The organism is Paenibacillus tundrae, assembly GCF_036884255.1.
Lineage (GTDB): Bacteria > Bacillota > Bacilli > Paenibacillales > Paenibacillaceae > Paenibacillus.
Map to the genome: position 1 here is coordinate 4,289,326 of NZ_CP145605.1, position 57,671 is coordinate 4,346,996.

The window sequence follows — 57,671 nt, forward strand, 5'->3', positions numbered from 1 at the left end:
ACCGTGCATTTCGCCCAATTGTTTCAGTTCTTGTAGAGCACGAATCTGTTCAGACAACTCTTCGCGCAGACGGATAACATCTTCATCAATAACATCTACTTCCAAGGCGTTCAATTCGCCTTTTTTGTTACGAATCAGGAAGTCCACCCCATACAATGCTACCCGGCGGTAGTCCCCGATGATCCGGCCACGACCATAAGCATCTGGTAATCCTGTAATGATCCCTGCTTTACGCGCTGCACGCATATCAGAAGTATAAGCGTCGAATACACCTTGGTTATGTGTTTTACGAATGTTTGTGAATATATCAATGACGCCTTGAGGCATTTCGAAGCCATATGCTTCACATGCATCAATCATCATGCGAATTCCGCCGAATGGCTGAATGGAACGTTTGAATGGAGCATCGGTCTGAACGCCGACAATTTGTTCTTTGGATTGATCCAGATAACCAGGTTGGTGAGAAGTAATTGTCGCAGGCGTATTTACGTCTACGTCAAGGACACCACCGTTATCCCGTTCTTTTTTGGTCAGATCAGATACGATATCCCACAATTCTTTTGTATTCTGGGTTGCACCTTCGAGAAATGCTTCATCTCCATAATAAGGAGACAAATTGTGTTCCAAAAAGTCATTCACATTAACGGTTTTAGTCCAAGTTCCTTTGGTAAAGTTTCTCCAGCCTGTTTGTTGTTTGACATCTTTTTCGATCACCGACATCGTAATCCCTCCACTAATTTGGATTTCTGGACACATAACATGCTGCGTCTTCGTATCATTGTGTGTCCAGAGCCGCGATTAATGTGAATTGTTTCACATAAACCGGAACACGTTCTCTCTACTTGGGAACCGGAACCGCGGAATGAATGTTTTTCTTACATTTTCAGTATACGTCGTGGCGATTTCACCATCTGTGATTTTTATCACAAAGTCAGTGAACTAACGCACTCCACCTGCGGTGTGTCATGTTGAACCGTGGGAAATGGTTCACACTGGCCACTCCGCTGACAGAACAACCTTCCGATCGCTGTTATTCCCGGATTTTTCAATTTACTTTCTCAAAGGTGAAAATCCGGGAATAGCTTATGCTTCCGATGTAGCTTTCTTTCAGAAAGCTTTTAGGCGAGCGCTTCGCTTCTTCAGGTTTTTTCTGTCCTCTCCGTTAACGTGTGAACGGGTTGTTCAAACTGCCACATCACGGATTCCGTGTTGCATCTTTTTAAAAGATGAGTGGCTCCTCTTCGATCTGGAGCCCGAGCTTAGTGATGAAGTTCCTGCAAAAGCGGGGGCTTCGCTCCTCCGTTTTTTTGCCCTTTCCGTAACGTGTACGCATTGGTTCCAACTGACACATCGTGACTCCTCGTTTCATCTTTTTAAAAGATGAATGGCTCCTCTTCGATCTGGAGCCGGAACATTAGTGATGAGGTTCCTGAAAAAGCGGAGGCTTCGCTCCTCCGTTTTTCTGCCCTTTCCGTAACGTGTGAACGGGTGGTTCAAACTGCCACATCACGGATTCCGTGTTGCATTTTTAAAAGATGAGCGGCTCCCTCTCAATCTGGAGCCTGAACATTAGTGATGAAGTTCCTGAAAAAGCGGGGGCTTCGCTGCTCCGTTTTTCTGCCCATCTCCTTTTCGCTGTGAACTGTTGGCTCTACCTGCTACAGCGTGGATTGCGTGTTCCTCAAGACATACGGCAATCGGGGCTCCCCATTTCGGGGAACCCTGAACCTATTGCCCATCCTCACCAAGTGTTGCATGACTCGGATGATTATTATTCAAACTTACCGTAGAATGCGTTGCGGTATACATCTGCTAATTCTGTTACCAGTGGTAGCTTCGGATTCGCAGTTGTACATTGGTCTTCGAAGGCACGATCAGCCAGATAGTCTACATGTGCTTCGAAGTCTTTTGCATCGAATCCAATTTCTTGGAACGATTCCTCGATACCCAATGTTTTGTTCATTTTGCGTATAGCGTTGATTAGGCTGTTAACCCCTTCTTCGGTTGTGCGTGCAGGCAATCCGAGAATGCGGGCAATTTCGGCATATCGTTCATCTGCCACAAAGTGCGAGTATTTCGGGAACGATGCGAATTTAGTCGGTTTTTTCGCGTTGTATCGAATAACGTGTGGCATCAAAATCGCATTGGTACGTCCATGGGCTGTATGGTACTGACCGCCCCATTTGTGCGCCAAGCTGTGGTTAATACCCAAGAATGCGTTGGCAAATGCCATACCGGCAATCGTTGAAGCATTATGCATTTTCTCACGTGCCAGTTTGTCGCCTTGTAATGCTGATTGCTCCAAGTACTGGAACACGAGTTGAATGGCTTTGATCGCTAATCCATCCGTATAGTCATTCGCCATAACAGATACATAAGCTTCAATCGCATGTGTCAGTACGTCCATACCTGTGTCAGCTACAGCTGTTCTAGGCAGCGAGTATACAAACTCAGGGTCTACGATCGCCACGTCAGGAGTCAGCTCATAGTCAGCCAGTGGATATTTGGTATTTCCTAGATTTTTATCTGTGATAACAGCAAATGATGTCACTTCCGAACCCGTACCCGATGTTGTTGGGATCGCTACAAATTTTGCTTTTACGCCGAGTCTTGGATATTTGTAAATCCGTTTGCGGATATCCATGAACTTTTGCTTCAGATCGTTAAAGTCTGTATCTGGATATTCATAGAACAACCACATCGCTTTGGCAGCATCCATTGGTGATCCGCCACCGAGAGCGATAATGCAGTCCGGTTGGAAGCGGCGCATCATTTCGGTTCCACGATCTACTGTCGTTGTGGATGGATCCGGCTCAACATCCGAGAACACTTCAATGGCTACAGGCATTTGGCGTTGGCGCAGATAATGCTCTACTTTTTCCACATAACCGAGCTTCACCATCATGGCATCCGTAATAATTGCAACACGGGTGATATCCGGCATTTTGGCGAGATACTGCGTCGCACCTTTTTCGAAGTAGACCTTGTTCGGTACTTTGAACCATTGCATATTCACGGTACGGCGAGCCACCCTTTTCACATTGATTAAGTTGACAGCAGTTACGTTCGACGAAGTCGAGTTACGTCCGTATGAACCACATCCCAGTGTGAGCGAAGGCATATTCGTGTTGTAGATATCGCCGATTGCTCCGTGCGTGGAAGGTGAGTTGACGATGATACGTCCTGTTTGCAGGCGATCTGCAAATTTGTTAACGACTTCTTCATTGTTGGAGTGAATAACCGATGAGTGTCCCATACCGCCAAAGGCAACGACTTCTGCTGCACGTTCAATCCCTTCTGCTGCCGTTTTGACTTTGTAACAAGCTAGTACCGGGCTTAATTTTTCCGCAGACAATGGGAATTTGACGCCAACACCTTCGATTTCGGCAACCAAGATTTTGGTGCTTGCTGGAACTTCAATACCGCACATTTGAGCAATTGCTACTGCAGATTGACCTACAATCGCTGGGTTCACGGCACACTTCTCAACATTGATAGCGCCAGCTGTCAGCTTAGCTGCTTCATCCTTGTTAACGAAGTAACATCCATTGGCAATCATTTTCTTTTTGACTTGGTCGAAGATAGGCTCTTCAATAATAACCGCTTGCTCGGAAGCACAAATCATTCCATTATCAAATGATTTGGACAAAATCAGATCCGTCACTGCCTGATTGATATCCGCCGTTTTCTCAATGAAGCAAGGTACGTTACCTGGCCCTACGCCCAGTGCTGGTTTACCACAGCTATATGCCGCTCGCACCATGCCTGATCCACCTGTCGCCAGAATGAGTGCCACATCGTTGTGGTTCATCAGGGCATTGGTGCGATCCATGGATGGATCATCAATCCACTGAATACAGTCGGCTGGAGCACCATGCTTCACTGCGGCTTCAAGCAAGATTCTGGCTGCTTCGCGGCTACAGTTCTGTGCAGATGGGTGGAAACCGAAGATAATCGGGTTACGAGTCTTAATAGAGATCAGTGCCTTAAACATCGTGGTTGATGTTGGGTTGGTAACCGGGGTAATTCCCATGATGATGCCAACCGGCTCGGCAATTTTCTGGAAGTTCTCATATTCGTTATCTTCAATAACGCCAACCGTTTTGTCATATTTGATGCTATGGTACACATATTCTGTAGCAAATATATTTTTAGTGATTTTATCTTCGTACACACCGCGGCCGGTTTCTTCCACAGCCATCTTGGCGAGCATCATGTGTTTATCCAGACCTGCAAGCGCCATTGCTTGCACAATTCGATCGATCTGCTGTTGATCCATGGACATGAATGCTGCGTGTGCTTTATTCGCTTTGTCAATTAACGTTTGAATATACTGACCTGCTGTCGGTTCTTTTGCTGGGGCGACCTCGTTCTTTACAGCCATCTCCCTCATCCTCCTAAAGGTTCGTATTATGTTGTCTCTCTTCTTTACATTCACATCGTATCATGGGACATGATTTAATTATGTGATTTTTTTCACAAAGTATTCCGAATTTAAATTTAGTTTCTTAATGTCTGCTAACAAGTACACTACTACTGCATTTTCAACAAGGATCTTTCAGCTACATACTAGCCCACAAAAAGTGAATTTAATCACAATGTTTGAAATATCGCCATTTTTGTTCCCTTTCTATCCCCCTCAAACGGTAAGATTAGGTATATACTGAACTTAAAAATTGAACCACCGCAATTTGTACCGTCCTTCCCGGCCGAGATGACCCCGAACGGACGGCAACCGTTTGCGGCGAACCACAAAGGTCATGTAAGCCACATGCAGCCTTTGACTGGAGACAAAGGGGAGATAGACTTATGAGAGAGCAACTAGTCATTGAAAAACGTGGGAATACAAACTGTTTCTCGGACGCGAACTTTAATCATTTACTTGTAACGATGAAAGATAGAACCTATCCCGAAGGAACTCATCTGTATTGGGAGGGCGATGTCTCTGACAAACTTTATTATATGAAAAGAGGCCGTGCCCAGATTACCAAGTCAACTGATGAAGGTAAAGAATTGATCATGTACATGTATCAATCTGGAGATATGATTGGGCAGGCTGATCCTTTCTTCGGTTCGAAGCATACCTTCTCGGCAGAAGTGCTGGAAGACAGCGAAATAGGTGTACTGGAGCATAAAGACCTGGAAATGCTGATCTGTCAGCATTGTGACTTTGCCATTGATTTTATGAAATGGATGGGTATTCACCACCGACTCACCCAGACTAAGTTCCGTGATCTCATGTTATACGGCAAACCTGGCGCGCTCTGCTCTACTTTAATTCGTTTGTCCAATTCCTATGGTGAACCACACGGCGATCATATGATCATCCACAAAAAAATTACGCATACGGATCTGTCCAATATGATTGGCGCTACCCGTGAGAGTGTAAACCGTATGTTAAGTGATCTACGTAAAAAAGACGCGATCGAATATGATAATGGCATGATCGTCATCAAAGATCTGAAAATGCTGCAAGGCATCTGTCACTGTGAACTATGCCCTAGTGAAATCTGCCGGATCTAAAAATGACTAATCACCTACAATTATCCTAAATTTCAATATGTATATAAAAAAAGCCCAATCTTCTCACTATAGAAGATGGGCCTTTTGGTATTTAGGATGTCGTCGTTAATTCAAGTTTAATCGCGTCACGTGGACTGAGCTTCATATCCAAGCCATTATCCATTAATTCCTTATCATTCACCTTAATAACCCAGCGTTGATTCATTCGTGGGATGACATTTTCAACAGCAACCACATATTTGTTATTCTCAGACATTCTGACAACGCCACTGGACTTTAATACATCACGAACGGTGCACTCCTGAATATACACGCCGGCATATTGCCGATTAAGATTTGGCATAATGTTGCCGCCGCTCACTTTGAGTAAAGTCGTCTGATACGCTACGCCCTCTCCTGTACTGTCAGCGGCTTTTACATATATTATCACTTCATCTTTGGCATGAAGCTCCATATTCCAATTTTCTGGATCAATATCTTTGCCATTCAATTTAACTGCCCAGATTAACGAGGAATCAAGCGAGACCTCTCCGACAGATTGAATTCGTTTTCCATCAGCCGTAAAATCAACAAGCCCACTGTTGGATAGTGCCTTCTTGAGCGTTAATCCTTCGCTAAAATCCCGTTTAATCGACTTGGTTGCATCCGGTAAAAAGGTACTGCCGTCTACGGCAACCGTAATGGAATTCGTAGGTTCGGTTTCCTGTACCACTGGCTGCTCCGAAGGCCGTGTCTCTGTACATCCGCTGAGAATAACTAAAATAAGTAGGCATAAGCCTATGAAACCGGGGATTTTCTTATTCATGTAGGTAACACCACCCTGCGTAAAATCATTCACCCTGTTGTCCATACCCTCTATTATGGCACAGAACCCAGCCAAAAAAAGTGTCAATGCCGTTACTTTTATTGGACAGCATGTGTATAAAGTGGAACGTTTAGACATTTGTCTGCTGTAATCTGACCCAGTTTATAAGAGAACACCCATCGTCTTACTTTCACAGAAGACAGACCGCGTTTAAGTGTATTTTCTCATGCGATAATCGATTGGTTCCGCTCCGCTGAAAACTTTACGTTCTATTTATCTTAACAAAAAGACGCTACAATTCACATCACAGTGAAATGTAACGCCTCTTAATTTAGCGTGGTCATAACTGCCCCCACCACGAATTGTTGTTGTTTGTTTACCTTTACTGAACGCAAGCTTGCATATACGTTCTGCCCCCGTCCCCATCTTTTAAGTACGGATTCAGCCCAGAGAATTGCTCCCCGGAAACATATACACCTGTAAGTAATCGTCCTTCTAACATCTCACCATCAAGCTGCACACACAAAGAAGGTGCTGTCACATATTCCTGATACAACGGAATCTGACCATAAGGACGATGAACCTTGAACAATTTGCCTTGCTCGTTGAGTGGACGCTCTGAGAAGTAGGTAGGTACGATGTAGCGAGCAATGGTATCCAGTTCATCTGCTGTGTAGAATGCCTCATCACCAAGCCATGGGGCCAACATTCGAATCTTCTCATATTGAGCCCACACAATTGCTTGAATCAGCATTTCCGGCTTGAACACATGCCCTTCCCCATTCGCCGTAGATTGAGAGCCAAGAAGGAAGTCTTCTGCATCTAATGGCATGATGACATCTTCGTTATGTCTCAATTCGCATCCTATGCATTTCCAGCCTCTAGAAGTCTGAATCCATTTCTGCAGCACAATCGGAGCTAATCCTGAGCCCTTGCTGCGATCCAACCGTTGCTTATCGGAAACTTGGTGTCTAAACGATTGAGAATACGTATTGCGAACAAATAGTTCTGCTGCCTTCTTATAAATCAAATGTACCTGAATGGATGCGTTCTCAAGTTCTGCGATATCTTGTTTGCCGTAGCGTACTTCACGGGATAAGCTTTCTTCTCTCATGACAAGTGGCCTCCTCGCTCCGACCGTATACGGCCATAGTTGTAAGGAATAGACATTGTTCTTATTCTTACAATTATACTACAACTCATGACAACATGTGCAGAACACACAAGAATTATGTCAGGGATTCCATTATCTATATCATACATAGTTAAGGCCCATAACATACCTACATTGAGTTGAGAGTGTACGAACCGACGAAGTTTCTCTACATGCTTTCCTGGTATCTTAAAACAAAAAGCTCTCGATTTCCAGTGAAATCAAGAGCTTTTGTCCATTACCTGCTTCGAAATTGGGATTCAAATTGAATTACATCAATCAGTCAACCCAATGCTCTGCCCAGTCCTGAATTTGATTCATAACCGGCTGAAGCGCCTTACCTTTCTCTGTCAACTCGTATTCAATACGAACCGGCGTCTCTGGATACACATGACGGATTAGAATGCCTTCACTTTCCAGATCCTTCATCCGCTCGGATAACATCTTGTCACTCATTGATGGAATGAGGTTGGAAATATCCTTAAATCGCTTAGACCCACTCATCAACGTTTGAATAATTAGACCGTTCCAACGTTTACCCAAAAAGGAAAACGCGGTTTCAAAACGCGGACACATCCGCAAATCTTGGCCTTCCACATTAATCACCTCTTTAGAGATCACTACACTTACGTTTTGTTAGTATATTTCATAATAACATATTTGAGAGCTAAAGGAAACGCCTCTCGCTAAAAACTTTCAATTGGATAAACCGGTTCCATCTTCTTTGATGATATTACACAGTATACCATTACATGGGGCTGAAGAACCATGGGAAATATCGTCTCACGTTCTTACAACTAAATTACCCAAAAAGAACCCTACTGCCACAGTCCTACAGACTTGGAGAAGGGTTCTTCGGTATACCGCTACATTTATCCATTCACGAGAGATTGCGGCTTAGACCAGCACGCCACCAAATGGTCTTACAGGTTCGCTCTTACCGAATTCCGGCTTGAAGCTACGGGCAGGGTATGCCCATTTCACTGCATTGCTGATCACTCTTAAAATTTCCGGTTTGTAATAGGTCGGGTATGTCTCATGGCCTGGTCGGAAATAAAAGATCTTACCTTCGCCGCGTCGGAACGTGCATCCGCTCCTGAATACCTCTCCACCCTGGAAATTACTCACAAATACCAGTTCATCCGGTACTGGAATATCGAAGAATTCTCCGTACATTTCTTCTTTTTCCAATACAATCTTATCTTGGATGCCGTCCGCAATCGGATGGGATGGATTGACACACCATACGATCTCCTGCTCGTCAGCTACACGCCATTTCAGATCGCAGCTTGTGCCCATCAGTGCTTTAAACGGTTTGGAGAAGTGACCGGAGTGTAGCACGATCAGTCCCATGCCGTTTAACACGCGCTGTGTTACCTTCTGCGAAACTTCATCGCTTACGCGATCATGTGCCATATGTCCCCACCATATAAGCACATCCGTGGAATTCAGCACCTCATCACTTAACCCGTGTTCAGGCTGATCCAGTGTAGCTGTTCGAATCACAAAACCTTCGCCGCCAAGTCCGTCAGCCAATGCTCTATGGAGACCGTCTGGGTAGACTTCTCTAACTTCATCGTGAATTTTCTCATGGACAAATTCATTCCAAATGGTGACGTTGATCATCATTGATTTCCCCCTAATGTAGCTCTAAACCCACCACATGTCGCCCAGCGGTTCTTCAATTAATACCTGCTGGAGATTCTGTACGGCTTTAGAGAATCCTTCTTCAACCGACATCAGACCGTCTTCGTGTTCAATACTTACAACATAATCATATCCGACAAGACGCAGAGCGCTCATAATATCTGCCCACGTTTTGTTATCATGTCCATAACCAACCGAGCGGAACTGCCAAGCTCGATCCAGCATGTTTGTATAATCTTGCATATCCGTTACACCGTGTTTATTCACGTTGATTGGATCAATGGTTGTATCTTTCGCATGGAAGTGATGGATTGCGCCTTCACGTCCGAGAATGTGAATTGCCTGTACAGGATCAATTCCTTGCCACCACATATGACTCGGGTCAAGGTTAGCTCCAATGACTTCCCCTGCTGCTTCACGCAGTCTGAGCAATGTAGCAGGTGTGTGTACTGAGAATCCGCCGTGCAGCTCCAGACCTACTTTAACATTGCGATCTGCGGCGAATTTACCCCATTCTGTCCAGTAAGGAATAACTTTGTTCTCCCATTGCCACTTCAGAATTTCTTGGAAGTCATTCGGCCATGGTGCAACAGGCCAGTTCGGATATTTAGCATCCTCATGATCACCTGGACAGCCGGAGAATGTATTTACTACAGGTACTTCCAGCTTCTCAGCCAGCTCTACTGTTTTGACGAAGTCATCATGGAATCCTTTAGCAATATCCTTTTGTGGATGCAATGGGTTACCGTGACAGCTCAGTGCGCTGATCATCAAACCACGTGATTCCACTGCATTCTTGAAGTTTTTCAGTGCAGCTGGATTATCAAGCAATTCTGCTGGATTACAATGAGCGTTCCCTGGGTGTCCTCCTGTACCAATCTCAACGGCTTTTAACCCTTTGGATGCCACATAATCAAGTGCGTCTTCTAATTTACGTCCTCCGAATAGTACCATAAATACGCCGAGTTTCAAGTGCGATTCCTCCCTAGAATAAATGTCGTATAGTTGCTAATTCGTTCATTTGCATAAATAACCGTTCAGATCACTTACTTGTATCGTTTATTGTGGAAAATGAAGATCATTTCTATCCCTTTAGGATTCAAAATAAACGGCTTTTCCGGTTTGAGCCGATTCATAGATCGCCTCAAGAATCTGAGTTACAACAAGAGCTTGCTCTGGTTTAACGACAGGCTCTTTGTCTTCAATAATCGCTTCAAGCCACATTCTAGCTTCGCGATCTGCTTCATTCTCAGCACTGCCGCTGTAGAAAGCCACTCCACCTGCATCCAGATCAACCTTCGTTTCGTACAACCGGCTTCGCTTCTCACCATTGATTCGCAAACCATCCTGCATATCAGCACCGCCTTCAGTACCACACAGCAATGATTTGGCTTCACCAAACTCGGCAACATTCAATGCCCAACTTGACTCAATGATGATCGTAGCTCCATTCTGCATGGTGATAAAACCGAATGCCGAATCCTCCACCTTGAATTGTTCTGGATCCCACGGTCCAAAAGCATTTGCCGCATTTTCACGCTGACCAAGCTTGTGGAAGGTAGAACCCATAACACTCTTCGGTTTGTAATTGTCCATTAGCCATAGTGTCAGATCCAGTGCGTGAGTACCAATATCGATTAATGGACCGCCACCCTGTTTCTCTTCATCCAAAAACACACCCCAGGTTGGAACAGCCCGTCTGCGAAGGGCAATTGCCTTACCAAAGTAAATATCCCCTAACTCGCCATCCTCACACATCTGCTTCAAATACTGACTATCGCTGCGGAAGCGGTTCTGGTACGCAATCGATAACTTCTTACCAGTACGTTGTGCCGCCTCGAGCATCGCTTTAGCCTGTTCAGACGTCTTCGCCATCGGTTTCTCACACATCACATGTTTACCAGCTTCCAGAGCGGCTACAGTAATGACGGAATGTGAATCGTTCGGCGTACACACATGAACCACATCAATACTCTCATCCTTCAGCAACTCATGATAATCCGTGTACACTTTGGCGCCCTCTACTCCGAATTCAGCTGCCGCCTCTTCAGCGCGTTCTTTCACAATGTCACAGAAAGCAACCATTCGACCCTGAGATTGTTTGGACAGACTCGGCATATGTTTTCCTTTGGCAATACCGCCACAACCAACAATAGCTATGTTAAGTACTTTAGACATGGATCGATCCTCCGTTAGCGGCATATTGGCGAATCCAGTTCATGCTGTTCTCAATGCTTAGTAATGATGGATTCTGACATTCATCCTGTTCCACCACAAGCCATTCAGCTCCAGCCTGCTCTGAGGCTACAGCAACCGCTTCCAAGTCTACTTCCCCCTGGCCGAATTCAACGGTTAACACCCGCCCTTCTGAGCGGCTCATGTCTTTCCAGTGCACCAGTGGAAGACGTCCTGCATACTTCGCAATCACTTCCGTCGGTGGATATCCAGCAGCATGCGCCCAACATGTGTCCAGCTCTACCTGTAGGTGAGAAGCAGGAACGGTCTCGTACATCGCGTACAGTGCCGGACGACCCTCGACTTGCGCTGTAAATTCAAAATCATGATTGTGATAGAAGAGCACCAGATTCTCTGCTGCGATCTTCTCACCGATTGCATTCAGCGAAGCAAATACGTCGTCCCACTGTCGCTGTTCCTCTGACAAATAAGGCACGATTAAGTTCCGATTGCCAAGTTCTTTGTGATAAGCGATAACCGCATCCAAATCTTCTTTCAAGCTATTATATTGCACATGTGTACCTACAATTTCCAATCCGAGTTCATTTACGAGAGCTCTGACTTCCTCTGCGCTGTGTCCATAGAAATTATGGAATTCCACACCCTGGTAGCCGAGCTCCGCAATCTTAGCAAGCGTTCCTTTAAAATCGCGTTCCAGTTCATCCCGTACGGTGTATAACTGTAGTCCGATCTTCAACATTTCCTGCTTCACCTCATCTGAAATCAATTAGTGGATGGTACAGTCTCCGTCTGATTGTCATCTGTTTTGGTTGCTGCATTGTATTCATAGTTACTTTCAAGCAAAATGTGTTTGCCCTCAAGAGACGAGCGCTGGAATGCATGCATAGCTTCTAGTACATGGTATGCCAGTTTGCCACTTGCTTTGTTCTCGCGTCCGGCACGAATGGACTCAACCATCTCGTTTACACCAAGACCACGCTCATTTTGACCACTTTCAAATATCGGTGTAACCGTCTCCCACGTATCCTGACCGTATTTGCGAAGCTTCACTTCTCCATTAAAATAGTTCGGGTCAGGTACACTGAGCGTGCCTTCTGTACCGTAAATTTCAATGCGTGGCAGATCTGAAGCGCCCCGAATATCGAAGCTTGTAATCATCGTTGCAATGGCACCACCATTAAAATCAATGGTTCCCGCAAGATGCGTTGGTGTTTGTACTTGCAACGATGTACCTTCCTTAGGACCAGAACCAATCTTACGATCTACAATCTGAATCCCTGCCGAAGAACTAATTCTACGAATGGATCCAAGCAATGTTACTAAGGCTGTGAGGTAATATGGCCCCATGTCAAACATAGGCCCGCCCCCATCCATATAGAAGAATTCTGGATTCGGATGCCATGCTTCTGGACCACCACCCATGAAGAAGGAAGTAGCTGCAATCGGCTTACCAATCAGGCCGTCTTCAATCGCTTGACGAGCCGTCTGAATACCTGATCCGAGGAATGTATCCGGTGCTGAGCCAACATAGAGTCCTTTTTCTTCAGCCAGTTCAATGACTTTGCGACCATCTTCTATAGAAATAGCTAGCGGTTTCTCAGCATACACATGCTTACCTGCCTCAAGAGCAGCTATGTCCGTCATTGCATGACTTCCAGGAACAGTCAAGTTGATGACAAGCTCAATTTCCTTATTTTGCAGCAACTCATCTACATTGTAAACGTTTGCGATATTAAATTCATCTGCCCGTTCTTGTGCGCGTTCACGAACCAGATCCGCTACAGCCACAACCTCAATGACGGGACTTTTCTTCAGATTCTCCAGATAAATGGCGCTAATATTACCGCACCCTATGATGCCTGCTTTCATTTTGTCCACGTTGACGTTCATCTCCTTACATATCGTGAGAAGCTGTTTTTATTAAATTGTAATTACTATATCTTAAATCTAATACTATGGTATTCCTTTTTGGCTTCAATTAAAATGAATAATATGATCGAAACATGAACTATCTGGTCATAATTTTTGATTTGCAAGGAGTATGCCTATGCCGACCGATCATTCCTGCCAGGTTCTCACGGCAGGCTTCTCATTTCACCGTAAACCCTATGCTATGGTACAGCCCGATGGGGTCAAGAACTACTTGATGAGGCTTCAGACGGATGGACGTTGCAGGGCTCGTGTAGATGGTGCTATGTCACTAGTTGATGCGGGCGATCTGCTTATTTTTAGCCCAGACGAACCTTATGAACTGAAAATAGACAATGAGCTTAATCCTATGGGAGAACGTCTCGTCGAGAGTGGAGATTATCATGTCTTCTTCAATGGCTCTTGGGTGGATGAATGGTGGAAACGACACAAACGGCCAAACCGGATTAAGGTGGAACTTTCGGAAAGCCTGCTTACGCTGTTTCGCCAGCTCGTCTTAGAGCAACGCCGGATTTCCAACCCTTATCCCGAGATTGCAAGTTATTATATGCGTATCCTATGCCTCGAGAGCGATCGGCTATTATCTGAACATCCGACCATTACGAATACGAATTATGTAGCTTATGAGATTAAAAGTTATATTGAAGAGAACGCGTCCTCGTTGTTTAAGCTTGAGGATGTTGCTTCTTCTGTGGGGATCAGTGTTTCGCGGTGTGTTCATCTCTTTAAAGAAGCGTTTGGCAAAAGCATTATGCAATATACGCTGGATGTGCGGCTGAACATGGCCAGGGAACGGATTATCTTCAGTCCGATGACCCTGGAACATGTGGCCGAATCCTCCGGTTTTAACAATTATACGTATTTCCACCGTGTATTCCGCTCCCGTTTCGGCATGTCACCTAAGGAGTTTCGCATTATCCATCGGGAGCAGATGTAACATCCAAATACTGAACATACTGTGAGTACGTATAATACACGCTAGAAACGTCTTCGCTTTATTCCCATACTGCTAGATGTGAAGAAGCTAGTAGTCTTTTTTTGAAAAACTTTGATTAAGTCCAGATGATGGTCAGTTATATGCTGTACTCTAAAACTTATTTCCTTGAAGCAATAGCCTCTGATACAACCATAGCCAGATCATCGTTGCCAAACATCGATAGAACACCCAGCACCGTATCATCCGGAATATCACCGGCCTCCTCCTTGGATACAACCAGTTTTAGCACCTGCTGTAAACGCTCGTTGCTCTGCTGATCTGGGTAGGCTTGCCGGTACATCTCTTCCGGGTTCAACCCTTGATTGACACACCACTGAGCAAAAACCAGAATCATCATTTCTTCTTCCTGTTTATAACTTTCAACGACAGCTTCCTCAATCTGTTTGCTGCGTTCTTTCTCATACTCGTCCATACGTTACTCCTCCTAATGTGTACACTATGCCAGATTACTTACGAATCAATTGTTCAGCGAGCTCATGACTCTCCATGACATGGCTTGCACTGATCAGACAATCATCAGGTGTTTCCATAGAAGCAAGGAAATGATCTACCGCCCCAGCAAAGCCTCTTCGAGCCAAAATACCATCCCAGCTACCAAATACCTCTTGCTGTTCAAGTCCACCGCGTTCCGCATATCTGGCTATTTCCATGTTAACGACTTCCACAGATCTCCCTCTACCGTGCAGCTCAATCTTCTCTAGATCTGCGCCAGCCTCGCGCACCATATCATATCTTCCGTAGGCTGTTCTTCCAAGCTTCACCGCGCCGGACGCATGAAGTAGCCTGTCTGTATCGGTTTTACGAATCCAATGTTGAAGCAACTCGACATCGCCGTCTGAATACCAATATAACAAATCGAGCATGTGAATAAGATCATCATAAATGGTTTCCGCCGAGGGACGATCCTGAATGCCTGTCCGATGCTTCGTCACGGTTAAAGAATCATAGCCTCCACCGGCACGCATCCATTCTTTGGCCTTTTGATACATGGGAGCGAATCTGCGGTTAAAGCCTACACCTAGCAGCAAGCCTTGCGCTTCTGCAAAAGCGGTCATCTCTTCAGATTCACGCAGCTTATACGACAGCGGTTTATCCACATAGACGGCAAGTCCCTGCTCCAAACATTGCATCACAATTTCAAAATGCGCTTCCGTTGCTGTATGTACAAATACGGCATCCAGTTCCCAGGATAACAATTCCTTGATATCCGTTGTCCCATTATTTAATCTATAAGCTTGTTGCACGTTCTCCACTCGCTCTATGGAACGATTCATTACACCTGCAATCTCCACCTTCGAATGCGTGCTTAATAACGGTAAATATACTTTACTTGCAATTCCCCCGAGACCAATGATTCCAACACGGGTTCGCTTAGTTGTGTCCATGATGAGCATTCCACCTTCAACGAGAGTTCTTTATTTCCACGTCCTATAGTTTAACCCTTCAGAGGGCAACATGCCAGTAAGGTTCCTGAGTCAGCTTCCAACTAACCGCTCCTTGAACGAACATGGTACAATTACTAGATGTGGTTTTAGGCAAGTTTACTTTTGATTAAACGAGGTTGTTCAAAAAATCCGCTTTTGATTACGAAGGATGCGCGAGCGGCATCTCAGCATCGAATATGGGATTCAGCCGAAATGTCCGTTGCTCACGTAGTTTTGCCTACGCTCCGCTACTCCATTTCTATCTTCATCCCATCTTCTCGGTACTGAAAACCAACCTTTTTGAACACGCACTTAAACTAGCTCAGAATGTTCTGATGCCGAAAGGAGCATAAGATTTTGCGAAAATGGTTTTGGCTCCTGTTATATGTTTTGCTTGCCGGAGTCATGTTTATGTACAGATATGAACTGTTGGAATGGACGGATTCCCATCAATCCATCCCTATGCTTATTATCATTGCGATGTTATTTGCCCTTGTCCCTGTAATTCCATATAAGTTTGTTATTGCTGCTCTGGGTTACAGTTATGGTACCACCATGGCAGCCTGGGTAAGCTGGTCAGGAACAACACTCGCAGCATTGCTGGTATATGCAGGTGCTCGATATGTATTTAGAGCTCAGGCTAGATCCTACTTAGATCGTATACGAGGACTTAACCGATTCACTTCTTGGATGGAAGCAAATCCTTTTATGGGCGTTATGACTCTTCGATTGCTTCCCATCGTTCCTCAGACAGCTGTCAATATTTATGCAGGCATCACCTATACTCCCTTCTGGACGTTCATGATTGCTACTGCCATTGGCAAAATGCCCGCCATTTTTGTATTTGCATACGCCGGAGCCCAAGCAAGCGAGTCCATCTGGTTGAGTCTTCTCGTTCTTGGGGTTTATTTATTGTTCATGACGGTTATTTTACTTGTGTTTCGTTTTCGTTCTCGAAAAAAGGTCTGAATGCCTGTTAGATGAGAATTGGCTAAGGATTAGGTTAGGGTCATAAGGAGCTTGCTCTCTCTCCGACTTGGTTGGCTTGCCAATTCAGGATATAATAGAGGGGTAAACAAAATTCTTGTGTAATACGTTTCAATAAAACGATAGATTGCTGGAGTAGTGATCGAAACGGCGTGGCCTTTATTTTTGGACGAATGTGCAAACCGAAGGCACGACAATTTCGACCACGAGCCTAGATCTTCATCAGAAATGGAGTGACTATAGTATGGAACAACAACACACAAGTGAAAAAGCAACTTTTGCAGGCGGGTGCTTCTGGTGTATGGTATCCCCCTTTGAGGAATTGCCTGGTATTCATGGAATTGTATCAGGCTATACAGGTGGACATACCGAGAACCCAACATATGAAGAAGTGTGCTCCGAAACAACTGGGCACGTAGAGGCGGTTCAAATTACATTTGACCCATCAATTTTCCCTTACGAGAAACTTGTTGAACTGTTCTGGCAGCAGATTGATCCTACAGATGCAGGCGGCCAATTTCATGACCGTGGATCGTCTTACCAAACCGCGATTTTCTATCACACTGAGGAACAGCGTGAGATTGCGGAAGCATCAAAAGCAGTACTAGAACAGAGCGGACGGTTTGATAAACCGATCTTTACTCCTATTTTGCCAGCAAAAACGTTCTATGAGGCTGAGGAGCATCACCAAAATTACCATCGGAAGAACCCCGCTCACTACAAGCGGTATAGCAAAGGTTCTGGTCGTCAAGACTTTATCGAGCGTAACTGGTCGACTAATGTGGACAAAAACAGTCTCAAAGAGCGTCTGACCCCTCTGCAATTCGAGGTTACTCAGAACAACGCAACAGAGCCTGCTTTCCATAACGAATTCTGGGATCACCATGGGGACGGCATTTACGTCGATATCGTGTCTGGAGAGCCACTCTTCAGTTCTACAGACAAATACGATTCCGGTTGCGGCTGGCCAAGCTTCACACGCCCTCTTCGCGACTACAACGTGAAGGAGAAAACCGATCTTAGTCACTTCATGATTCGTACTGAGGTGAGAAGTCGGGAAGGCGATTCCCATCTGGGTCACCTGTTCAACGACGGCCCTGCGGAAGCTGGAGGTATGCGGTATTGCATTAACTCGGCTGCCCTGCGTTTTGTACCCAAAGAGGATCTTCAGAAGGAAGGCTACGGCGAGTATGCCGTACTTTTTAACGAAGCACGTTAAACGTAGGATGCATACACTGAACTGAAAAATGAACGATACACAGAAAAGCAACGGCATACTCGCCGTTGCTTTTTATTATGGCTATAGCCTAAACTTCTGGGATTGATTCAGAAATATACATATCAGCGGCTCAAATACGTTGGTACCCCTCAAGATCAGGAGAGATCAATGTATTAAACCTACGATCCAGCCGATCCAATAGGCAAAAGGAATCAACAGCAGCTGTGCAAGCAACGTACCGAACAAACGGGATACGAGCATACAGCCATAGATTTGGTTCATCCGATCAAGCCTGATCTCGCCGCGTAATGATTTGTCACTAAGCAGAGAAATGCGTGGATCAATCAGGATGGTGAGCAAAATGGTTGCAATACCATTGATTAATCCTGTGGATTGAGAAGCAGCAATGGCCTGACTAGGATATAGATATGCCGCATACAAACTTGAAAGTACGCCCGTTGTATAGATTGCCGTCACGGCAATATTCAACATCATCAGACGTCTAGGCATGCCATGTTGGACTAATCGCTTTGCCATCACCCAGGACGGTGGAGTAATATAATACATCGCATTCTTCATCTTACTACGTTTCAGCATGCCACGAACCATCGTTGGAATGGAGCCCGCTGCTTCGAAATGTACGACCATTCGGGAAGACAGCTTGACCATCGTTGGAAAACAAAGAATAGCAAGTGCTGTTCCGATCGTTGCCGCTCCCATTAACCAATGAAGCTGTGTTGCAAAATTCGTTGTTCCCCCATTGGAAGCTGTATCTACCAAATTGCCGACCATCGGCCCTTGCGCCATATTGGACGTGCGTGATACTAACAATAAAATCCCAGATAACGATATCGCTAATGCAATTCTACGAGTACGAAGTCCACCAAGACGCAAAGCATAGGATAAACTATCCGCTGCATGAATTAACATGGTAAATACCATTGGAATAGCTAAACTTAGACTGAACATATGTAAATCTCCTTTATTCCCCTAATTAGTTCATTAATACCTGAACAGCATTATACCCCTCGTTCCTTCAAAAGTATAGGAGCCTCACCTATATGCCAATCAGCATAGTCCCTTTTTCTCAAACAAAATCCATTCGTTTATCCCTTCCCGAAGAGGGTAATATACAACTAATCCAATATTGCACAGGAGGGAATTCATATGCCTTGGAACAAACATGATTACCCTGTCTCGATGAAAAATCTAAAGCCACGTATCCGCCATAAGGCGATTGAGATCGCTAATGCTCTACTGGAGGATGGTTATGAGGAAGGACGAGCTATTCCTATCGCTACAGCTAAAGCTGAGGAATGGGGCGAGAATCATCCTGAATCCCCAAATTCTAACCTCGACTCCTCTTCCTCTAAAAAAACTGATAATCGCCATTCATCCTCTACGGAGCGTCGTCATTCTGAACCTGTAGCCTCTTCGAAGAGTCATGATAACATTCATGTTGTGCCTACAGATTCTGGCTGGGCGATTAAGGAGGAAGGAAAGTCCTCCTATCAGTCCACATTTGATACAAAAGCAGAGGCCGTGGATGCAGCCAAAGCACTTAGTCATAAACAGAACATTCGAGCCATTATCCATAACCAGGATGGACAGATCGCTTCATCGATTAAATCCTAACATGTCCTGAAAAACAAAATCCCATCTGCCGCTGATATCGCAGGCAAATGGGATTTTGTTCATTCAAATATCTTGTTGTACCGTTCATCCATCTATGGTTCTGAAACGTATGGTTAATGTGTTACCCCTCTTGCTACCGAAGTGCGCTGCGAAGCAACGTTCACAGCCTTAGTCGCTACCGATGGGATCGGCAGTTTAACAGCAGAAGTTGTAACAACCGTTCCGCGTGCCGGGATACTCACGACGTACGTAATGACTTTACTCGCAATCCATACGGCCAGAATCGTATATAAAGTTTCTTTTACCGGAAGAAAGAAAAGCGACAATCCTAATACAAATGCATCACTGACGAAGAAAACTGTTCCCAGCTTCCATCCCTTCCAGCGGCTAACCAATACCGCCAGAATATCGTCTCCACCTGTCGCTCCGCCAAATCGAAGCACAATCCCTGCCCCTACCCCTGTCAACACACCGGATAGAACTGCAGGAATCCACAGGTTCCCATTAAACGACATCACTAGTGTAGAATATCGTTCAAAACCATCATAGAATAGGGAGAATGCACCTACACCAAGTAGCGCCTGAATCATGAATCTCCAACCCTTAAGGTACCAGGCTAGAATCATGACAGGAATGTCCAGCAGCAGCATGCCAATTGCCGGAGATAAACCTGTTGCGTATTTCCCTAGCAGGGCCAGACCGACAAATCCGCCCTCCGATAAATGATTCTGAAAATTAATGTGATAGTAGGCAAACGCCAAAATAAATGTACCGAGCAGCATAATCGCAAGCTTGCCCGCTTCTGTCTTCACTTGTTGCATTGTTAACGATGTTCTCTTCATACAGGTTCCCTCGCAGTTTGTAGGTTGGTTTTTTAGACCGACCGTACCCTGCAAAAGGCAAGCCTGGAAGAAATCATCGTATATGTCCTTCGAATCTTCATTTCCAATCCCCTCTTTCGCAGAGTCAGCCGTTTTTTTCTACGGTTGGTTTACTCTACAAGGGGCGCTATGTGTATGAGAGATCGTAACGTTTCCAGATCGTCCTTGGGGAGATTGTCCTTCGGGAACTCATGGTATCCTGATCCTTTCTATCTTTTGTTGGTTAGCTGTGTCTGGTTAAACGAACTGAAACATTACAGAGGCACAACATTGAACACCTTGTTTCACACCTAACCACTCCGATTGCAGTCCCCTCTTTCGATCGCTGTTATCCCCGGATTTTTGTGATTCCTTTTTTAAAAGGAAAAATCCTGTGATAAACGCGAGCGCTTCGCTTCTACAGATGGGTTCTGCACTCTCCGTTCCTGTGTGAATATAAGTTCAAAAACGTGACTCCAAACCTGTAATCATTCAATTCTGCTTAAACACCAAAGCTAACTTGCTTGTTCTTTTATTATATAACACCGACGGGAGTGGGTCTAAACAACCGACCCAGCAAAAACGCGCATAAAGCAGGCTCTGTCCTTGATTAACCGTCAAACAGCCACACCAGTACTAGGTTCTCTTACTAATCGTGCAACCTGCTCCTTCATTCTATGACCGATGGCTTCAAATATAACTGTCCAGTCACCCATCTGTGACAATTTGGGGCTTTTTTTTATTTTTTCGAGAAAAGTAAAGCAATCATCTACCCGTCATACATACACTGTAGCAAATGTATTTTTAAATATTTGGCAACAGGTGCAGACGTTTTCCAGACTTACTCTGCTTTTTATGGTATAATATAACAATTGAATCCCACTACCGTTTAAGCGAGGCGGATTGATGAAAACGTTAAAGCCAAGAGTGTTTATTGGCTGCTCGCTGGAAGCGAAGCCGATTGCAGCAGCAGTACACGAAAACTTGCGTTTCTCGGCCGAGGTTACCCCTTGGTACTCTGGGGTTTTTAATCCAAGCAGTTATACAATGGATGATTTGGAAGCAGAAGTACGTACAACCGACTTTGCCATTTTTATCTTCCATCCAGGTGATATATCCAAAATCCGTGGAAAGTACTACGCCTCGGTTCGTGATAATACAATGCTGGAAATGGGTTTGTTTATGGGACGTCTGGGACGAAAACGTATTTTTTTCATTCTTCCTGAGGATATTACAGATATCAAGGACGCTGCAAAAGTCGAAGGATTACGTATGCCTACAGATCTATTGGGGTTAAATCCATTGGTATATGAAATTCGATCAGATGGAAAATGGGCGCCCGCCGTCTCGGTAGCTTGTTCCAAAATTGCGGACAGCATTGAAGAACAGGGACGCTGGAGCGATCCTGAGATGGAGCGAATTATTGAGAAACACAAACTAACCGAAGGAGAGGCTCGGGTGCAGCTGCTCAAGCTGCTGCGATTCTTTAGGGAATTGCTGCGCACCCGCAGAGCAGATGACAAGATGCTGGAGCGAATGAGCGACGCACTGCGAACTGCCTTTGTATCTCAATCTCCATTCGCTGTTAGAGGTACAGCCATCTACCGTACAGATGACCGTGGTTATATAGAGCAATTATGTGGTAATGTTGGGGAACCGGGAAGAAAATATGACTTATCTGCTAATGATGACAAACAACCTGATGATCCAAAACGAATACTAGTCATTGATTCTTACCGCGAAAATAAAATCAAAATCAATCTATACGACGATTACCTTGAGAAAGAATATCTGCTATGCTATCCTGTAGCCAAGAGGTATGTCATTACGGTGCATATCATTGGCCATATTGAAGCGGATGAGGCGGTATTCCAGCAGATTGACCTTCAGAACCGTCAACTGTTCAACGCCATCAACGATTTGTTAGGAGGCGACCCGGAATGAGACCGGAAATGAAAAAAATAAGCAAGCGCTGGGGCAGCGAGAAAAAGGTACGCCTCAGTTCTGCGCCCGAATCATCACGACCGGTTCCGGAACCTAAGGAAGAGGAACGTTTCCACAAACCGGCCGTGCCACTCATTACAATTGGCCCTTCTCTGAAGGGTAAAGAACGACCTTATAAGGTCATTTTGGAAAAAGAGGCTCTTTACGAGAAACCACAATATCTTGCTTAAGCTTTCGCTTGTAGCATTGTATTCAAGTCCGAACATATCATCTGACTGCCGCTGAATCGGCAGTATTTCACAGGCTCTGCCGCCCAAGGCAGAGCTTTTTTATTGCTTACTACCCACGACTTCAAGAGCTTAAAGAAATCTCACCATATCTGGGATTCCTCGTCGAATCATCCTTGTTTCATTTGGAAGTGTTCGTTTGTTTCTAATGTTCCTATGGTTATTTCTATATCGCTATATCATTTTATATAGTACTGCTTTCACTGTGTAATCTACTCCATTAATTTAAAAGACCTCGTTAAACATCATCAGGCTCAAGTTGCTCATGCCCTTATGTTTCCTTCTGCACGCCAAAATTATACCTTATTTTGGAGTGAGCCTGTCCGTTTCTCTCATCTCCCAATTACCATCTAATGGACTCTTACACATTCAGTCAGATCTCCACAGCTATCCATCGTGTCTGCCTGCTTCCAATAATTCTCTGTTGTAATACGTATCTATATTGCATATATTGATTATAATATAAGAACATACGTTCTGTAAATAAAAAATCCCAATTATAGGATAAGGAAGTGAACTTATGTCATCCTCTCCTTCCGCCCCATCCCCTGCGGATGAGGATCACCGCCTAATTAAAGGTCTCGTTGTTCGCACACTACTTCTTGATGTACTTGAACGAGATATTCACACACTAGATACGTTACTGCTGAAGATGCCCGAGGTATACATCCTCTCGTTAACGAACATTCAGAATAATGTACTTCAGGAGATGCTACAGCTTCGTCAACAGATGAGAACACGCGGAGTGAAAGTGCTGGAGGAAAAAAGGCAAGCTGAGGGGATCGAAACTGTGTATCTATGTAGAGGATATTGGCAACGGTTCTATATGTTATGGACATTTGCACGCAATGAAGTAAAAAAAGAGCTCAGCCGCCATCTGCAAACGGATCTAACACAATCTTGATGAATACATACAAGAGGGTAGATTCTCTGGACATTTTAATAAGGGAATCTGCCCACCTGTCCTTCTTTTCCGATTACACTTCTTGCTTATACGCTTCTCCCCCTCCTGAGGCTTCAGCTCGACTTAACTCGTTTAACCAAATAGGTTGACCTCTCAAGGTCGCTTTCATTAAGATGGAGATAGAACATATCCAACCATTCCAATAAGACATGAATTCAGATCGTTTGTGGACAAAACAACAAACCCAGCAACTTATTGGCGGACAGACTTAACTATTGGAATGACATTTATTTCTCAATATACTCTAACGTTATCAATCAAGGAGTTGTACTTATGGATTCAAATTCTATACAACCATCAAAAAAATATACAGGCATTGCCGCCGATGTCACCGAACTCATCGGTAACACCCCTGCCGTCAAGCTAAACCGGCTCACAGGTAGTGATTCTGCCGAGGTGTACGTTAAACTAGAGTATTTCAACCCTAGTGGCAGTGTTAAGGATCGTGCGGCCTACAACCTGATTTACCAGGCTGAACAAGCTGGACTGCTGCTTCCTGGAGCCACTATTATTGAGCCAACCAGCGGTAATACGGGGATTGGCCTGGCTATGAACGCGGCAGCGAAAGGCTACAAAGCCATTCTGGTCATGCCTGATAATATGTCGAAGGAACGGATTAACATCCTTAAGGCATATGGCGCAGAAGTCGTGCTTACTCCAGCAGCCGAGCGGATGCCTGGTGCTATTCGCAAAGCGAAAGAGATTCATGCCAGCTTGCCCGGAAGCTTCATTCCACAACAATTCGAGAATCAGGCCAACCCGGATATTCATCGCATCACCACCGCTCCTGAGATTATAGAGCAGATGGACGGACAGTTGGATGCATTCATCGCGACTGCTGGAACCGGCGGTACAATTACAGGTACTGGAGAAGAATTACGCAAACAATTGCCTGGCATCCGCATCTATGCAGTGGAGCCCAAAGGTTCACCAGTGCTGTCCGGCGGCGAGCCTGGACCGCACAAGCTTGTCGGTACAAGTCCGGGGTTCATTCCGGACATTCTCAATACCGACATATGGGATGCCATCATCCAAGTGTCCGATGAGGACGCACTGGATACGATGCGGCAGCTTGCTGCCCGGGAAGGGCTACTGCTTGGCCCTTCATCTGGCGCTTCGGTATGGGCTGCCCTTCGCATCGCGAAGGAATTGGGGCCAGGACACCGGGTGCTCTGTATTGCGCCGGATACCGGGGAACGGTATCTGAGCATGGGTATTTTTTAACAAGCAATCATCTGTATAAAAACAAAAAAACGCCCATCAACGTACTTCCATAGAAGACGGCAGACGGCGTTGGAGTGCACTCTTTAGAATAGACATTGGAAAACCGTGTAGGTTAACGATGAACGTCTAGAGGGTGTACTTTTTTTATGGTGATAACTGAATTTTCAGGGCGAAGGCAGATCGGTGGAAACATATCACTTCTTGAAGATTCTAAATTCTATCACCTTCAAAAAAGGCTAGTTCTACGTCATGTCATGGCAAAGAGCATGATACGCGTGGCCGAGAAGCCCCCTGTTGTTGGTTTGGTGCTTTCGCTACCCATTCTAGAGCTGATCCCCTAGTAATCTTGATCATGTTCGTTGGTTCTAATGAACCTGATACACGTTATTGGCTACAATTGGTGGAGGTTTGAATTGTAACGAATCACAGTGACGTTATTTATGAAATGCAGTCGATTTACAGGTTTTAAAGTTATTTTGCAGCGAGATAGCGTGAATTAGGTTCGTTAAATTTCATCTCTCTTCAATATGACCTCAATAAGGTGCGGTGGATTCGTTAGACTTGTAGCCAGAGTTGAAGGAACGAGGGCGCTAAGCAAGGTACTTCTTTGTCTTATCCTGAAAGATTAGAAGAAACATTGGAGCTTCCAGAAACAAATAAAAAAAGTCCTTGCTCTCACACGGATCGCGAACCCGCAGAGAACAAGAACTGAAACTGCAAAGAAACTTATCTGTAATTGTAACAACCTAATCTCAATTACGTTTCACTCAATCACATTTAACAGCCGTTGTTTAATGGGTCAAGGTTGTCCATTCTACACCTTCAGGAAGCAGAGCTGCAATGCGGTCTTTGGCTTCCTTTTTGGTATGCAGCGATTCATCAAGGATCGCCGCCGAACCAGAGTCACTGCTCGTCCGAATCAAACGTCCGAGACCTTGCTTCACACGAAGCAACATATACGGAAGATCGATCTCTTCATAAGGGGAAGAGGATGCATTACGTTTGGCATTGAACACAGGATCCTGCGGGGGATATGGAAGCGACCAGATCATCACGTTGGACAATGACGGCCCAGGCACATCCAAGCCTTCCCAGAGGTTAACCGAACAGAGTACACTTTCCTCATCCTGCTGGAACGCTGCGATTAAATCGCTAATCTCCCGGTCTCCCTCATACATGAACCGCAATCCTTGTGCCTCCGGAACATGAACGATATCCTGCTTAAACGTCCGCAGCTCTTCCATCGTACGGAATAGAATGAGTGCACGCCCCCCACTCGCTTGGAGCAAGGACACCGCGTCACGCAAACGATTTTCGTTTTCGAGGTGACCTGATGTTGCTTCATCCGTAATCTTCATCTGCATTTTATCCGCATAATCATATGGAGAAGCTACCGAGAATGACACAAAATCATCGATACCCAGACTGTCCGCTACATAACGGAATGAATTGTCCACGGATAATGTTGCTGAAGAGAACACAATCGGAATACCCGTATTAAACACACGCTCATTCAGAATTTCCTTCACGGTACGTGGCATAATCGACAATGTCGTCTCATCCTCGTTCTCTTCCGCCCAGCAGATGTAGCCATCTTCCTTACGGAATAGAGATAACGCCGTCTGAATCATATCCAGATGTTCTTCCACGACACGCATCTGATAACCATCCAGCGAGAACAATCCGCTCTCAAATACCAGTTCCTCGCCAATCGCATCCAGCACATTGGTAAGTCGTTCAATCTCACGCAGCAATGGCGGTTCTACCCGAACTTCCTTCCGTTCCGATCCGGGAATCGCCACCGTATACGTATCCAGCAGTCTGAACAATCGCTCACTGCTCTCAATCGCCTCATCCACTCGCTCCGCAAGGGATTCACGAATCTCACCTTCAAGCAAGCGAGTAACCAACTCTTCGAAGATACGATGTTTCAATTTGTAGCTCAGTGCGTTCAGAGCCGCTTCTTCCAGCAAATGCCCTTCATCAAATACAACCGAGCTATGATCCGGAAGCAGTGGCAATTGTCCTTCACGCTTGCGCGCTTCATAGGTCCACACATGCTCCATGTAATAATCATGGGAACAGATAATGATGTCTTTGGAACGACGGTAATGATCGCGAGATAGCGTCAGGCCGCAACGTTGTCTTTTTGGACATACAAAACAATCCTGGAACGGATCCCAGTTGATTTTGTTCCACTGACGATCATTCAGATGTGGATATTGCTTCCGATCCCCGTACGGATGGAATGCTTGAAGTGTTCCGGGAGAATTCACAAAGTCCGGTAGACTCTCGTGCACTTCTTCGATCACCTGCGCATCTTCATCCGCGAATCGTACCGCACTTAATTTGTTCAAACATACATATTGATCAGGGGATTTACCTAGACGTGCATCCACTTGCAGATCCAAGTGCTCTGCCAGCTTCGCAATATCTCCACCTGGTTTCACGAGTTGTTCAATCAAGGACTCGTCGGCACAAGCGATCACCGCTGGTTTCCCCGTATAACGTGCATAACAGACCGCATAGAGCAGATAGACTAACGTCTTCCCTGTTCCAACACCGGCCTCTGCCATAATTGTCTTTTTATCTCCATAGGCCCGTTCGAGCTGGTACGCCATAAAAATCTGTTCATCCCGCACCTCGAAACCGGACTCAGGCAAAATATCATAGAAAACATCGGCAACCCATTCTCCCAGACGGGATACAAAAGGTTCTGCCGGATCATACGCAAAAGGATAACGTTGTGTAGACAATCCTAGGTCAGCCTCCATTCTTATATAGGTGGTGCATTTTTATCTAAAAACCGTCCATAGGGCAAAAGTTAATTATCTCACACCATAAAGTGAGTGACAAGCTTTTTTTGGTAGATATCATGCATAGAACGAGCTAAGAGGGAAAATATATACAGGAATCCATCTTAAGGAAAGGCGGTGCTCCATGAATAACCATTCTTCACCATCCGAGCATTCCCCAGACAAGGCCTCGGACACATTAACAGATCGACAGGGTCACCCCATCACAGATAATCAGAATGTACGCACGGTTGGCAGTAGAGGACCAACGACGCTGGAGAACTATCACTTTCTTGAAAAGATTACACACTTCGATCGGGAGCGCATCCCGGAACGGGTCGTACATGCCCGCGGTGCTGGCGCTCATGGCGTATTCGAAGCATATGGAACGGCAGGAAATGAGCCGGTATCGAAATACACACGGGCACGCCTATTTCAGGAAAAAGGCAAAGAAACCCCTGTGTTCGTTCGCTTCTCAACCGTCATCCACGGCGGACATTCTCCGGAGACGCTGCGTGATCCGCGCGGCTTTGCTGTTAAATTTTATACGGAAGATGGCAACTGGGATCTCGTCGGTAACAACCTCAAAATCTTCTTCATTCGGGATCCACTTAAATTTCCGGACATGGTGCATGCTTTTAAACCCGATCCACTGACGAATGCACAAGATATGGAGCGTTTTTTCGATTTTGTGTCACTCAGTCCTGAAGCTACGCATATGGTGACGTTTCTCTTCTCCCCCTGGGGTATTCCGGCTAATTACCGGCAAATGCAAGGATCGGGCGTCAATACATACAAGTGGGTGAATGAGGAAGGCACGGGCGTGCTCATCAAATACCACTGGGAACCGCTCAAACAAGGCATACGCAATCTGCTGCAGAAAGACGCTAGCGAGATTCAAGGTCAGAATTTCAACCATGCAACATTGGATCTGTACCATGCCATTGAACAAGGAGACTATCCCGAATGGGAACTGAACGTTCAGGTGATGGAGGATGGAGAGCATCCAGAGCTGGACTTCGATCCGCTCGACCCGACCAAGCTATGGCCACAGGATCAATTTCCTTTTTTACCTGTAGGCAAAATGACGCTGAATCGCAATCCTGAGGATTATTTCAATGAAGTGGAACAAGCAGCGTTTGGCACAGGCGTTCTGGTGGATGGACTTGATTTCTCGGATGATAAGCTGCTGCAAGGTCGTACCTTCTCCTATTCGGATACGCAGCGCCATCGGGTGGGTGCAAATTATCTACAGTTGCCTGTGAATGCGCCGAAAAACCGGGTTGCCACCAACCAAACCGGCGGACAGATGCAATATAAGGTGGATCGTGCACCAGGTCAAAATCCGCATGTGAACTATGAGCCTTCCTCGCTTGGCGGACTGAAGGAGGCTACTCCACGTGGTAAGGATCATGAACCGCTAGTGGAAGGTAGATTGGTTCACGAGAAGATTGAGCGTACCAATGACTTTGGACAAGCCGGTGATACCTACAGAGCTTTCGAGGATTGGGAGCGAGACGAGTTGATCAGTAACATGGTCGGTGCGTTGGCAAAATGCAAACCGGATATTCGGGAGCGTATGATCTCTCACTTTACCCAGGCGGATCGTGACTACGGACGGCGTGTAGCTGAAGGGCTCGCATCAGTAACAACAGACGATAGTGCAACAGTACAGCCCAAACATGAACCAAGTGTGGAGCAAGCGGAGCAACGCAGTCGGGAGACGGACGGGTATTAAGATATGTTTTGCTTTTAGATGCTGTACTTTGGACGATATACTTTTGGATGGTCTGCTATGAAAATGTTATGCTTCATTGCCATGAACTTTGGAATAAAGTCATGAGTTAGCTTAAGCGGCGAATCTGCATAGATGCTCTCGTTCGGTTGCACAAGGAAGTACAAGAGCTGTAACCATTTGTTTTGCACACGTATGCATTTGTGTTGTGTCTCGGCATGAAGACCTGCTAAGTTTTATTTTGAATTATGCCCGATGGTATGGTTGCCTCTCGCAGCCTCTGTTGGGCTTTTTTTGTTTTCAATGCTTATCCTCTATTGGTCACTCAGTACATTTGGATGGGGAGAATTGATTATGTGCTTACGTTGAATGGATTGTTGTCTTGAGTTGCACCTTACGGAGGTTGAATGAAGTGGATCATGAGTAAGTGTTGTGCCGTAAGGACGATGAAACAGGGTTATTATATGTTCATTTCGGATGATTCACCGTTAAAATAAGACGATTAGCCAACAAGCGGATTACATGCAGCCTTTGAAACTTGAGCATTGGGACGTAACCACGCCTGACCTGCCTGCATTTAACTCCATCTGATCAAATGATTATTGATGATAACGCTTACAACATTTACCATGAACCTGTGTCACACGGATGCCATTCACTCTGCGAATTGCTATTCTCACCCTTTTTAAGTTGTATGGCACTCCGCACTATTCACAACTTATCTATGTATCCAATTAACCAAGGAGGTCTGCGTAATGAAATTATTTCCTTCCACATCTACCCATGCATCTGCTCGATCGGAACGTTCCTTGAAATCGAAAATGGCTCATATCTGTCTGAGTGCCACATTTCCTCTATTGTTGCTAGGTGGCGGATCAGTTGGTGCTGCGGAAGTGCTAGAGAATAGCTCATCTATTTCTTCTGAATCGGCTGTGGCTAATTCCAATATCACACTTGCTGCTGGGGATCTATATGTGTCACCTAACGGCTCAGCGAGCAACCCGGGAACGATCAACAGTCCGACTTCACTAGCTAACGCGCTTACCCAGATCGCTCCAGGCAAAACGATCTATCTGCGCGGAGGCACGTACAGCTTCTCGGAAACCATTACCATTGAACGTGGTAACAACGGTACATCCTCCCAACGTAAGAATTTAGTGGCATATGGTTCAGAAAAACCTGTTTTTGATTTCTCAGCACAATCGTTCGCCTCCACGAATCGAGGGTTGCAGATGTTCGGCGACTATTGGTTCGTCAAAGGGCTAGAGGTTAAAGGCGCAGGAGATAACGGCATTTTCATCGGGGGCAGCTACAATCGTTTAGAACAAATCGAGGCTCACCATAACAGGGATACAGGTATCCAGATTGGTCGTTATGCTTCGACTGCAGCCAAAAGTGAATGGCCTTCTTATAACGAAGTCATCCGTTCCTATTCCCATAATAACTACGATCCAGATGATGGCGAAGATGCCGATGGTTTTGCCGCAAAATTAACAGTTGGTCCGGGTAACGTATTCGATGGCTGTATTGCCGCCTATAACGTAGACGATGGTTGGGATCTGTATAGCAAATCGGATACTGGCGCCATCGGCGTGGTCACGATCCGTAATAGTATCGCTTTCGCCAATGGAGCAACCGCAGATGGCACTTCAACCTCCAACAGCGATGGCAACGGCTTCAAACTGGGCGGTGAGAAGATCTCCGTGAACCACATCGTCGAGAATAGCATTGCCTTCAATAACAAGAAGCATGGCTTCACATATAACAGCAATCCTGGTTCAATCCAGATGAAAAATAACACGTCATGGAACAATGGGCAGAGCAATTTTGCCTTCGATAAAGGCACACACATCTTCACCAACAATCTGTCCTTCCAAGGCGGCGCAAGCGACAAAACAAGCGGAACCGACGTCAGCAGCACCAATGTCTGGTGGAAAAACAAAAAGAGCGTTAACGACAAAGGTCTTCTCGCTAGCGCAGCCGACTTTGTCTCCCTCGTACCTTCGGTAACACGTAGTGCAGATGGCACACCTATCTTGGGTGATTTCCTGAAGCTTGCGAATGGCAGCGATCTGATTGGTTCGGGCACGCCATCTGGGACGAATGTTGGAGCGAGGTAAGTTTAATTTGGATTGAGTTTGAATAGCAAATCCCCTTCGTCAAACCAGTTGGTAGCGTGGTTATGACCAAGGGGATTTTTGTTATGTATGTTATAGAAATTTTACAACACTCCACAGACTCTATCTAATCTCTAACTCATGCACCTCGATACATTTTTTATTGATCCAGTCTATTGCTAAATCTGCTTCATCTTTTAGTATTACCCCTCGCTTGCACTTATACTGAAAATTCTCTTTTGCCCATAAGAGTATGATTTTTGTGAATTCTAAAGTCTCAAGTTTACATGTACCGTCCTCTTCATCATCTTCAGCAAAGATGTCATCAATGGTTGTGAAAATTTTATCAGATCTAATTATGTTCACATTCCCCCCACCCTCGTATAAAGTTGACTTTCCTGCTATTAACTCAAGTAATTTTTCGATTTCATCCTTCACAGTAGCAAAATCGCTAAAAATATCCGAACCCAGTGAATCACTAATCGAGTAGCCATTCTTTAAAGATGTATCCATACTGAAATCCAAAATAACTTCATTAAAATCTTCATTATATTCAGTTATGTATTGATATTTTATCATGTCGATATCTCCATTCTTCTTAATTAAAACCGGTATACTGATGTGATTTTTCCATTTTATATAACAAATTCAAATTCAATAGTCATTCCGTTATTAATAGCTAAGGATTAGCATATAAGAACTTTATATTTTCCCTATATTTGTACACATTAAAATACTTCCCATCTATACAGCAAGCTCTTTCATCCATTGCCATTCTAACGCCCATTGCTCTCTATTCCTTAATAGATCACATATTCTGGCTTATTAAGCGCATCTTGTTTTTGCTTTGTTCAAAGTCGATACTGCTTAAGCAGTACCATTAAAACCAAAACAGAAAGTCATTCAGGTCTCTCTTTTGATGCAACAAACGAAACAAAGACACCAAAAAAACAGGTCAATTAAGGTAGTGTCTGACCATAATTAACCTGCTTGATGTATCGGTAGAGCGTTATTTCGGCTATAAAATTAAATCATCTTATGTGCTTACACCCGTGTTGACGAAATCTTTATACGGATACGTTAATTGTGTTATTGGTTGAATGATGGATTCATTCGGCACCAGATGGTCTTTTTATGGAGATCTGTCACAAAATTAATCAATATCTCCATTATCAAGTGCATCTAAAGTTTCATCGCTTATATCAAGTGGCTCCCTTTCAACTCGATTTGCAAGCGAAAGAAGATCAGTAGCACCAGCTACATTTAAATAGCCTGACCTTATAAAGAAATGCCCCCCTCTTTCATATAGCTTTATTGCTGGCTCAAACAAATCTTTATTATCAATAGCAATTTGATTACCTTCATCTATGAGTGCGTTTAACTCTAAATAACTTTTTGCAATATCTCTAACATAACTATTGTCAATCTTCTGTAATATTTTCAAACCATCAACATTCGCTTGTGTCTGAGTTATCGAATTTGAAATGATAATAAAAGGATACCTACACGCCCCAGGATAATACTGGAGGAATATTGATGATCTTCTTAAGTATTCTTTACTCAAATGAACATGTGATCTTGCTTGTTTGTTTCCAATACAACTCCAATCTATTGCAGAGATACGCTTAACTGCCTGATTAAAATTTCCCATTAATTATTTCGCTCCATCTTCTTTATTTTTATTGCTCAAGAACCTTTTTCGAATAATATTCATACGCTCCAGGGAGTTCAAATGAAGGTTGATTGGAAGCTACATCATGTGCACCAGGAGGATCTGATCCAAAATCATCACTATCTTTTTGATACGAACCAGGATTTTTATATGGGTAGCCTTGTTTCATTTTTTCACTTTCAGTTAGTTCATGTTTAGCTAACTCTTGAAACCACTTTTTTTGTTTTGGATCCAACTCACCTTTTTGTGCTTCTTTCCATATAAATCCAACATCTAAATCAGGAGTAAAGTGGCCAACTCGATAACTTTGACTATCTAAAGGAATTTTATGTGTATCAAAAAACATGTGTTGTTTCATAGCCTTAATTTCTTCTATTGTCATACCAGTATTTTTTGCAACCCATTCAATATCAGTCATACCCACACTTCTAATATTATCATAGTCCTTTGATGCAGCTTTATATTCTTTTTCTTGAAATTTATCAATAAATGTGGGTCTATAATCGTCTACACGCTTATATTCATTCCAATCAACCTTTTTAAGGGCAGGGTTTGATTCAGGAAAATTACCCTTCCCGCCATTAGCCGACCCTGCTTTTTCTGAACTCTTTCTCTTCGCCTGTTCGGCCTCCTCAATATATCCTTTCATCTTCTTTACGGATGGATGGGAAGATGGCAAACGGAGAGGCCCTTGGCGGCCAGGTATGCTCCCACGAATCATTTGAAATCCCATAAAAATCTGTCCAGCCTTCAGACTTATAACCATCCATTTTGCATAATCCTCTGAAACAGGTCTACCCGAAAATGGATCAATACCGAGCTCAAATGCCTTAATCTGGAGTGCAAATATGTCCTCTCCAGGAGGTTCGACATTCACAGCTTGCATTTTATTAAAATCCAGATGTCCTTGATCCTTCTCATAAGCTTGTAGAGAGGCCTGATCCGCAACACCATTCTCATTGACAGGAAGCCATATCCACCTACCATAAAAATTAACATGAGCCATCCGGTAGCCTTTATCACCTGAGCCAGTACCACTTGAATTAGTCATCATAGCCGCTGCGCCAACAGCTCCAGCTGCACCACCCAGACTCACACTCTGAGCATCTGCATCCTCGAAACGTGTGGCGATATCCCTTAACTCCTTAGAGGTATTCACCATACTCTCTAGCGCCTTATCCAGTATAGAACCTGATCGCTCAAATTCATAGAAAAACCGCTCTTGTGTTGCCCCCATCCACATCAGCCGGACAAACATGATCTGCCTTGTCAGTTCACCACGTATCTGTTCTAACTGTTGTCTCGCCTGCTCCACCTGAGTCGATACATGATGTAGCTGTTCAGGGGTAATTTTAATTGTACTCATACGATTCTCAACTCATTCAAAATAGGATTATCCCATGTTAGCAGAAGTTTGATCTTGTTTCATCCAGCATAACTCCTAAATTTATCCACCAAAAACTTATACTGGAGCCCTAGTACGAATCCCACCTCGCCCTATTTAATTCAAATTTGAATTGTACGAGTCTGAATACCGACAATTAGACCTAGTTCTTTATATCCATTTGCTGTTACCACTCGCTAGTTTGAAACTATCTGAAGTTGAGTCGTTCTTCTCATGGTACGCATACCTCATTTTGCTATGATTTATTATAATGTTTTGTAATTTCACCTAGCTGTATTCAATCTGTAACCTTATATTATTTCAGAAGATTTTTAGTGAGAAAGGATGTCCTGCATTTATGTTCATTGTCCATCTACTACTCGCTCTAGCACTTTTGAGCGGATCAGGCAGTTCGAGCAATACGACTGTTGCCCAACAGGAGAACTACAAACCATACCTCCAATTTACTTCTTCAGAACAAGTTCTGGAATCTGGGTTAAAGCCTTTTCGGCCTAGTAGCGAGATCGATTTTTCAAATCCTAATCAGGTGGAGCAGACTGTGAAACTTCTTAGAGAGAAGCATTCTGAGATCTTTCTATCTACGGACTTCAACAGTGAAGAAACGTTTGATTTTGGAGGTCAATTAAAGCCTCTGAACAATATCCCAGTGAATGTAAGTTTTGATCACGGCCCTCTTAAGATACATATTACGAAGGCTCAACTCATGGAAGCAAGCGATATTCCTCAAGAATCTCAGAAAAACATTTCTATATTAAATCAAGGAGAAATCAGCACTAAAATCAACTATTTAGACATCCTCTACTCTGTGGAAAATACATCCGAAGAGAATATCGGTTTTTATGGCCTGAACTCCGTTCATCCAAACACGGGTGATCCAATCTCTTCAGATCGAAATTTTATGAGATCTTTATTAGAATATAATCAGTATGACGGAGTGGTTATCGATAATAAAAATTATGGTCTAGTTTATACAGATGACCCAAATGAACTTCAGTCTATTGAGCTTGTTTTCAACAAAGTCTATGACTATGAAACTGGAGAAACCATTGCGGAGCCCATGTCGCTCATTATTCCTCTTAATACTGAAGAGTTAAAATGATTGATTCTAAACCTTATGTAGCATAGCTTTATAATGTTAGGGCTTTACAGCTCAAACTCCACTTGCTTTTCATTTTACAAGTGGAGTTTATTTTTTGATATCATATTCAATTGGCGGAAAAGCAACGCTAGCATTTCAAACCACAAATTAAGGAGCTACATTCCCCGCGTTGCTATTCTGTTCGACTTTTGATGTAGGTAATTGAATCATTGGCGTATTTGATCCACTTACATATGGCAGTGCTCCATCCCATTTCTTAATGGTTTCGTATTCAACGAGTTGACTCGATAATGATTGTTGAAGCTCTTTATTTGCTTTTGCCTGACCTTCAGCTTCGATCAATAGTTTGTCTGCATTACCTTGTGCCTCTACGCGCTTGCGCTCTGCTTCTTTCTTCGCAATCTCAAGTTCAGTTGTCTTACGTTCCAGTTCTTGCGAAGCCTCGACACGCTTATCAATGGCTTCCTGAGTTTTAGCATCAGGTTGAGGAACACCTACGGTAACGTTAGATACAATAAAGCCTAGTTCTTTCACATCATCAGAAAAACGCTGTTGGACGTCCACTCCTGCCTCGGATGACTTTTCACCATACACATCAATGACAGTAAACTTGGAAATACCTTTACGGGCTGCGTCACGGAAACGTGTTTTGAGATATGTATCCTCAATTTCTTGAATGCTTATGGGTCCAAATGTGTTGAAAATAGAAGATACTTTACTTGGTTCTACCTGGTAGTTGTAAGCAAAATCGATTGTGATGTTTTTCCCGTCAGAAGTAGCAATCTGGATATCTCTGTATTCAACCGTTTGAATTCGAATCGGATATTTCGTCACTTTATCAAACGCTCCAACGAGTTTCCATCCTTGACTCAGTGTACTATCTTTTACCCCGCCGTTTGGTGAATACACGACCCCAACATAACCATTCGGAATTCGTGTGACAAAGAAGGTTACCAGCAATACGCCCACAATAATAACCAATGCAACCGCAATGGCCCCTGCTCTAAACGTCTTTGAATTTTTCATCTGCATTCTCCTCTTGTTTGAATTTATCGTACTTTTTCAGAATTCTACTACCTATTTTATTGAATAGCGGGATCATTAATGCCCATAGAATAAATGCTAGGATTATTATTAAAATGATTCCCCCAATAAATGGCATGTTTGTCCTCCTCTCTTTGTATCCGGCGCAAACCTGATCTGTACGAAGTAACCCCATAGTTAAATTCATCTGCTCTTCATCTACATTCATTAAACACATCCATTTATATGTTACTTCCCCGTACATCTAATTAATAACTATAAGTTATATCCGTATTTATATATACTTTGTAAATACGTATTCGGTTTCACAATATCTAGCACTTCTTGTAGCTTTAGAACATTGAATAGGATTCGATCCAACTTATTTTAAGGCTTGTGAGCATTCATATTGAACTACTTTAGGCACATCGGCTTTATAAATGCTCTCACAAAAAAGAGCCATCCGTTTGATGGCATCTTCAAATTCAAATCTTTTTTTGTCCTAGTTTCATCCAAATGTAATAACAGAATCCTCACCATATGTACAAGAAACCAACATGTATTTTAGTCTAATTTCTCTCTACGTGTAAGAATATATAAGTTCTCTCATCCGATAACGCTTCGGAAAAATTAAAGTCTAACCGATCAAAGCCTCTAACGTCCTTTATGTCTGTAATCTTATGCTCCGCCATATAACGCACCATCTCACCTCTGGCCATCTTGGCACGGGTTGCCTTTTCAACAAGCTTTCCTTCGACCATCTGTCCAAATACACATGTGATGAACTCTGTTTTCTCGCTCAGGAAAAGCGTGATATTCTTGCTATACTCTTTGGAAGCTAGATTCAGGATGCTGTTACTTTCCGCTTGAAGCTGATCTGCCAATCTGCTACCCCAGAATTGATAGAGTGACTTAAACCCTGGACCTTGCAACTTGCCCTGCATTTCCAAGCGATATGGAGTGACACCATCCAAAGGCCGTAACATACCGTAGAAGCCGGATAAAATGCGTAAATGCTGCTCCAGATATGCCAGTTCCTCCTGTTGAAAAACACCCGGTGCCATATATTGATACTGAATTCCTTCATAGGCATAGATGGCTGGCGTAAGATTTGTCTTCAGATTCATATTCTGAATTCGCTCCACATTCTGCTCGGCGATGGCATCGTTACACTTCCACATTGCTTTAAGTTCGTCGTAGGTTAATTTCTGAAGCAAACTCAGAAGTTGCTCAGTTTCGTTTATAAATTGGGGTAACTGCTTTGATGCCATCAGATCGGTATCAACCTTCATCTTTTTGGCTGGTGAAATAATCATTCGTATCATGGTGATCATCCTTAATCTGCTGTTGTTTTGTCGTTATTCATTGTACAGGATTGGACAGATGAATCCAATGATGAGGCAGATTAACTTTTACCCAGGTCTTCCTGCCCCTTGACCAAATGGGGTTTTAAGACTACATTATCCTGAAGAATATTCGATTCTGATCAATCCGCGAGAGGAGGAGCTCTTATTACACAATCCTATGACGTCATTATCGTTGGAGCAGGCTCCATGGGGATGAGTGCAGGTTATTATCTGGCACGAAGCGGGCTTAAAACCCTGATGATTGATGCTTTTGATCCCCCACATACCGAAGGAAGTCATCATGGAGAGTCCCGATTAATTCGCCATGTTTACAGCGGAGGGCCTGATTACATCGCGTTGGCGCTTCTTGCCCAGAATTTATGGCAAGAGCTAGAGGATACAACGGGCAACAATCTGCTTGTTCGTTCAGGGGTTATCAACCTGGTTAATCCAGAATTCCACTCGTTTCGCGACCGGTTGACTCATGCAGATGATGCCGGAGTAAGGTATGAAATACTGCGTGCAAACGAAGTGATGAATCGCTGGTCAGGGATTACGATACCTGAACATTATGAAGGTATGTATGAACCGGATGCTGGTTATCTGTTCAGTGAACGCTGCGTTCAGACTTATCGGCAAGCCGCAGAACAAGCAGGTGCCACCCTGCTAACGCATACTCTTGTGGAACATGTGGAATGCGGATCTCAATCCGTATCCGTAAAAACCGCTGGAGGAGATACATATCACGCTAGTAAGCTCATACTTAGCACAGGTGCCTGGTTTCAGACATTGAAACCGTTTGTGAATCTTCCGATTCGAGCCGTTCGCAAAACGGTAGGATGGTTCGATGCACCGGAAGAATTGTTCGGAGAAGAACATTTTCCTGGTTTCACCATATCCGAACAGGCCGGTATTTATTATGGATTTCCCAGTATCAGCGGGGCTGGAGTGAAGATCGGCCGTCATGATACGGGACCTACATGGATGCCAGGAGAGCAACAGACACCGTTCGGAGCGGAAGAAACAGACGAGGGTGAACTCCGAAGGCTGCTTGAGCTTCGAATGCCACTAGCGGCAGGCCAATTGAAGCGTGGCAGTGTATGCAAATACGAAATGACGCCCGACGAGGACTTTATTATTGATCGTCATCCGATGCATGAGCATGTTTGGCTTGCAGGAGGATTCTCGGGTCACGGCTTCAAATTTGCAAGCGCAGTTGGTCAGATTCTGTCCGATTTAGTCCAGACAGGGCATACGGATCAGGATATTAGCAGCTTTGCCCTGTCCCGATTCGCCAAGACCGGCATCTCATCATCACTATAGATCCAACAGACGTGCAGGGACACCATCAATCATTGTCGATTGGCGTCCTTGCACGTCTTTTTTTCATGAACACGTTTAATATAAGAAAATGATTCTGGTGATGCTTGCTTAAAGCAGGATGGATTACATCATTAGGTCAATTCGTTTTAAACTTCGCCGCTTGCTCCTGCATTGTTGAGGTCACCTCTCACCAGAAGCAGACAAGTTCTGTACGCCCCCAAGGACATCATCCTTCTCACGCTCTACGGATTCGATCTCGGAAGCAATAGCTTGTACGCTGTGCTTGCACTGTTCACTATATCCAACCTCTCCCCCCAATCCGTTAAACTGTCGAAGCATAGTGGTGAAACGTTCCAGCTCTCCATCATCCCAACTAGAGATACTTTCATAAAAGGTTGATTCCTTCTCCTTCAGGGCACTCATCGTCGTCTGTTGACCACGCTCCGTTAGTGACAACAGTACGCCGCGCCGATCATCGAGGTCTTGCTCCTTTCTCACATATCCCGACTTTTCGAGCTGCTTAATTAGACGACTTACCGAGCTGCGATCCATTGCAGTCGCCTCTGCCAATACTGCGGCACTTGTTGGGCCATAAGAGTACAGCCACCGTACGAGATGAAAAGCGGCAGGCTGCAACGTTGCATCAAAACGCTCAGCAGATCGGACATTGAGCGCATGCGAAGCGCTAATCAAGGCATGAATCTGCTCGCCAAGCGCCAGTTCCAAGGTTCCTCTATCTTTTGTTTTGATTACATGCTCACTCATTTTGTTGTTCCCTCCCCTTGATATACTAAAACAGGTCTAAGAATATATAGTTGACAAATATCAATTAATATTCAATTAATATAAATAGTTGATTTATATCAATTATATCTACCGACTTTGTACCTGTCAAAAGGAGACTTAACTATGAAAACAACACATCCTATTATCGTAATCACCGGAGCAACAAGCGGATTAGGGCAGCTTGCTGCCATAGAACTTGCCAAACGCGGTGCGCAGCTTGTACTCGTAGCCCGTAGCGAAGAGCGTGCCGAGGCAACTAGAAACAAAATCAGGGCACTCGTGTCCGCTGCCAAAATTCAATTTCACTTCGGAGACCTATCCTCGCTGAGTGATGTAAAGCGTGTTGGGCTTGAAATGGCAGCCGCTTATCCGCGTATCGATGTACTTTTGAATAATGCCGGACTTCATGCATTTGAACAGAGAGTTACTTCCGATGGGTTTGCCGAGATGATTGCCGTGAACTATTTGGCACCTTGGTTGCTCACGCATACGTTGCGAAATTCCCTGATTCAGTCTGGTAGCGCTCGCGTTGTGAACGTCGCATCTGAAGCCTCACGGAATCACGGCCAACTGGTGCTGCCGGATGACTTGGTAGACACCACTCCTTTTACTGCACGCGGTTCCTCTCCGATCTATGGCAAAACCAAATTGCTCAATATTATGTTTACCGGTGAACTAGCCAGACAATGGGATGGAACCGGGGTTTGTGTGAATGCCTTGAATCCAGGTTTCAATGTCACTGGTCTTGGACGGGAGCTTTGGTTCGCGAGTGGGCTTGAGCGCATTCTAACGTTTCTACATGTCGGTGACCCACGCAGGGGGGCAGACATCATAACTCGTTTGGCTGTGGAACCGACATTTGGAAAGGTATCGGGGGGATATTTCAATGTTGGCAGCGGAGCAGCAATTGATCCGGTAGCTCCTGGTGGGGATGCCAGAATGCAAAACAAACTATGGACGATGACACGCCAACTACTGGAAGAACGTGGCCTGCTTGATTAAGTAAACACTGTCTCCCTCAGTAAAAACGTAAAAAAAGTCTTTCAGAATAGATCTGAAAGACTTCTCTTATGAAGACCCACACACTGCTGCACAATCATCGAAACGGCTGCTAATATAATCTTGCGTACGTGAATCCATTGGATCAGTGAATATGCTGTGGGGGTGAGCATTCAACGACTTCACCATTCCGAAAAAAAACCTACGCTTTCGAGCCAAACTCAAACAGCGCGCACCGATTAAATATCGATGTGCGCTGGTGGCTTAGATTTTTTCATTTTTTCATCTGTCTGTTGACAGGGGGATGATCAAATTAGCAACTTGTTGGTTTTTGAGCACTGTTGTTTTAATGATCATGTCTACATCTTATCTCACTCTCACCTTGTAAAATCATGCTGCCCAATGGTCAACAGTGTTGGTCTGCTCTTACTCCACAGCGAGGTGGCAATCTTCGGATTGTAATAATAGAGCGCACCATGTGTTGGGTCAGCGCCGTTCAAAGCCTTACGTGCTGCTTTGTACGAGGTTGCCGTCGGCTTCTGATTGAACTGTCCATCGTCTACTGCTGTAAACTGACCTTTCTGGAAAATAACCTTCGGAATCGACGAAGGGAATTCTCCCGAGTGTACCCGGTTTAACACAACAGCTCCGACAGCCACCTGTCCCTCAAAAGATTCCCCTCGTGCTTCCCCATGAATCAGCTTGGCGAGCTGGCGTAGTGTGTTGCCTTCGGCTTTGACCTTATGGTTCAGCCTATTCAGCGTTTTCGGGCCTGCCACACCATCGGCGCTCAGTCCTTGCGCCTGTTGGAATTCGCGGACAGCACTCTTGGTAACGGTACCGTAATACCCCGTCATTCCTGCGTCAAAGTAACCCAGATTGCTTAATTGCTCCTGCAATTGCAGCACATGTTCACTACGAACACCTTGTTCCAGCTTCTGCGCTCCCGCAGAAGGGGCTGCTACTGTAAGACCAAGAGCCATTGCGCAGGTACCGAGGAGCATACCAACCTTTCCTGCTCGTTTGTTCGTTTTTCTCCCTCTCTGATGGGTTACTTTACGACTTACGGTTATAGAACCTTCACTCACACTATGCTGTTGATTCATCATATTCTTTTCATTCATTGCACGCATATGATCCATTTCAAAATTACGCTTTATCATGTCATTACCCTCCATTTTTCTGAATCCAGATCCCACTTCTTCCCCTGAATTCTCACGGTTCGACATCCCGAGTGTCATTATAGGATATCACCCAAGGGGCGTCTATCGGACCGATGGAGCATGAAAAAATGAGTCTTGAACATAGCAAAAAGAGGCATGAGCCCATGGTCGTATCAGGGTCACACCTCTTCTTGTATCAACCTTGTACCGCTTGCCCAACCTACATTTCCGTAGGCAGACAGACCCGCACAAAAGTTGCGCTTAATTTAATTACAATTACTCAGCCAGCTCTTGTCCTTTCGTTTCCCGACCCCAGAACAGCACAGCTGCTGCACCAATGAGGATGGTTACGAAGAAAATGGTGAAGATCAGGCTGATTGGAACTGCACGTTGAACCAGCATGCCGACCATGAATGGTGCAATGACACCCCCAATCCGGCCAACCGATGTAGCTAGTCCAACGCCTGTTGAACGAACCGAAGTTGGGTACAATTCCGGGCTGTAAGCATACAGTCCGCCCCAAGCTCCCAAATTGAAGAATGACAGACAGATTCCAGCGGCCAAGATCGTGGCTTCCGTCGTTGCTAGTCCAAACGCAATGGCACTAATCGCGGTCAAGGTAAGATACACGACAAGTACGAATTTGCGACCATAACGTTCAATGAAGTAAGCCGCGGTAAAGTATCCTGGTAGCTGTGCAATCGTCATGATCAACACGTACTGGAAGCTTTTGACAAGCGTAAATCCTTTAGCCATAACTACCGAAGGCAACCACAAGAACATGCCATAATAGGAGAAAATTACGGTAAACCACAAGATCCACAGCATCAACGTTGTACGGCGATGAGGTGCTGACCAGACTGTAGCCACTTTTTCGCGGAACGTGATTTTATGCAGCTTCGTATGATTTTTATACCGTGGTGGGTCTTGAATGGCACGGCGCAGATACAATGCATAGAACGCCGGAAGTGCTCCGATGGCAAAGGCAATTCTCCAACCGTACTCTGGGATAACAAAGTTAGCAATGAGTGCCGATACAATCCAGCCTCCTGCCCAGAAGCTCTCCAATAATACAACCGCACGCCCACGTTCTGCCGTAGGCATCGATTCCGATACTAATGTAGAGGCCACGGGTAGCTCTCCACCAAGTCCGATTCCTGCAACCAGACGCAACGCACACAGGACTGCAAATCCGGTAGCCAGGGCAGAGAGACCGCTTGCAATTGTGAAGATTAAGAGCGTCCACATCAGAATAGCCTTACGTCCGAAACGGTCTGCAAGTGCACCTGCAAGCAAGGCACCTAACGCCATACCGATAGAGTTAATACTTGTTAACACGCCGACTTGTCCAGGGCTGAGGCTCCATTCCTTGGCAAGTGCAGCCACGATGAAGGAGATCATGCCGACCTCCATCGCATCAAACAGCCAGCTCATGCCGGCGCTGAACAGCAGCTTGCGCTGCTTGGGATTCCGCAATACTTCCAGTTTGCTCATCACTTATAGCTCCCTTGATCTCTATGTAATCATTCTGACATACTAAACCATTATTATGCAGAATGATGCAGAAATCAATGCAAAATACGCAGAAGCGTTGATCTGATCTTAGAACCTTACCCTTTGAGTGAACCTGCTGTTAGACCTGCAACAAAATAACGCTGGAGCAGAAGGAACAGCACAATCATCGGAATAGCTGTAATCATCACACCCGTGAGCATCATCGGATAGTTGGTCACGTATTCGCCGCGGAACTGCATAAGCGCGAGTGGTAACGTCAGCTTGGATTTACTTGTAAGCATGAGCATTGGAATCAGCAGGTCATTCCAAACCATAACGAGCAAGAACGTTGCTGTCGCTGCAAGCGACGGTGCAGCCAGTGGCAACGCGATCTTGGTGTACAACCTCCACTCACTGGCTCCGTCCATACTTCCTGCTTCCAAGATCTCTGCGTTAAGCATGCGCATGAAACCTGTCAACATAAATACCGAGACAGGCATCAGCATGGCAGCCGACACAATGATAAGTCCTGTCAGACTGTCCGACCATCCCAGTGTACGTGTTAGGGAATATATCGGCAGCATACTCACCTGGGAAGGAACGATCAGACCTGCTACGAACAGGGCAAATACAATTTTGCCTACACTTCCACCCCAGCGCACAATCGCGTATGCAATCATACTGCTCAGTAACAACTCGATTGCAACCGTACCTAGCGTCACGACTAAGCTGTTTCCAAAATATTGCCACATAGGCTGATTACGAAACATACCAATAATGTTGTCCCACGTAAATGGATCAGGCCAACTGAATGGACTGGTGAAGAAATTACTGCTTGTTTTGAACGAGGACACAAATACAAAGTATAGCGGCACAATGATGAGTAACGCGTACACCAATAGAATTAGTCGATTGAACCATTTTAAAACCATATGAACTCCCTTCTGCCTAAGATCTGCTTCAATCTCAATAGTTTACTCGGTCAGCGCGCAGTGCCTTGAACTGCAACAGCGTCAAGAGCGCGAGCAATACGAGGAAGATCATCGAACCGGCAGAAGCCAGACCAAATGAATAGCTGCCAAAGGCGGTATGATAAATATATGTCGTCAAAATTTCGGTTGCATAGTTCGGACCGCCGTCCGTCATTGTAAAAATGAGGTCAAACGCTTTAAACGATTGAATCGTGGTATATGCCACAACAATGGTTGCTGAAGGAGCAAGCAACGGCCAAGTCACGGTACGGAATACCTGCCACTTGCTGCCTCCATCCATTCGAGCCGCTTCGTACAGTTCTGCTGGAATGCCTTGCAGACCTGCGATGAACACAATCATCATCTGTCCGGCATGGGCCCAGACCTGTACTGCAGCGATAGAATAGATGGCAATCTTGGGATCACCGATCCAGTTACGAGCTATACTGCTCATACCCGCCTCATTCAAGCCGTAGTTGATCAATCCAATGGATGGGTCATACATAAATGCCCAGATTAGTCCGACCGATACAGAGGACAGTATGGTAGGCAAGAAATACAACGCACGAAGCACAATACGTGTCTTTGTATTACGAACCAAGAGCAAGGCAAGTACAAGTGAAATAAACGTTTGAGCGATAACTACCGTTAACATGAATTCTACGTTGTTGCCAAAGGCTTTGCGAAATACGATGCTGCTGAGACTGTCCTTATAATTATCCAGCCCTACAAATGCATACGACGGGGATACCCCGTCCCAATCCGTAAAGGAGTAGAACAGCCCCGTCAATGTAGGAAATACGAACAATCCAACGTACAGCAGCAACCCAGGTAACAAGAACAGGGATAGCTGAATACGGTTTTTCATCGTTTATTTCCCGATATGCTGATCAATGATCGCCTGTGCCTGCTGCGCTGCTTCTTCTGGCGAAGTACCGCTTAGCACAGCCTGGATGGAGTTCGTAACAGCCTTTTGGTTATCTCCATTCAGGATGGTGAACCGTGGCTGGAACACGGTCTTTTTGCTTGCCCATTCTCCGGCAACTTGAAGCTCAGGTGTATCGTATTTTACATCATTAACCGTTACATTCTGTCCGGTCTGATTAGCATACTCGCTAGCTACTTCCGGTTTGCTCAAGAACTCAATGAACTTCTTCGCTTCTTCCGGATGCTTCGACTTGCTATTCACTGCAAGCATAAATGTAGTTGTATGCACACCTTCATACTTTGCCTGATCAGCACTTACTGTAATCGGTGCAAGCAATTTTTGCTCCAGATTCGGGTTTTGCAGCTTGTTCTGAGCAAGTTGATATGATCCGCTTGCGAGCATTGCTGCTTTTTCCTGAATAAACAACGCACCTGCCGCAGGGTCTTTCGTACCCAGTGCATCCTGCTGGAAGTATCCTTTATCGTTCAGCTCTTTGATCTGAGTCAACGTTTTTACCCAGAACTCATCCGTCAGTTTGGCTTCGCCTGCTTCTACTTTGGTAAAAATGTCGTCGCTCGGCGCATTGTTCATGACCATCGTGTTCATGAATTGGCCTGGACCAATATCCGCTCCGGCAAAGGCAATTGGAATGATGCCATTGTCTTTCAGCTTCTGGCATAGCGCCAAGAAACCTTCCCAATCCGTCGGTGGCGTCAGACCATACTGTTCAAACAGCTTCACATTATAGATGGGATCGTTATATACAAGTTGATACGGAACCGCATATTGCTTGCCATCATGTTGTCCTGCTTCAATCAGCTTTGAATTGAAAGCAGACAAGAACGATGATCCCGTCAGATCCGTGAACAACCCAGCTTTGGTGAAGGCTTCAAATTGTGCACCCGGGAAGGATGCAAAGACATCCCCGACCGAACCATCACTGATTTTGGATTGTACGGTGGATTGATACTGATCCGAAGGTAATGTCTGCATTTCCACCTCAATGTTTGGATTTTCCTTTTCAAACGCGTCGATGGTCTTATTCAACGCTTCTACATCTTCTCCACGCCAGTGGATGAAGCTGATTTTCACTTTACCTGAACCCGAGGAACCATTCTCTCCGGATGCCGCTTCATCTCCGCCACCGCAAGCCGACAGTACGATGGACATGACCAGCATACTGATAAGGGGCAGGATATACTTTTTCTTATTTTTCATTAAAGACGACCTCCTGAGGATGATTAATGTAAGTTGCACAAATGTTTCACACTGGGCACTCCGAGTGCAGTACCATCTTCCGATCGCTGTTATCCCCAGATTTCTCTGAATCATTTCTTTTAATGGTTAAAATCCGGGGATAAAGGCGAGCGCTACGCTTCTTCAGATCGGTTCTGCCCTCTCCGTTAAAGTGTAAAAAAAGTTAACTTACTTAGTTGGTAGTAACGGAGTGCTGCTTTTGTCTTGTTTTCCATTGGTCACGAATGATCGGCATAACTGTTCGTCCGAAGATTTCGGCTTCTTCCAGATGTGGATACCCAGAGAGAATGAATGTGGTCACACCCAAATCCCCATACTCCATCAAGCGTTCCGCGACCTGTTCTGCTGTACCCACGATAAGGATGGCTCCGCCGGAGCGTACGACAGACAATCCTGTCCACAGGTTAGGACCTACTACAAATTGCTGTTTCTCCGACAGTTCCCGTAGCTCGTTTTGTCTACGTTGGTTAGTAGCATCCGTCTCGGCAAAGGCTGCTTTGGCCTTCTCGATTGCCTCTGGCGGTACTTTGCTGATAATCTCCCAAGCAGCTGCCCATGCTTCTTCTTCCGTATCCCGAATGAGCACTTGCGCACGCATGCCATAACGCATCTGACGATCTTGTCCTGTTTCCGCTTTTACCTGTTCACGAATGACCTCGATCTCTTCGATCTGCTCTTGGATCCAATCATGAGGTTCGCCCCACATAAGGAATGTATCGGCATGTTCCACAGCAACTCGCTTTGCAATCGGGGAGCTTCCTCCCAAATAGAATGGTGGATGAGGTTTCTGTACTGTCTCCGGCATGCCTACTGGGCCTTTGAAGCTATAGTGTTGACCTTTAAACTCTGGATATGGATCATTGGACGCATCCGCATTCGATTGTGCACCACTGCCTGCGAATTCAGTCAGATTGAGTCCTGCGGACTGGGTCCACGAACGTTTCATGACTTCCATATACTCGCTCGCACGTACATACCGCTCATCATGTGCATGTGCCAGCGGATCACCCAGCTCTTCTAGGTCTCGGATTGAGCTACCTGTAACGACATTCATCATCGCGCGGCCTCCCGAGAGCTGATCCAGAGCCGCACCCATACGTGCAGCAAGAACCGGTGTAACCAGACCAGGGCGAATAGCGACAAGGGGACGCAATGTCTTGGTATGACTCATCACAGCTGAGCCGACCACCCACGCATCCAGACAGGCTCCCCCTGTCGGAATAAGTACGAATTCGAACCCTGCCGTCTCCGCCGTCTGTGCTACCTGCACCAGATAATCCAGACTCGGTGCTCGTTCTGGTTCAACTCCTACATACTTACCATCCCCTGCTGTTGGCAAAAACCATCCAAACTTCATCTCTTCCTGTTCGCTCACCAAAGTCATTCCCTTCTATGAATAAATTGCTCTAAAAATGTTCCACTTAAGCACTTCGGTGACAGAAAACCTTTCGAGCCCTCTTGTCCCCAGGTTTTTTCCATTCCCTTTTAAGGGGAAACCCGGTGACAAAGGCGCACGCTTCGCTTCTTCAGGTCTTTTCTGTCTCCTACGTTGTCGTGTCATTCTTTAAATTAAATTTATTAGGTGTACACAAACTCCAAATACCAATTAATTAACTTGGTTTAATAGGTATGGACATCATATCAATTGATTTGTCTGTGATCAATGTCATTTCGCGGCAATTTTATTTTGTCATTTTGTGGTCTTTTCTCAGAATTAGGTCACGTACATCTTGAATATGTATAAAACCCACCTGTATAATAGGTTATAAATGAACCTTTGCGATCGTATCTACAATACTTATATATTAAAGAGGTGTTCCCGATGATCGAGAGCATGAAGGAGGACCACCACGAGTTTTTGGATATTATTTTCTTCACTCCATCTGAATTCGAGAAAGCCGGTGGCGCCTGGCCGATTCGTATCGGCCGCAATCTAGCCAAGAACAACTATCATATTGGCCCTCGCACCACACCTTATCATTATTTGCTGTTTGTGTTAGAGGGGGAAGGTACGTTCATTCAGAATGGGCAACATCATGCCTTGCGAGCACGAGATGCGTTCTGTCTATTTCCGCATGTCACTCATGAGTACTGGACCACCCCTGAGAACACATTGCAGAAAATATTTATTGCCTTTGACGGCTCACATGCGGCAGAACTGCTCTCCCGGATTGGTCTGACTCCAGACTCGCCTTATCGTTCAGGTGTGTTAACGCCAGAGACAGCAAGTGCAATGCGTGCATTTATGGAGGATGTTCGCAAACCGCAGGATGGAGCAAGTGATCTGGGAAGACTTACTCGGTTTCTAAGCCTCTTCGACCGAATCGCCCGTTCTCCGGCAATCAAGGGACTGCAGCCAGACTCGGCTACTCCCTGGCTCCAGAAAGGCAAAGAGTATATGGATATCCATTTTGCTGGCGGCATTACAGTGGAAGGCGTATCTGCTCATGCGGGCGTGGATCGAACCCACTTTGCCAAACAGTTCCGCAGAGCGTACGGTCTCTCTCCCGTCCAGTATATTCAGCAATTGAAAATGGATCAGGCTAAGCGCTTACTAGTACAGACCTCGCTAAGCTTAACTGAAGTGGCTCATTCCGTCGGTTACCCCGACTTGTTCTCCTTCTCCAAAGCATTCAAAAAACACGTTGGTCTGCCCCCCAATCGTTATCGGACAACGGAGAGCAGCAGAGAATAGACCGGAGCACATTCCACCTTACGTTTTAAGCCGCTTATGTTATGATGCCGATCTCTTGAGCTAAGCCGACTCAACGGATAGGGATGAACTCTTGACCATCTATTCGATTATCTTTTACCATTCATAACAACAAGAAAGGCAAGTCCTCTTCATATCAGGACTTGCCTTTCTTGTTCACTTCATTTGTTCATCTCATATCGTCTGCGCGTTGTAGGGCTCAACTGATCCTTGATCCTCATAACGGTGATCTCTATTTCTGCTCATCATCCTTGCGTGCAAGCGGAATACCGTTTTTCTTCGCATACCATGCTTCATAATGATGCACGGCAACACCTGCAAAAGAAGAATGAGTAGAGCCAAGTTTGAACACCTTCTCCATTTCCTCATCCATATTGCTGATCGGTTTACGGAAAAAGGTCAGGTGATCCCCTTCATGCGTATCGGCCAACTCTGCTCCGATCCAGACTTTCTTGCCTAGGTCGTCTGCCTCGTCCAGTTCCTCCTTGGACAGATCGTACATCTGTTGCGCACTGTCGCGATACGCCATGATAGCTACTGCATCGAATTGAGAGATAACCCAGTGGCTGAACGTCCCTTCATTCTCAGATGACTGACGGGCATCGAGCCAGAACGGAATGGCAGCGCTCATGTACAATCCTGCATCCTCTCCCGCTTCCGTCCAAGCCTTCATGTTGTCTTGCCACTCTGCAATCACACGGCTCTCCTCATTCTCCCAGCGTTTCAGTTGATACGGCTCTACATCCAATTGGATGCCTTCAAAACGTTCATTCTTAGCAGAAGCTGCATTATATGCTCGCACTCGCTCAATAAAAGCCAGTCCTTCTTCCCGTTTCTCCGTATAAGCCCAATCCGCATGACCATTCAGGGCATGTACGTCAATCTCCGCCACCTTCGCAGCGGCAATAAATTTACGGTACGTATCATCGGATACTTCATCCTGTATTTGCAGGAAGATTACATACACGCCCTGCTCTTTGGAAAATGAGATGATTTCCGGTGTCTGCTCTGCAATAATGGAAGCGTCCCACAGCCAAGTCGCTTTGTGTTCCTCATGAGAGAACCACTTGAGCAGCCAGGGCAGAAGCAGCAGGCAAAATATCAGTGCCAGAAGTACCCATTTTGCCTTCACCGGAACCTTCCTCCATCGTGTCATTGGATTCCTCAGACGAGCAACGCTTCACTTGGTTCAAGCACAGGGTGTTGTACCGAGTGACCAATCTTATAAATATGAGGCTGTGTATATGTGCGGAATGCATTACGTGTATCAAGAATCGGTACACCGAGCTCCGAAATTTCACGATATGGAAGATCCTTATGATTGGTAATCAGCACGATGCAATCGTATGTTTTGAACTGTTCCAGATTGAACACTTCGCTGTGTACGGTATCGCCATGTTTGTCCAAGAATGAATCAGCATACGGATCGTAGTAGCTTACATTAGCTCCACTTTCCTTGAACAATTCATATACTTCCAGTCCTGGGGACTCACGCAGATCTGCAATATTCGGCTTGTATGACATACCCAGCAGCAATATATTGGAATTTCGAACAGATTTGGCGTATTCGTTCAAAATGGTTGACGTTTTATTCAGAACATAATATGGCATGTTGTCATTCGTCGATTGTGCCAGCTCAATGAATTTACTGTAGAAACGGAATCCTTTTGCTTTCCATGACAGATACATTGGATCCAGCGGAATGCAGTGACCACCGATGCCGGGACCCGGATAGAATGGCATGAAGCCAAACGGTTTGGTTGCAGCTGCATCAATGACTTCCCAAATGTCGATGCCCATGCGATCACACATCATCGCCATTTCATTCACGAAGGCGATATTCACGCTGCGGAATGTATTTTCAAGCAATTTAGACATCTCCGCTACTTTTGGTGAAGATACGGGTACAACGGTTTGCACATATTTACCATACAACGCCGTTCCTAGCTTAAGGCAAGCTTCGGTAGTGCCTCCAATGACCTTAGGCGTATTAAACGTAGTGAATCGTCCGTTGGACGGGTCAACCCGCTCTGGCGAGAAGCAGAGGAAGTAGTCTTTGCCTGCTTCATGTCCGATTTTGTCCAGCTTCTGTTGAATCAGCTCTTCGGTAGTTCCCGGATAGGTTGTACTCTCCAGCGTGATCAACATACCTGGTTTCATATGCAATTTAATCTGATCCACTACCGTCTCAATGTACGACGTATCTGGATCTTGGTTCTCGCTCAGTGGTGTTGGTACACAGATACTCAACGCATCGATGACACGCAGCATACTATAATCTGTCGTTGGTTGGAAACGACCTGTCTCCATTACCTTTTTCAATTCCTCAGATGAGATATCGTGAATGTATGAATCTCCGTGATAGATACTCTCTACCTTAGAAGCATCGAGATCAATTCCGATGACAGTGAAGCCTTGATTCACCATTTCTACAGCAAGTGGAAGCCCTACATAACCGAGCCCGACCACGCCGAGTACTGCTTCTTTATTTTCAATTGCATTTAATAATGAGTGGAAATGTTGATTATGCATGATAGTCCCTCCAACAATGATTTGATTTTGTGTGAAATTTGTTCTTTTGTCTATCGTTATCTCTTTGGCATTTGCATAAATTCACAACTATCTAGTGCAGGCACCGCCGAATACGAGCATCCAGCTCTACAGGTGAGAACGGCTTGGTCATATAATCATCAACCCCGCTACGGAAGCATTGGCTGATCGTTTGCTCCACACGCTGCTCCGTCAGAACGACAATTTTGGGGGGCTGCTCTATCCCCAACTTCTGGATATGATGAATGAACGGCAAGCCGTCAATGCCATACAGGTTCAATTCGGTCAGTACCAGATCTGGTGCCACCTTCTCGATAAGCTCCAGTGCAGCCAGACCATCTACAGCCTCATACGTCTCGTAGCCTTGCATCTTCAATCGCAATTGCAGAAACTCACGTACGGTCGGATCATTATCTACAATTAAAATACGTTCTGGATCTGCTGATGTCTTGTCCAGCGTGTAGATATGAATCTCCGATGAGTCTACCAGCTTCGAGGATTCAGCCATATGCTGAATGGTCGCCTGTGAAGGACGATCCTTATCCGTGAAGCTAGCCAGTGTAATCTGTGGATCGGCACCGGGTACCGTTTCCTGTAGTTCATGCTTGATCCGAAGTCCTGCATAGTGAATTTCATCCAAGGTTAATCTCGGCAATAGAACCGCAATCGTCTGCGTAGCCCCATCTTTCCACAACTGGAAATCATAATCATGTGTCTGCTCCAAATGTGTTCGGATCTGCTGTTCTGGCTGAATATTCCCTGCACAGTGGATGAACATTAAACCGCATGTTCCGGCACCCGTTTCCTTCAACCCTTGCTCTACACTTCGATACACATTGACCGCAGTCTCACGCTGCAATGTTGCCGTATTTGGCATGTTCTTTTCCACCCTTCTTCTTCAGTAATAATCAAGCAGCTTTGCTTGCACCCTTTTCTTCTTCTGACCAGCTCTGGCGAGTCATCGTGCCCCATGAATTGTTGTTTTGCATAAACTGAATGTGACCCTGCAATCTCCAGAGCACACCGAGCTGATGATAACCTACAAATTTCAAGGCAGAGAATACCAGCATTTTGACCAGATCAGATAGCTTGTTGTAACGTTTAAATGCAATTTCCTCCAGCACTAGCGCGCCTACACTCAGCAGATAACCACTCACAAAATTCAACAATCCGAACAACACGAGGATCGGCCACTGCGTCATATCCATCAGCACGTATCCGGCAAGTGCCAGAAGTCCGGTAATCCGGAAATAAGGGTTGAGCGCTTCAAAAATGACATTGTACGGCATCGTCACCATGCCCATTACTTTGTATTTCGGATTGAACAACATGCCACGATTCTCAAGCATGTTCTTCAGATTTCCCCGTCCCCAGCGCTTGCGCTGACTGGACAAGATCCGGTAGGAATCCGGCGCCTGTGTCCAACATACCGCTTCAGGACAGAACGCCACGCGATACTTCAATTTATTTTCCAGCATATAGCGGTGAAGCTTGATAATAATGTTCATGTCCTCCCCAGGATAACCATCCCGGTAGCCTCCGACGGCAATAACTGCATCCTTACGGAACATACCGAAGGCACCTGATACAATGATCAAGCCATTCATATGGCTCCAGCCAATTCGTCCGCCGAGAAAGGCTTTGAGGTACTCAATGGACTGGAACATCGGCCACATTTTGCGAGGAAGAGATACATCCTGTACGGCTCCATTTTCGATCTTACAGCCATTAGCTATACGAACATCGCCGCCAATCGCCACCGTCTCTTCTGGGTTCTCCATGTACATGCGAGCCATACGGATCAAAGCATCCTTCTCCAGAAGCGAATCGGCATCAATTGAAGAGATAAGAGGGTAGTGAGACAGATTGATTCCTGCATTAAGTGAATCCGCCTTACCACCGTTCTCCTTATCAATGACATAGAGATCCGGGAATTCTGGATTATGATAGATGCCTCGTATGTTTTTACATGCGATTTTGCCATGCATTTTCGTGTTGGTCATGGGCTTAAGATTGTACTCTTGCAGTAACTTCTTCAACGTATCGTCACTCGAACCATCGTTAACCACGATGACCTCGTACGTTGGATAGTTCAGCGTCATGAGACAGTTTACATTTTCAATAATCGTCAGTTCCTCATTGTATGCCGGTACCAGCAAGGAGACCGAAGGCACCAGTTCCGACCCTGACAACGTATTGTATTTGGAATAGTGCGAACGCCGGAATATCGTCCATATGTTGCGGAATGAAAGGGCTAAGATGGAGAAATATAGTGTGTTAACAAAAACCACATAATATATAGCCACCATACCGTAGATTAATAAAAGATCTCTAAGCAGTGTAATCCCCTCCTACCGTTGCCACACCTGTACGTTTCTTGCTAGTGCGATGGTCTATTGGTGAGCCAAAATACCGATCATAAAGCAGCCTTTTTTTGTTATGTGCGATCATCTGTTCAACAGCTCTATGATCCGTTCCCGTATGTTGCATCGTGCTCTCAATCTGCTGCATCGCAATTTCACGCTCTACATTTGTACCCTGTACAGCAGCTTGGCACAGCGCTTCAAATCCAGGCTCACCCAGCTTCGCCAAACTCTCGGCACTGTTGTATCGCACGCCCCAATCTTCATCTCGCAGCGCTTTGCGCAGTAACGGGATACTGCCTGATGCATGCTTCGAGCCCAGCGCTTGAGCGACTTCGGCGCGTACCTCAGGATCTGCATCCTGCATTAATTTCAAAATCGTCTCATCTCGCAGTGCAGGGCTTGCGCTAAGGTACAGCTTCACTGCCTCAGCACGTACATCCCGCTGCTCCGCGCCCACCAGTTTGTGAAGAGCAGGCATCACTTCTGGAACAGCCTGTCCCCACATAGCTACAAGTCCTACTTTTACAAAGTCGGGATTACGGTCTTCTATTAATTCAATCAACAGCTTACTCGTATCCATGCTTGTTTCAAGTAGAATATCTGCAGCTAGGTGATGAATGGATTTGCCTTTGGTTAACAGCACCTCAAGCATCTCCTTTAACTCTCCTTGACGAACGGTGCTTCTCGCAATTGAGCGAGCAATCATGATCGCCATCGGACCAGGCTTCTCATCCTTCAGCAATTCCATAAGTCCCGGAACAGCCTCTGGACAACGCATGCCCCCTAAGCGAAACGCTGCATCGATCTGACGACCGTAACGCAGTCTGCCCAGTTCTTTTAGGTCATGCTCTACAAAACCTGACTCACGGCACAAAGCAATGAGCTTGTCGCGGTACTCTCCCTTGAACTGATCGATCCATTCAATCAACTTATTCTGGATAACCCTGCGCTCTAACGGAGCAAGCTTGCCTGGTGGCAGCTTCAGTTGACGATTCTCCGTCAGTGCAGTTTGCAAGTACGTAAAGTAGTCCCGCTGCTTGGATTCGTACCACTCCATCTTGCGCTGTTTGCCATTGTGGGACATTTTCATGGCAAACAGCAGGATTACGCCTACAACAACAAGCGCTATACAGATATATAGAAATAGATAAGCTAGTGCCAAATTGGGAAACATTCGAAAAAGTCCTCCTTATATTGCGTGTTCAAAAAGGTCGGTTTTCAGTACCAAGAAAATGGGATGAAGATAGAAATGGAGTAGCGGAGCGTAGATTAAGCTACGTGAGCAACGGACATTTCGGCTGAATCCCATATTCGAAGCTGAGATGTCGCTTGCGCATCCTTCGTAATCAAAAGCGGACTTTTTGAACAACCTCTTATCTTGATTTATTCGGTCTGAAAACTAGGTATTCGTTCAAAACGTTTCTTCATTTCCTCATAACTTAGCTTCAAACGCTCGCTGTACTCTACCTGTTCCCAAGGTTGCCACTTGTACATAGGCAATGTCTTCAAGTCCAGTGTGTTCGCTTCGCCTCCTGGCCATGACACTTGACCAGTAGAACGCTCCATTAACCATGGAACCAGTGTAATGCCCTCTACGGTTTCAGTTTGGAATTGTCGTCCTTCCTGAAGTGCTCCATAGTTGATGACTTGCAGTGAGCTTGGATCACCGAACCCAAGCAACATCCAAGGAATTCGCATCTCTACCTGATTTCCGTTATACTGCCAGGCTGTTAACGAATCTGTATCAGACTGCCCTGCCGCTGTAGTTCCTCGCTTCAGCGCCCCCACCTTTTCGTTCATAAACGGGTGAGCCGATCTGGTATCCGGCGGTGTCATCCTCAGGCTTACCGCCAGGTTCCACGGCTGGAATGGATTAGCTGAATCGGCTGAATCCTCTGGCAACATGTCATAGCCATCCTTACCATACAGACGACGATTAAAATCATAATCTTTGGCAATCTCCACTTGAGATTCAGCATCCTGCCCCAGCGTGATCACCGTTTCGAGTCCATCACTGATCGTTCGACCCGGAAGTCGCTCGCCAGGCTGATTGCCTCCTGCAAGTGTGTCTGTACCAATGTGCAGCACCGTCTGCTTCGGATCAAACGGCTGATCTAAGGTCATGCCGATGTACAGGTAAGCTTCGTCATGCGTCAGCTTCATCTCCTGAATGCCCTCCACTTTACCCTGCCAGACCGTTACCTCATCATCCTTCAGCTGCTCCCAATCATCCAAGCTGCCATCAATGGTCAACTGCTCCTGTTTCCCAGGATCCATCGCGAGCAAACCAAACATCTTCTCGTTGGTCAGCACGTTTAACCAATACGCACGCCTGTCTGCTGGAATTTCGAGTGGCATCGTGTTCCAAGTTTTCTTGAACCATTCGTCCTGCCACATGAACAAGATCGCTCCTGCATACCCTTCATCGTAGATATCTTGAGTTAGTGAAGCGTCGATTTCACCTTGCTCTGCCTCGTTATGCCCTCCCTGATTCCTTCCTCCCATGCCTAGATGAGAAATACCAAGCGAGGAAGGTACACCGTACTCTGTAATCATTACAGGCATATCGGAAAACTCGGCTTTAAGCTTGCGTAGATAGCTTTTGTACGTGTTGTACTCTCCATTGGCATCCTTAATGGTTTGAAGCGTCTTATCGATGTGGAACAAGTCAGGATAGTAAGGATACACATGATACGCTGCAAAATATCCTCCTTGCCAGTCCTTCGACTCAATATGACGGGCATCCACACTGACCAGATCCTCTTCATACAATGGTTCACCTGGATGATCAAGCACATCGGTCGTCACCCAATTCGTAAACGTCATTGGATGCTCCCAACCGTACTCTTTCTCTAATACGGCGGTATAGTCCATCAATTCTGCCAACCAGTTCTCGAATGGTGAAGCATCCGGGGTTCCCGAAAAATGGACTCCCTTGTACTGCGGCACATCAGGATGTGTCTTATTCGTGTTATCCACCATCATAGGATCCCACTCCGTTCCGACATGCCAAGCCATCAGATATTTCCCTGCATTCGCCTTATACTTCCCGCTAGAAGCTCCCGGTTTATCAGGAATGTCCGCATCCCCATAGACAGCAGATACTGCTTTTTCAATTTCCTGTTTAAATGTTTG

Annotated in this window: 48 protein-coding genes and 1 pseudogene (2 of these 49 only partly in view); 15 read left to right on the plus strand and 34 right to left on the minus strand. The window is 45.3% G+C overall.

The window, feature by feature from the left end; translation table 11 throughout:
- Positions 1-720: the start of a formate C-acetyltransferase gene (pflB, locus tag V6W81_RS19255; RefSeq protein WP_145045348.1), read on the minus strand. It extends 1,539 nt beyond the left edge of the window; only the first 720 of its 2,259 coding nucleotides appear in the window; it begins with the start codon at positions 718-720; its stop codon lies beyond the left edge, outside the window.
- 1,051 nt (positions 721-1,771) lie between these two features.
- On the minus strand, positions 1,772-4,384 hold the full coding sequence (gene adhE / locus V6W81_RS19260) for a bifunctional acetaldehyde-CoA/alcohol dehydrogenase (RefSeq protein WP_338540085.1): 2,613 nt from the start codon (positions 4,382-4,384) through the stop codon (positions 1,772-1,774).
- A gap of 425 nt (positions 4,385-4,809) precedes the next feature.
- Between adhE and V6W81_RS19265 the strand changes: the two genes are divergently transcribed.
- Positions 4,810-5,523, plus strand: a complete 714-nt coding sequence (locus V6W81_RS19265; RefSeq protein WP_338540086.1) for a Crp/Fnr family transcriptional regulator — start codon at positions 4,810-4,812, stop codon at positions 5,521-5,523.
- A 91-nt stretch (positions 5,524-5,614) separates the two neighbouring features.
- Here the strand turns inward: V6W81_RS19265 and V6W81_RS19270 are convergent, their stop codons facing one another.
- From V6W81_RS19270 to V6W81_RS19305, 8 genes are all read right to left on the minus strand, one after another.
- A complete protein-coding gene (locus V6W81_RS19270) occupies positions 5,615-6,328 on the minus strand; it encodes a hypothetical protein (RefSeq protein ID WP_145045352.1) in 714 nt (237 codons plus the stop codon).
- A gap of 382 nt (positions 6,329-6,710) precedes the next feature.
- A complete protein-coding gene (locus V6W81_RS19275; RefSeq protein ID WP_338540087.1) occupies positions 6,711-7,442 on the minus strand; it encodes a hypothetical protein in 732 nt (243 codons plus the stop codon).
- Positions 7,443-7,760: 318 nt separating this feature from the next.
- On the minus strand, positions 7,761-8,057 hold the full coding sequence (locus tag V6W81_RS19280) for a winged helix-turn-helix transcriptional regulator (RefSeq protein ID WP_164848841.1): 297 nt from the start codon (positions 8,055-8,057) through the stop codon (positions 7,761-7,763).
- Between the two features lie 321 nt (positions 8,058-8,378).
- A complete protein-coding gene (locus V6W81_RS19285) occupies positions 8,379-9,107 on the minus strand; it encodes a ThuA domain-containing protein (protein ID WP_145045867.1) in 729 nt (242 codons plus the stop codon).
- A 24-nt stretch (positions 9,108-9,131) separates the two neighbouring features.
- Positions 9,132-10,100: a sugar phosphate isomerase/epimerase family protein gene (locus tag V6W81_RS19290; protein WP_056696464.1), complete on the minus strand. Its 969-nt coding sequence runs from the start codon at positions 10,098-10,100 to the stop codon at positions 9,132-9,134.
- A gap of 120 nt (positions 10,101-10,220) precedes the next feature.
- Positions 10,221-11,306 (minus strand): Gfo/Idh/MocA family protein, encoded by a 1,086-nt coding sequence (locus tag V6W81_RS19295; protein WP_145045359.1) that lies wholly within the window; start codon positions 11,304-11,306, stop codon positions 10,221-10,223.
- The gene (locus V6W81_RS19300) at positions 11,299-12,063 is read right to left on the minus strand and encodes a sugar phosphate isomerase/epimerase family protein (protein ID WP_338540088.1); all 765 of its coding nucleotides are present in this window, start codon (positions 12,061-12,063) and stop codon (positions 11,299-11,301) included. The genes V6W81_RS19295 and V6W81_RS19300 overlap by 8 nt, the downstream gene beginning before the upstream one ends.
- Before the next feature lie 23 nt (positions 12,064-12,086).
- The gene (locus V6W81_RS19305) at positions 12,087-13,202 is read right to left on the minus strand and encodes a Gfo/Idh/MocA family protein (protein WP_338540089.1); all 1,116 of its coding nucleotides are present in this window, start codon (positions 13,200-13,202) and stop codon (positions 12,087-12,089) included.
- A gap of 169 nt (positions 13,203-13,371) precedes the next feature.
- On the opposite strand from V6W81_RS19305, the gene V6W81_RS19310 reads away from it, so the two are divergent.
- Positions 13,372-14,190, plus strand: a complete 819-nt coding sequence (locus tag V6W81_RS19310; RefSeq protein ID WP_145045365.1) for an AraC family transcriptional regulator — start codon at positions 13,372-13,374, stop codon at positions 14,188-14,190.
- A gap of 157 nt (positions 14,191-14,347) precedes the next feature.
- Here the strand turns inward: V6W81_RS19310 and V6W81_RS19315 are convergent, their stop codons facing one another.
- Positions 14,348-14,662, minus strand: a complete 315-nt coding sequence (locus tag V6W81_RS19315; protein ID WP_145045367.1) for a hypothetical protein — start codon at positions 14,660-14,662, stop codon at positions 14,348-14,350.
- Positions 14,663-14,696: 34 nt separating this feature from the next.
- Complete coding sequence (locus V6W81_RS19320) at positions 14,697-15,635, minus strand: Gfo/Idh/MocA family protein (protein ID WP_145045369.1); 939 nt, start codon at positions 15,633-15,635, stop codon at positions 14,697-14,699.
- 396 nt (positions 15,636-16,031) lie between these two features.
- Between V6W81_RS19320 and V6W81_RS19325 the strand changes: the two genes are divergently transcribed.
- Both V6W81_RS19325 and msrA read left to right on the plus strand, forming a co-directional pair.
- Positions 16,032-16,643, plus strand: a complete 612-nt coding sequence (locus V6W81_RS19325; protein ID WP_145045371.1) for a TVP38/TMEM64 family protein — start codon at positions 16,032-16,034, stop codon at positions 16,641-16,643.
- 262 nt (positions 16,644-16,905) lie between these two features.
- Positions 16,906-17,880, plus strand: a complete 975-nt coding sequence (gene msrA, locus V6W81_RS19330; RefSeq protein WP_338540090.1) for a peptide-methionine (S)-S-oxide reductase MsrA — start codon at positions 16,906-16,908, stop codon at positions 17,878-17,880.
- Between the two features lie 165 nt (positions 17,881-18,045).
- Here the strand turns inward: msrA and V6W81_RS19335 are convergent, their stop codons facing one another.
- Complete coding sequence (locus V6W81_RS19335; RefSeq protein WP_056696449.1) at positions 18,046-18,849, minus strand: lipid II flippase Amj family protein; 804 nt, start codon at positions 18,847-18,849, stop codon at positions 18,046-18,048.
- A gap of 198 nt (positions 18,850-19,047) precedes the next feature.
- Between V6W81_RS19335 and V6W81_RS19340 the strand changes: the two genes are divergently transcribed.
- Positions 19,048-19,515 (plus strand): DUF2188 domain-containing protein, encoded by a 468-nt coding sequence (locus tag V6W81_RS19340; RefSeq protein ID WP_338540091.1) that lies wholly within the window; start codon positions 19,048-19,050, stop codon positions 19,513-19,515.
- Between the two features lie 113 nt (positions 19,516-19,628).
- Here the strand turns inward: V6W81_RS19340 and V6W81_RS19345 are convergent, their stop codons facing one another.
- Positions 19,629-20,357: a YitT family protein gene (locus tag V6W81_RS19345; protein WP_056696445.1), complete on the minus strand. Its 729-nt coding sequence runs from the start codon at positions 20,355-20,357 to the stop codon at positions 19,629-19,631.
- A 924-nt stretch (positions 20,358-21,281) separates the two neighbouring features.
- On the opposite strand from V6W81_RS19345, the gene V6W81_RS19350 reads away from it, so the two are divergent.
- The 4 genes from V6W81_RS19350 to cysK all read left to right on the plus strand — a co-directional run bounded on the left by V6W81_RS19350 (position 21,282) and on the right by cysK (position 24,794).
- Positions 21,282-22,319: a nucleotide-binding protein gene (locus V6W81_RS19350; RefSeq protein ID WP_338540092.1), complete on the plus strand. Its 1,038-nt coding sequence runs from the start codon at positions 21,282-21,284 to the stop codon at positions 22,317-22,319.
- Entirely contained in the window at positions 22,316-22,549 is a 234-nt protein-coding gene (locus tag V6W81_RS19355; RefSeq protein WP_056696440.1) for a hypothetical protein, read from the plus strand. Before V6W81_RS19350 ends, V6W81_RS19355 begins: the two co-directional genes overlap by 4 nt.
- A 577-nt stretch (positions 22,550-23,126) precedes the next feature.
- Positions 23,127-23,510 (plus strand): hypothetical protein, encoded by a 384-nt coding sequence (locus V6W81_RS19360; protein ID WP_145045377.1) that lies wholly within the window; start codon positions 23,127-23,129, stop codon positions 23,508-23,510.
- Positions 23,511-23,843: 333 nt separating this feature from the next.
- Positions 23,844-24,794: a cysteine synthase A gene (gene cysK, locus V6W81_RS19365; RefSeq protein WP_338540093.1), complete on the plus strand. Its 951-nt coding sequence runs from the start codon at positions 23,844-23,846 to the stop codon at positions 24,792-24,794.
- A 791-nt stretch (positions 24,795-25,585) separates the two neighbouring features.
- Here cysK and V6W81_RS19370 read toward each other — a convergent pair.
- Complete coding sequence (locus V6W81_RS19370; protein WP_338540094.1) at positions 25,586-27,550, minus strand: ATP-dependent DNA helicase; 1,965 nt, start codon at positions 27,548-27,550, stop codon at positions 25,586-25,588.
- Positions 27,551-27,734: 184 nt separating this feature from the next.
- Here V6W81_RS19370 and V6W81_RS19375 point away from each other — a divergent pair, with 184 nt between their 5' ends.
- Positions 27,735-29,327 (plus strand): catalase, encoded by a 1,593-nt coding sequence (locus V6W81_RS19375; protein WP_338540095.1) that lies wholly within the window; start codon positions 27,735-27,737, stop codon positions 29,325-29,327.
- Positions 29,328-30,079: 752 nt separating this feature from the next.
- Positions 30,080-31,444, plus strand: a complete 1,365-nt coding sequence (locus V6W81_RS19380) for a right-handed parallel beta-helix repeat-containing protein (protein ID WP_338540096.1) — start codon at positions 30,080-30,082, stop codon at positions 31,442-31,444.
- A gap of 120 nt (positions 31,445-31,564) precedes the next feature.
- Here V6W81_RS19380 and V6W81_RS19385 read toward each other — a convergent pair whose 3' ends face one another.
- The 3 genes from V6W81_RS19385 to V6W81_RS19395 form a co-directional block, all read right to left on the minus strand.
- Entirely contained in the window at positions 31,565-32,020 is a 456-nt protein-coding gene (locus V6W81_RS19385) for a hypothetical protein (protein ID WP_338540097.1), read from the minus strand.
- A gap of 574 nt (positions 32,021-32,594) precedes the next feature.
- Positions 32,595-33,092, minus strand: coding sequence for a hypothetical protein (locus V6W81_RS19390; protein ID WP_338540098.1), 498 nt, complete (start codon positions 33,090-33,092; stop codon positions 32,595-32,597).
- Positions 33,093-33,120: 28 nt separating this feature from the next.
- Positions 33,121-34,479, minus strand: a complete 1,359-nt coding sequence (locus V6W81_RS19395) for a WXG100 family type VII secretion target (protein ID WP_338540099.1) — start codon at positions 34,477-34,479, stop codon at positions 33,121-33,123.
- Positions 34,480-34,855: 376 nt separating this feature from the next.
- Between V6W81_RS19395 and V6W81_RS19400 the strand changes: the two genes are divergently transcribed.
- Positions 34,856-35,617, plus strand: a complete 762-nt coding sequence (locus V6W81_RS19400; RefSeq protein ID WP_338540100.1) for a hypothetical protein — start codon at positions 34,856-34,858, stop codon at positions 35,615-35,617.
- A gap of 147 nt (positions 35,618-35,764) precedes the next feature.
- Here V6W81_RS19400 and V6W81_RS19405 read toward each other — a convergent pair whose 3' ends face one another.
- The 3 genes from V6W81_RS19405 to yaaA form a co-directional block, all read right to left on the minus strand.
- Positions 35,765-36,643, minus strand: a complete 879-nt coding sequence (locus V6W81_RS19405) for a prohibitin family protein (RefSeq protein ID WP_338540101.1) — start codon at positions 36,641-36,643, stop codon at positions 35,765-35,767.
- On the minus strand, positions 36,621-36,869 hold the full coding sequence (locus V6W81_RS19410) for a hypothetical protein (protein ID WP_338540102.1): 249 nt from the start codon (positions 36,867-36,869) through the stop codon (positions 36,621-36,623). The genes V6W81_RS19405 and V6W81_RS19410 overlap by 23 nt, the downstream gene beginning before the upstream one ends.
- Before the next feature lie 340 nt (positions 36,870-37,209).
- Entirely contained in the window at positions 37,210-37,965 is a 756-nt protein-coding gene (gene yaaA, locus V6W81_RS19415; RefSeq protein WP_338540103.1) for a peroxide stress protein YaaA, read from the minus strand.
- A 186-nt stretch (positions 37,966-38,151) separates the two neighbouring features.
- Here yaaA and solA point away from each other — a divergent pair, with 186 nt between their 5' ends.
- Positions 38,152-39,309: an N-methyl-L-tryptophan oxidase gene (gene solA, locus V6W81_RS19420; RefSeq protein ID WP_338544030.1), complete on the plus strand. Its 1,158-nt coding sequence runs from the start codon at positions 38,152-38,154 to the stop codon at positions 39,307-39,309.
- 318 nt (positions 39,310-39,627) lie between these two features.
- On the opposite strand, the pseudogene V6W81_RS19425 reads toward solA, so the two are convergent.
- Positions 39,628-40,074 (minus strand): annotated as a pseudogene (locus tag V6W81_RS19425) (MarR family winged helix-turn-helix transcriptional regulator); the annotation flags it as partial.
- A gap of 144 nt (positions 40,075-40,218) precedes the next feature.
- On the opposite strand from V6W81_RS19425, the gene V6W81_RS19430 reads away from it, so the two are divergent.
- Positions 40,219-41,097: an SDR family NAD(P)-dependent oxidoreductase gene (locus tag V6W81_RS19430; RefSeq protein WP_338540104.1), complete on the plus strand. Its 879-nt coding sequence runs from the start codon at positions 40,219-40,221 to the stop codon at positions 41,095-41,097.
- A gap of 374 nt (positions 41,098-41,471) precedes the next feature.
- Here V6W81_RS19430 and V6W81_RS19435 read toward each other — a convergent pair whose 3' ends face one another.
- From V6W81_RS19435 to V6W81_RS19460, 6 genes are all read right to left on the minus strand, one after another.
- Positions 41,472-42,098 carry a cell wall hydrolase gene (locus V6W81_RS19435; RefSeq protein ID WP_145045873.1) on the minus strand — a complete coding sequence of 209 codons (627 nt, stop codon included), beginning with the start codon at positions 42,096-42,098 and terminating at the stop codon, positions 41,472-41,474.
- Between the two features lie 435 nt (positions 42,099-42,533).
- Positions 42,534-43,751, minus strand: a complete 1,218-nt coding sequence (locus tag V6W81_RS19440; RefSeq protein ID WP_056696420.1) for an MFS transporter — start codon at positions 43,749-43,751, stop codon at positions 42,534-42,536.
- Between the two features lie 116 nt (positions 43,752-43,867).
- Complete coding sequence (locus tag V6W81_RS19445; protein WP_145045398.1) at positions 43,868-44,683, minus strand: carbohydrate ABC transporter permease; 816 nt, start codon at positions 44,681-44,683, stop codon at positions 43,868-43,870.
- A 34-nt stretch (positions 44,684-44,717) separates the two neighbouring features.
- Positions 44,718-45,590: a carbohydrate ABC transporter permease gene (locus tag V6W81_RS19450; RefSeq protein ID WP_145045400.1), complete on the minus strand. Its 873-nt coding sequence runs from the start codon at positions 45,588-45,590 to the stop codon at positions 44,718-44,720.
- Between the two features lie 3 nt (positions 45,591-45,593).
- Positions 45,594-46,868 carry an extracellular solute-binding protein gene (locus tag V6W81_RS19455; protein ID WP_307212400.1) on the minus strand — a complete coding sequence of 425 codons (1,275 nt, stop codon included), beginning with the start codon at positions 46,866-46,868 and terminating at the stop codon, positions 45,594-45,596.
- A 211-nt stretch (positions 46,869-47,079) separates the two neighbouring features.
- The gene (locus tag V6W81_RS19460; protein WP_430701365.1) at positions 47,080-48,264 is read right to left on the minus strand and encodes an LLM class flavin-dependent oxidoreductase; all 1,185 of its coding nucleotides are present in this window, start codon (positions 48,262-48,264) and stop codon (positions 47,080-47,082) included.
- Positions 48,265-48,729: 465 nt separating this feature from the next.
- On the opposite strand from V6W81_RS19460, the gene V6W81_RS19465 reads away from it, so the two are divergent.
- Positions 48,730-49,602, plus strand: coding sequence for a helix-turn-helix transcriptional regulator (locus V6W81_RS19465; RefSeq protein ID WP_338540106.1), 873 nt, complete (start codon positions 48,730-48,732; stop codon positions 49,600-49,602).
- Positions 49,603-49,852: 250 nt separating this feature from the next.
- Here V6W81_RS19465 and V6W81_RS19470 read toward each other — a convergent pair whose 3' ends face one another.
- The 6 genes from V6W81_RS19470 to V6W81_RS19495 all read right to left on the minus strand — a co-directional run.
- A complete protein-coding gene (locus V6W81_RS19470; protein ID WP_338540107.1) occupies positions 49,853-50,752 on the minus strand; it encodes a hypothetical protein in 900 nt (299 codons plus the stop codon).
- Positions 50,753-50,784: 32 nt separating this feature from the next.
- The gene (locus V6W81_RS19475; RefSeq protein ID WP_307212386.1) at positions 50,785-52,152 is read right to left on the minus strand and encodes a nucleotide sugar dehydrogenase; all 1,368 of its coding nucleotides are present in this window, start codon (positions 52,150-52,152) and stop codon (positions 50,785-50,787) included.
- Positions 52,153-52,243: 91 nt separating this feature from the next.
- Positions 52,244-53,047 (minus strand): response regulator transcription factor, encoded by an 804-nt coding sequence (locus V6W81_RS19480; RefSeq protein ID WP_338540108.1) that lies wholly within the window; start codon positions 53,045-53,047, stop codon positions 52,244-52,246.
- Positions 53,048-53,078: 31 nt separating this feature from the next.
- A complete protein-coding gene (locus tag V6W81_RS19485) occupies positions 53,079-54,479 on the minus strand; it encodes a glycosyltransferase family 2 protein (RefSeq protein WP_186380834.1) in 1,401 nt (466 codons plus the stop codon).
- A gap of 22 nt (positions 54,480-54,501) precedes the next feature.
- A complete protein-coding gene (locus tag V6W81_RS19490) occupies positions 54,502-55,710 on the minus strand; it encodes a HEAT repeat domain-containing protein (RefSeq protein ID WP_338540109.1) in 1,209 nt (402 codons plus the stop codon).
- Positions 55,711-55,919: 209 nt separating this feature from the next.
- Positions 55,920-57,671: the 3' portion of a hypothetical protein gene (locus V6W81_RS19495; RefSeq protein ID WP_338540110.1), read on the minus strand. It continues 474 nt past the right edge of the window; 1,752 of the gene's 2,226 nt are visible here — the last part of the coding sequence; its start codon lies beyond the right edge, outside the window — the gene reads right to left on this strand; the stop codon is at positions 55,920-55,922.

Coding starts and splice junctions, on each gene's coding strand:
- V6W81_RS19285 (WP_145045867.1), bottom strand. CDS start 9,107: ATGATCAACGTCACCATTTGGAATGAATTTGTCCATGAGAAAATTCAC.
- V6W81_RS19405 (WP_338540101.1), bottom strand. CDS start 36,643: ATGAAAAATTCAAAGACGTTTAGAGCAGGGGCCATTGCGGTTGCATTG.
- V6W81_RS19335 (WP_056696449.1), bottom strand. CDS start 18,849: ATGTTCAGTCTAAGTTTAGCTATTCCAATGGTATTTACCATGTTAATT.
- V6W81_RS19345 (WP_056696445.1), bottom strand. CDS start 20,357: ATGAAGAGAACATCGTTAACAATGCAACAAGTGAAGACAGAAGCGGGC.
- V6W81_RS19450 (WP_145045400.1), bottom strand. CDS start 45,590: ATGAAAAACCGTATTCAGCTATCCCTGTTCTTGTTACCTGGGTTGCTG.
- V6W81_RS19350 (WP_338540092.1), top strand. CDS start 21,282: ATGAAAACGTTAAAGCCAAGAGTGTTTATTGGCTGCTCGCTGGAAGCG.
- V6W81_RS19440 (WP_056696420.1), bottom strand. CDS start 43,751: ATGAGCAAACTGGAAGTATTGCGGAATCCCAAGCAGCGCAAGCTGCTG.
- V6W81_RS19455 (WP_307212400.1), bottom strand. CDS start 46,868: ATGAAAAATAAGAAAAAGTATATCCTGCCCCTTATCAGTATGCTGGTC.
- msrA (WP_338540090.1), top strand. CDS start 16,906: ATGGAACAACAACACACAAGTGAAAAAGCAACTTTTGCAGGCGGGTGC.
- V6W81_RS19485 (WP_186380834.1), bottom strand. CDS start 54,479: ATGGTGGCTATATATTATGTGGTTTTTGTTAACACACTATATTTCTCC.
- V6W81_RS19410 (WP_338540102.1), bottom strand. CDS start 36,869: ATGAATGTAGATGAAGAGCAGATGAATTTAACTATGGGGTTACTTCGT.
- V6W81_RS19400 (WP_338540100.1), top strand. CDS start 34,856: ATGTTCATTGTCCATCTACTACTCGCTCTAGCACTTTTGAGCGGATCA.
- V6W81_RS19340 (WP_338540091.1), top strand. CDS start 19,048: ATGCCTTGGAACAAACATGATTACCCTGTCTCGATGAAAAATCTAAAG.
- V6W81_RS19460 (WP_430701365.1), bottom strand. CDS start 48,264: ATGAAGTTTGGATGGTTTTTGCCAACAGCAGGGGATGGTAAGTATGTA.
- V6W81_RS19390 (WP_338540098.1), bottom strand. CDS start 33,092: ATGGGAAATTTTAATCAGGCAGTTAAGCGTATCTCTGCAATAGATTGG.
- V6W81_RS19360 (WP_145045377.1), top strand. CDS start 23,127: ATGTCATCCTCTCCTTCCGCCCCATCCCCTGCGGATGAGGATCACCGC.
- V6W81_RS19490 (WP_338540109.1), bottom strand. CDS start 55,710: ATGTTTCCCAATTTGGCACTAGCTTATCTATTTCTATATATCTGTATA.
- V6W81_RS19355 (WP_056696440.1), top strand. CDS start 22,316: ATGAGACCGGAAATGAAAAAAATAAGCAAGCGCTGGGGCAGCGAGAAA.
- V6W81_RS19275 (WP_338540087.1), bottom strand. CDS start 7,442: ATGAGAGAAGAAAGCTTATCCCGTGAAGTACGCTACGGCAAACAAGAT.
- V6W81_RS19475 (WP_307212386.1), bottom strand. CDS start 52,152: ATGCATAATCAACATTTCCACTCATTATTAAATGCAATTGAAAATAAA.
- V6W81_RS19480 (WP_338540108.1), bottom strand. CDS start 53,047: ATGCCAAATACGGCAACATTGCAGCGTGAGACTGCGGTCAATGTGTAT.
- V6W81_RS19270 (WP_145045352.1), bottom strand. CDS start 6,328: ATGAATAAGAAAATCCCCGGTTTCATAGGCTTATGCCTACTTATTTTA.
- adhE (WP_338540085.1), bottom strand. CDS start 4,384: ATGGCTGTAAAGAACGAGGTCGCCCCAGCAAAAGAACCGACAGCAGGT.
- V6W81_RS19430 (WP_338540104.1), top strand. CDS start 40,219: ATGAAAACAACACATCCTATTATCGTAATCACCGGAGCAACAAGCGGA.
- V6W81_RS19315 (WP_145045367.1), bottom strand. CDS start 14,662: ATGGACGAGTATGAGAAAGAACGCAGCAAACAGATTGAGGAAGCTGTC.
- V6W81_RS19320 (WP_145045369.1), bottom strand. CDS start 15,635: ATGGACACAACTAAGCGAACCCGTGTTGGAATCATTGGTCTCGGGGGA.
- V6W81_RS19300 (WP_338540088.1), bottom strand. CDS start 12,063: ATGTTGAAGATCGGACTACAGTTATACACCGTACGGGATGAACTGGAA.
- V6W81_RS19395 (WP_338540099.1), bottom strand. CDS start 34,479: ATGAGTACAATTAAAATTACCCCTGAACAGCTACATCATGTATCGACT.
- V6W81_RS19445 (WP_145045398.1), bottom strand. CDS start 44,683: ATGGTTTTAAAATGGTTCAATCGACTAATTCTATTGGTGTACGCGTTA.
- V6W81_RS19310 (WP_145045365.1), top strand. CDS start 13,372: ATGCCGACCGATCATTCCTGCCAGGTTCTCACGGCAGGCTTCTCATTT.
- cysK (WP_338540093.1), top strand. CDS start 23,844: ATGGATTCAAATTCTATACAACCATCAAAAAAATATACAGGCATTGCC.
- V6W81_RS19295 (WP_145045359.1), bottom strand. CDS start 11,306: ATGTCTAAAGTACTTAACATAGCTATTGTTGGTTGTGGCGGTATTGCC.
- V6W81_RS19385 (WP_338540097.1), bottom strand. CDS start 32,020: ATGATAAAATATCAATACATAACTGAATATAATGAAGATTTTAATGAA.
- V6W81_RS19380 (WP_338540096.1), top strand. CDS start 30,080: ATGAAATTATTTCCTTCCACATCTACCCATGCATCTGCTCGATCGGAA.
- yaaA (WP_338540103.1), bottom strand. CDS start 37,965: ATGATACGAATGATTATTTCACCAGCCAAAAAGATGAAGGTTGATACC.
- V6W81_RS19265 (WP_338540086.1), top strand. CDS start 4,810: ATGAGAGAGCAACTAGTCATTGAAAAACGTGGGAATACAAACTGTTTC.
- V6W81_RS19375 (WP_338540095.1), top strand. CDS start 27,735: ATGAATAACCATTCTTCACCATCCGAGCATTCCCCAGACAAGGCCTCG.
- V6W81_RS19465 (WP_338540106.1), top strand. CDS start 48,730: ATGATCGAGAGCATGAAGGAGGACCACCACGAGTTTTTGGATATTATT.
- V6W81_RS19435 (WP_145045873.1), bottom strand. CDS start 42,098: ATGCTCCTCGGTACCTGCGCAATGGCTCTTGGTCTTACAGTAGCAGCC.
- V6W81_RS19280 (WP_164848841.1), bottom strand. CDS start 8,057: ATGTGTCCGCGTTTTGAAACCGCGTTTTCCTTTTTGGGTAAACGTTGG.